Origin of the sequence: Streptomyces albus subsp. albus, from assembly GCF_000725885.1 — a bacterium.
Taxonomy (GTDB): Bacteria; Actinomycetota; Actinomycetes; order Streptomycetales; family Streptomycetaceae; genus Streptomyces; species Streptomyces albus.
The window spans coordinates 1-57671 of sequence record NZ_JODR01000029.1 but is presented as its reverse complement, the minus strand read 5'-3'; the positions used below and the strand labels follow the sequence as shown (position 1 = coordinate 57671).

The following is a 57671-nucleotide window of genomic DNA, read 5'->3' as shown; positions in this document are numbered from 1 at the left end:
GGCCGCCCGGTGGCGGGGCGCCGCGTTCCGGCCGGGAGGACCCCGGGCGGGCCCGGCCGCTGCGGGGCTGGTGCGCCGTCGTGCTGTGGCCGCTGCTGCCCGGGCTGCTGTGCGCGGGCACCACGGCCTGGCTGGTGTTGCTGGAGGGCGGGCCGGGACCGCTCCGGGCCGCCGTGTACGCGACGGGTGCTGCGGCCGTGCTCGGCAGCGCGCTGGTGGCCGTGCGCCTGGCGGTGCCCGCCCGCAGGGCGCACGGCGGGGCGCGGATGTCCCCGGTGCTGTGCCTGTGCGCCTGCTGGCTGACCGGTTACGCGCTGTACGGCGACTGGCTGCTGGAACAGCTGCTCGGCGGAGGGCCGGAGCTGACGGGGGAGGCGCCCCGGCCGTCCGTGGCCCGGCTTCCGCTGACCTGCGCGCTGGCCGTCGCACCAGCGGTCTGGTGTGTGCGCGGTTTCGCCCGGGGAGCCCGCCGCCGGCTGGCGGACAGCCGCAGCCTGGAGGAGTTCGCCGCCAGGGTGCGTCCGCTGCTCGCACTGACTGTCGTGGTGTTCGCCGCGAGCCTCCCGGTCCTGCACCGGGTGACCGGCGCCGCAACCCGGCTCCCCCTGCCGTCCCTGCCGTCCGCCCCGCCCGTGCCCGAGGAGCCCGAGCGGGGCGCCGCATGGGCCGCCGCGGCGCTGGGACTGCTGCTGTTCGCCGCACTGCTGCTGGCCGCGCACGGTTCCGGCCGGGCGGCCCGCAGGGGACTGGCGGTCGCCTGCCTGGCCGAGGCCGGGGCCCTGCTGACGGTCACGGCCGCACGGCTGCCCGGGCTGGCGGCGCTCGGGCGCCCCGTGGAGGCGCTGGTCGCGCACCTGGGGCCGGCGGCCGTGCCGTCGCTGGCCTGCGGCGTGGTGGCGCCCGCCCTGTTGGCCCATGCCGGTGTGGCCCTGGCCCGCGCCTCGGCCCACCACCGGGAGGCGGTGCCCGGATGACCGCCGCCCCGGACGGCGGTGCCCGCCCGGCAGCCGTACCGCGAGGCGGTACCCGGGTGCGCACCGGCCGGCCCTTCCGTCCCCGTTCCTGCACGGGCTTACGGACCCGCCCGTGCGACATCGACAAGGAGCACAACCCCATGACCCACGCGCAGTTGGCACAGCGAGGCCCCGAAGGGCGTCCGGGGCGCACCGTACGACCGCGCCCGGTCCCCCTTCCTCACCCGTCCGAGGAGGTCGCACGATGAGGGTGCTGCTGCTGGGCGCCACCGGCTACCTCGGCCGGTTCGTCGCCGACCGGCTGCTGGCCGACCCGGCCGTGCAGCTGACCGCGCTCGGCCGGGGTGACCAGGCGGATGTGCGCTTCGACCTGTCCACCGGCAGCCCGGGGGCGCTCACCCGGTTCCTGGACGCGGTGCACCCGGGCGTCGTCATCAACTGCGCGGGCACCACGAGAGGCAACGGGCGGGAGCTGATCCGGCACAACGTCGTGGCCACTGCTGCCGTCTGCGAGGCGCTGCGCCGCAGCGGCTGCGGCGCCCGCCTGGTGCACGTGGGCTGCGCCGCCGAGTACGGGCCCGCCCCGTCCGGTTCGTCCACCGGCGAGGACGCCGTGCCGCGCCCCGGCGGGCCGTATGGCGTCAGCAAGCTGGCGGCCACGGAGCTGGTGCTGGCCTCCGGCCTGGACGCGGTGGTGCTGCGGGTCTTCTCGCCGATCGGCCCGGGCACCCCGGCGGGCTCGCCGCTGGGGCGGGTCGCGGAGGCGATGCGGCGTGCCATGCAGCAGGGTGACAACGAGCTGAGACTGGGCGGTCTGGGGGTGCAGCGCGATTTCGTGGACGTCCGCGACGTGGCGCGGGCCGTGCACGCCGCCTCCCTCTCGGCCGCGCAGGGCATCGTCAACATCGGCACGGGGCGGGCGGTGCGACTGCGGGACGCCGCCTCGCTGCTGGCCCGGGTCGCCGGTTATACGGGAGCCGTCCACGAGCAGGGCGCGGGCGGCCCGCAGCAGGCGGCGGACGGCCACGGGGCGGGGGCGGCGGGCCCGGCCGCGCAGGGGCACGGTCTCCCGGGCGGACCGCAGGGGGCACTCGGCGGCGCGGGCGGCCATCAGGGGCCGGGGGGACACCACGGTCCCGGCGGTCACCACGGTCCGGGCGGTCATGGCCCGGTCGGGAACGCGCCGGTGATTCCCGCGCAGTCCCACGCGGCGCACCATGCCGCCCACGCGTCCCACGCCCCGCCCCCGGCGCCCCCGGGCCCCGCCACGGCCCCCGGCGCGTCGTTCCCGTACCCGGACGGCTGCGGCGCCTGGCAGCAGGCGGACGTCCGCACGGCCCGTGACCGTCTCGGCTGGCGGCCCCGTATCGGGATGGAGGAATCGTTGGCCGACATCTGGATGGAGGCCGCGTGCCGCATCTGACGACGCCTCAGGGCCGGGCCCCGTGGACGGGCGGCCGGGAGCCGCTTCGCCGTCGGCCCGGTCACGGCGTTGCCGGGCCCCGACCCGATGCCGGCGCCCGCCGAGTGGGCCGCGCTCGCCCGCCCGGGGGCCGGCGCCCCGGACGGCGCTGAGCCGGGGGCCGCTGCACCGGGGCCGTTGCACCGTGCGGTGCTCGATGTGGGGGACGGCCCGGGGGCCCGGCCCCGGCCCTTCCGGCATCCCGGCGGCTGCCGTCGCGCTGCGCTCGGCGGGCGTCGCCCTCCTCGGCTGTCTCGTCATGCGAGACGGTGCGCGGACATGCGGGGAGCCGGCCTCCCGGACGCACCGGTTCCGGGGCTGGTACGGGGTGGACGGCTTCCCTCCGGCGGGCTGCCCCGGCGGGCCGGACCGGCTCCGGCGCACCGGGCGGTCGGCCGTCGGCCTGTGCGCGCTGCCAGTCGGCGGGCTCCTCCTGGCGCCCGCCGGGCCGGTGCTCCCGAGCCTCCGCAGTACGCCGGGCCAGCTCGTCACCCGCGCCGGGGCGGGGCGGACCACCGCAGGTCGCAGGCCGAGGAGCGGACGGCGCCCACCCGTCGAGCGCGTCTGCCACCGGGTGCGCGCACTGCCGCGCACCGACCGGAAGGTGGCACTGGGCATCGCCCGCCGAAAGGAGCCGGAGCCGTCTGCCGCACGGACCGGGCCCGTGCGCGGAGGCCGGGCCCGTGGGCGGCGCTGCCCGGCTGCTGGGACGCGCTCGTCTCGTGCCTTGGACCAGGTGTCTCGGAATGAGACGGCGCGTGGCAGTGTTACGAGAGGAACAACCCGCCTCCGGGCGGGTGACTTCCCGCACGTCCCACCGACCATCGGAGTCTCCGTGTCACTGCCACCCCTGGTCGAGCCAGCCGATGAGCTCACCGTCGACGAGGTCCGCAGGTACTCGCGTCACCTGATCATCCCGGACGTCGGGATGGACGGGCAGAAGCGGCTCAAGAACGCGAAGGTGCTCTGTGTGGGCGCGGGCGGCCTCGGTTCGCCCGCCCTGATGTATCTGGCCGCAGCCGGTGTCGGCACGCTCGGCATCATCGAGTTCGACGAGGTCGACGAGTCGAACCTGCAACGGCAGGTCATCCACAGCCAGGCGGACATCGGCCGCCCCAAGGCGCAGTCCGCCAAGGACACGGTGCTGGGCATCAACCCGTACACCACGGTCAACCTGCACGAGGAGCGACTCGACTCCTCGAACGTGATGGACATCTTCGCGCAGTACGACCTGATCGTGGACGGCACGGACAACTTCGCCACGCGCTACCTGGTCAACGACGCCTGCGTGCTGCTCAACAAGCCGTACGTGTGGGGTTCGATCTACCGTTTCGACGGCCAGGCCAGCGTCTTCTGGAGCGAGCACGGGCCGTGCTACCGCTGCCTGTACCCGGAGCCCCCGCCGCCCGGCATGGTGCCGAGCTGCGCCGAGGGCGGTGTGCTGGGCGTGCTGTGCGCCTCCGTCGGTTCCATCCAGGTGACCGAGGCCATCAAGCTGCTGGCGGGCGTGGGTGACCCGCTGGTCGGCCGCCTGATGATCTACGACGCCCTGGAGATGAACTACCGCCAGGTCAAGGTCCGCAAGGACCCCGACTGCGCGGTCTGCGGCCCGAACGCGACGGTCACCGAGCTGATCGACTACGAGGCGTTCTGCGGCGTCGTCTCCGACGAGGCGCAGGAGGCGGCGGCCGGCTCCACCATCACTCCCAAGCAGCTCAAGGAGTGGCTGGACGACGGCGAGAACATCGACGTCATCGACGTGCGGGAGCCCAACGAGTACGAGATCGTCTCGATCCCCGGTGCCCGGCTGGTGCCGAAGAACGAGTTCCTGATGGGCAACGCCCTCCAGGACCTCCCGCAGGACAAGAAGATCGTCTTGCACTGCAAGACGGGTGTCCGCTCCGCGGAAGTCCTGGCGGTGCTGAAGAACGCCGGCTTCTCCGACGCGGTGCACGTCGGCGGCGGCGTCATCGGCTGGGTCAACCAGATCGAGCCGGAGAAGCCCGTCTACTGAGCCGGCCCGGCCGCGACCCTCTGTCGGGGGCCTGGTGAACAACCGTCCGAGGGGCGGCACGGATCGTCGTCCGTGCCGCCCCTCGGCGTGCCACCGGGTGCGCCACGGCGTCACCGGCAGTCGGTGCCGTCCTCGGGAACCTTGCCGTTGAGCAGATAGCGGTCCACGGTGCGCCGCACGCACGCGTTGCGGCTGTCGTAGGCGCCGTGGCCCTCGCCCCGGTAGGTCACCTCGACGCCGACGTCGTCGCCCAGTTCCCGCTTCATGGCCCGGGTACCGCCGTAGGGGGTGGCCGGGTCGCCGGTGGTGCCGATCAGCAGGATCGGCGCGGACCCCTTCGCCCCCACCGGCGGGGACGTCCACCTGCCCTTGACCGGCCAGCCGTGGCAGGAGGACAGCCCCCAGCCGGAGGTCGGGCCGAAGACGGGGGAGGCCTCGCTGAAGCGGGGCAGCTCGTCCTTGATCTTCCGTTCGCCGTAGCGCTGCCGGTTGTCCGCGCAGCTGATGGCCGTCAGGGACGACTGGAGGGTGCTGTAGGTGCCGTCCTGGTTGCGCCCGTTGAGGGCGTCGCCCAGCAGCAGCAGTGTCGAGCCGTCACCGTCGGACAGCGCCTCCTGAAGGCCCTGGCTGAGCAGCGGCCAGGTGTCCTTGGCGTAGAGGGCCTGGGCGATGCCGCCCTCGGCCAGCGCCTCGGTCAGCTTCCGGCCGCTGTCGGTGGGCATCGGTTCGGCGTCCAGGTCGGCCAGCAGGTCGGTGATGCGCTGCCGGCCCTCCTCGGGGCTGTCGCCGACCGGGCAGCCCCGGTCGTGTTCCGTGCACGACTTCAGATAGTTGTCCAGCGCCAGCTGGAAACCACTGCTCTGGCCGAGAGCGCCCTGGTCGGGGGTGGAGGAGGGATCGACGACGGCGTCGAAGACGGCCCGGCCCACCCGCTCGGGGAACAGGTGGGCGTAGACGCCGCCCAGTTCGGTGCCGTAGGAGATGCCGAAATAGTGCAGCTTTCTGTCGCCGAGCACCTGGCGCATCAGATCCATGTCGCGCGCTGTGTTCTCCGTCGTCAGATGCGGCAGCAGAGCGCCGGCCTTCTTCCGGCAGCCCTCGGCGAACTTCTCCTGACGGGCGAAGAGGCGCTGCTCCTCCGCGCGGGTGTCCGGCGTCCAGTCGGCGGCGAAGTAGGCGTCCAGTTCGCGGTCGCTCAGGCAGGTGACGCCTTCGCTGCGGCCCACCCCGCGCGGGTCGAAGCTCACCAGGTCGTACCGGCGGCGCAGCTTCTCGTAGTCCTGCGCGAACGAGGGCAAGGTGGCCACCCCCGAGCCGCCCGGCCCGCCGAAGTTGAACAGCAGCGACCCGATGCGCTTGCCGCGGCCCTCACGCCGGGGAGCGCGGATCAGCTCGATGCCGAGCGTCCTGCCCCGCGGCTTGCGGTAGTCCAGCGGCGCCTTCATCGTGGTGCACTCCCAGCGGGCGCCTCCCGGCAGCGGGGACGGCGAGCCGGTGTCGGTCCCCTGGGCGGCGTTCGGCTCGGGACAGCGCGACCAGTGCAGCCGCTGCCGGGTGAGGGAACGCGGCAGCGCGGGCCCTCGCCGGTGGGAGGGGCTGGAGGAGGTGGCGGCGGGGGAGTCCGGGGAGCGGCCCTGGGCGGCCCCCTGCCGGCCGCCGACGCGGCCCGCCTCCCCGCCGGGCCGCTCCGCTCCCCGGCTTCCGTCCGGTTTCCCCGTGCCGTCCGTGCCGCCGTCGGCACAGCCGCCGGCGAGGGCAGCGGTCACCATGAGCGCCGCCGCCAGGGCGACGGCCGGCCGCGGAGAGCGGATGTGGCGCATGGGACGTCCTCCCGTACAGACGGTTGGACGTTCATCGTGCGTACGGGACGCCGGGCCCGGCGCGCTGTGCGGTGCGTACGGGTGGTGTGCCCCTACAGGGCGCCCTTGCGCGTCAACTGGGTGAACGACAGCCAGCCGGGCAGCACCGGCAGCCAGAGCGTCATCAGCCGGAACAGCAGCACGGCCGGGGTCGCCACCTCCTTGGGCACCCCGAAGGCGATGAGCGCCGCGATGAGGGCCGCCTCCACGGCACCCAGGCCGCCCGGGGTGGGCGCGGCCGAGCCGAGCGCGTTCGCCGTCAGGAAGACCACCGCCAGGTTGGCGTAGCTCGTCTCGTGCCCGAACGCCCTCACGCACGCGTCCAGGCACATCACGAACGCCAAAGTCAGCAGCAGCATGCCCAGCACACCGGTGAGCAGTTTCTGCGGGCGCTGCACCACGTCCAGCATGCGCGGCACCACACCCGCGAACAGTGACCGCACCCGGTCGGAGACGAACCGCCGCAGCGCCGGCACCGCCGTGACGATCAGCACCAGCACGGCCGCCGTCAGCAGCCCCGCGATGACCGCGCGGGACGGCGAGAGGGTGGGCGTGTGCTCGGTCCCGGTGATGTAGCCGAACAGCAGCAGCAGCGTCACATGGCTGCCCAGCCCGAACAGCTGCGAGGCGCCGACGCTGGCCACCGCGTGCCCCGGCCGCACCCCCGAACGCTGGAGGAACCGCGCGTTGAGCGCCACACCGCCGACCGCGGCCGGGGCGACCAGTTTCACGAAGGACCCCGCCACCTGGGCCTGCACGGTCCGCCACCACGACACCTTCTCCGGCACGAAGCCCAGCAGCGCCATGGCGGCGCACACATAGGTCAGCGCCGAGAAGGCGACCGCGCCGCCCACCCACGCCCAGTTGGCGTCGGCCACCACCCGCAGCGGCACCTGCGAGAGCTGGGTGAGCAGGAAGTAGGCGGCCAGGGTGCCGGCGATGAAGCTGACCAGGGTGCGCGGTCTGATGCGCTCCAGCCGTGCGGGCTCTATGGGCGCCTGCGGCCTGATCCGCAGCACCTCCTGCCGGATCTGCGCCAGCAGGTCCTCCTCGCGGGCCTCCTCCAGCGCCTCGTCTATGGCCCTCTTCTCCGCCTGCTTCTCCGCGCGCAGCGACTTGCGGTGCGCCCGCCCCGCGGCCTCGGCCCCGTGTGTCCCGCCGTGCGCCCGGGCGGCGCCCGCCTTGGCCTCCTTGTGGGCGCGGGACGCCTCGATGACGGCCTCGCGCTCCCGCTGGGCCCGCTCCTTGCCGAGCCGCCGCAGGGTGGTGCGGGTGCTGCGGCTGAGCGCGATGGGCTGGAGCAGCGGCAGACTGTCCGCGATGGCGTCCGGGCCCAGCACGTCCACGGCCGCCGCCACGGCCCGCTCGGCGCCCACCCGCAGACCCATGGTGGTCAGCAGCTGTGCGATGTCCATGCGCAGGATCAGATCGCCGGCCGCGATCTCGCCGCCGCGCAGGTCCGTCAGGTACACCTCGCCGGAAGGGGCCACCAGCAGCGCCTCCCCGACCAGCCTGCGGTGGGCGATGCGCCGCGACTGGAGGGCCCGCACCTGCCGCCACGCCGCCCGCATCAGCTCGTCGGTGACCTGCTCGTCGGGCAGCGCGTCGAGGCTGCGTCCGGGCAGGTGCTCGTAGACGAGCATCACGGCGTCCGGACCGAGTTCGGAGGTGGCGATCAGACGGGGCGCGTTGGCGCCCGCGGCGATGGCCGCGTAGGCCAGCAGCGCCTCCTGCTCCAGCGCCTGGCGCAGCGACTGGAGGCTGCGCCGCTGGGTGATGCCGCGCAGCGCCAGACGCCGCCAGACCCGGTAGTAGTAGCCCTGCGCCTGCTGTTCGCGGTCCACGACGGTCACGGCCAGCGGCGGGCCGTCCTCCAGGGTGACCCGGTAGCGGCGCCCGCGGTCGGTGTTGTCGCGTTTGTCGGCCTCGCTCGGGTCCTGCAGCCGCAGGGCGCTGACGGGGCGGAAACCGACCCTCCGCAGACCCGCCAGCAGTGTCTGGCCGGTCGGCCGGATGTTGGGGGTGCCGACCGCGTAGAGCGTGCCGTAGGCGATCGTCCAGCCGATCAGGATGGTGATGACGATGGAGAACGCGGTGGTGTAGCCGGGCACCAGCACGGCGAAGGCGTTGAGCAGCAGCACGCCCCACAGCACCACCCGCCAGCGCGGGCGGCGGGCCATGCCGACCGCCGTCATGTAGGCGATGACCGGCGCCAGATAGCTGTGCACCGGGGTGGTGGCGTCCTGCGGGGTGATCGCCTTGGTGAGCGCGTCCCGGATGGAGTCGGGCGCCGCCTGGGCCACCCACAGGTCCACCGCCAGGGAGGCGCCGTGTGCCAGTACGGCGGCCAGCACCCCGTCGGCGATGCGCAGCCCGTCCCGTTTGATGAGCCGTTCGACGGCGAACGCGACGGGCACGAGCAGCACCGCGATGCTGGAGGCCAGCCCCGTGATGCTGATGAGCAGGTCGGGCGCCTCCGCGGTGCCCTTGTCGATGTCCTGTTCGAGTCCGGCGGTGGTGCCGTGCGCGAAGTTGGCAATCATCAGGACGAGGGCGATGCCGAGGATGCCCAGCACCATCCGCAGCAGGTCCGAGGGGCGGTGCACCCGCGCGGACAGCAGCGGCTCGTCGCTCTCGACCTCGATGCGGTCCCCTCTGGCGACCGCCTCCAGCTTCTCGCCCGGCGCCGGCGCCTCGCCCTCCCCGCCGGCGGCCTCGCCGCCGGGTGGGCGTGGGTGTTCGTCCTCGCCTCCGGGCTTGCCTCCGTCCGGGCCTTCGGGCTCGCCTTCGTCGGTGCCCTGGGTCCGGCCGGGGCCCTCGCGCTCGTCCGGGGCCTTGCCCATGCCCCTGTCCTTGCCCGCGCCTGCGCCCTCGGCCCCGGTTCCGGTTTCGCCGGAGACTTCGCGCTTGGCTTCGCCGGGGCGGCCGGTGCCGTCGCCGGGTGTGCCGTGGCTCTCGGGTGTGGCAGGTCCCGGCGGGTTGCCCGGTTCGCCGTTGCTGTCGGGAACACGGGGTTCGCGGGGCTTGCCGGGGTCGCTGTGCCGGCCGGGCTTGCCGGGATCGCCGGAGGTGCCGTGCTCGCCCGGGGTGCTGTGCTCGCCGGGGTCGCCGGGTTCCGGGCTGGGGGAGTGGTTCACGTCTTCGGGGGTGTCCGGGGTGTTCGTGCCGTCGTTCCGGGCAGCACGGCCGGCGGCGGGTGCGCCCTCTGCCTGGGGCCCGTCACCCTGCCGCTGCCCGGATTCGGTCTCGTCCTGGTCCCGTATCACTCGTCACCGCCCGGAAGATGGTGGCACGAGGGACGGCCCGCCGGGAGCACGAGGGGGCATTCCGGGGTTCCCGGGGAGGAATCGGCGGGCCCTGTGCGGAGGCTGTGGACAACTCCAGGCGGCTGTCGGTGGCATGCGGCAACATGGCCCGTATGCCTGGAAATTCCCGCAGCGAGGCGCTGTCCGACGGCCATGCCGCGCCGTCCGACGCGGACGTCCCCGCCCTGCCCGATTACGCGGAGCGCGTACTGGATCTTGCCGAGACGATCCCCGCGGGACGGGTGATGACCTACGGCGACATCGCCGAGTGGCTGGAGGAGGGCGGCCCCCGCCAGGTGGGCAGGGTCATGGCGCTGTACGGCGGCGCGGTCTGCTGGTGGCGGGTGGTGCGCGCGGACGGCGTACCGCTGGCGGGCAAGGAGCACGAGGCGCTGGCGCACTACCACGCGGAGGGCACCCCGCTGCGCGAGAACACCGCGGCGTCCGGCGCCCCGGGGCACATCCCGCGCATCGACATACGCCGGGCCCGCTGGGACGGACGCAGCGGGTGACGCCGGGGCGCTCCCCGCGCTGATCCTGCTCACAGTCCCCAGCTTCCGTCATGCGGGCACCCCCGCGGCGCCCGGCAGTCCGTACGGAGTACAGCGCCCCCGCGGGGTGCGGGAGCGAGGCGCTGCGGCACGCGTGTCCGCTGGCGTAGCGTCTGTACCGCCCCGCACAGACCTCCCTTTAGGCGATCCACGTGAGTCCCTCCGTCACCACTGACACGCATCAGCGGCCCCGTGAGCCCGGTGCGTACCGGCTGGTGCGCACCGCGGCGGGGCCGGCCGACCTCCCTGCCTCTGACGCGGCACAGCGCGCCGTGGTTGACCACCGGGGCGGCCCTCTTCTCGTTCTCGCGGGGCCGGGTACCGGCAAGACCACCACCCTGGTCGAGTCGGTGGCCGCCCGGGTGCGGGAGGGCGTCGACCCGGAGCGCATCCTGGTGCTGACCTTCAGCCGCAGGGCGGCCGTCGATCTGCGCGACCGGATGACGGCCCGGCTGGCGCGGCTCGGGCCGTCCGGCGGGCTGCCCCGCCCCGCCGCGCCCGGCGGTCCGGACGGCACCGCCCCCGGCGGGCCGGCGAACGGGCGTCCCGGGGAGGCCGTGCCCGCCGGGGGCGTACCGGCCGCCCCCCGGGCGACGACGTTCCACTCCTACTGCTACGCCCTGGTGCGCGCCCACCAGGACGCCGATCTGTTCGCCGAGCCGCTGCGGCTGCTGACCGGTCCCGAACAGGACCTGCACATCCGCGAGCTGCTGGAGGGCCAGATCGCGCTGGAGCAGCGGGGGCGCGCCACGGTGCGCTGGCCCGACGAACTGCGCGCCTGTCTGACCACCCGCGGCTTCGCCGACGAGGTGCGGGCCGTACTCGCCCGCAGCAGGGAGCTGGGCCTGGGCCCCGGCGCGCTCGACGCCTTCGCACACCGTGCCGGACGGCCCGACTGGCGGGCCGCCGCCGGCTTCTTCGCCGAGTATCTGGACGTACTGGACGCCCAGGGCGTGCTCGACTACGCGGAACTGGTGCACCGCGCCGCCCTGCTCGCCGAGCGGGAGGAGGTCGCCGCCCGGCTGGATGCCGCCTACGACGCCGTCTACGTCGACGAGTTCCAGGACACCGACCCCGCCCAGGTGCGGCTGCTGCGTGCCCTGGCGGGCGGCGGCGCCCGCACCCTGGTGGCGTTCGGCGACCCCGACCAGTCGATCTACGCCTTCCGGGGGGCCGATGTGGGCGGCATCCTCGACTTCCCCCGCCTCTTCCGGCAGCCGTCCGGGGCGCCCGCGCCGGTCCGGGTGCTGCGCACCGCCTGGCGCCCCGCCCCCCGGCTGCTGGAGGCCACCGGCAGGCTGACCGCGCGCATGCCCCTCACCCGGCTGCCCGCCGAGGCCGTCCGCGCCCACCGCACGCCCGTCCCGGCGCCCCGGGCGGCGGAGCCCGGCAAGGAGGGCCGGGTGGAGGTGTTCACCTGCGCGACCGCGGGCGCCGAGCTGGACAACATCGCCGACCTGCTGCGCCGCGCCCACCTGGAGGAGCAGGTGCCCTGGGGCGAGATGGCCGTCCTGGTCCGCGCCGGCGGGCGCTCCTTGCCGGTGGTGCGGCGCGCGCTGGTCTCGGCGGGGGTCCCTGTGGACGTGGACGGCGACGACGTGCCGCTGCGCCACGAGCCGGCCGTCGCCCCGCTGCTGACCGCGCTGCGGGTGGCGGCCCAGGGCGCCCTGGAGGGCCGGACCCGCCTGGACACCGAGACGGCGCTGACCCTGCTGACCTCCCCGCTCGGCGGGATGGACGCCGCCGATCTGCGCCGTCTGGGCCGGGCGCTGCGCGAGGAGGAGCGCGCGGCCGGCGCCAAGGTGCCCCGCCCCTCCGACGTGCTGCTGGCCGAGGCGCTGGCCGAGCCCGAACGCCTGGCAGCCCACGCCCCGCACCCGGCCGCCGTGTCGGGGGCGCCGGCCGGCACGTCCTTCGAGAGCGCCCACACGCTCGGGCTGCTGCTGCGCAAGACCCGCGAACTGCTGGCCGGTGGCGGCACCGCCGAGGAGGCGCTGTGGGAGCTGTGGGCCGGCACCGGCTGGCCCGCCCGGCTGGAGCGGGCCGCCCGCCGGGGTGGCCCGGCGGGGCGCAACGCGGACCGCGATCTGGACGCGGTGTGCACCCTGTTCGCGGTCGCGGCCCGCGCGGAGGAGCGCGGCGGCGGCCGGGGCGCCCTCAACTTCCTGGACGAGCTGGAGGCCCAGGACATCGCCGCCGACACCCTGGTGCAGCGCGCGGTGCGGCCCGAGGCGGTACGGCTGCTGACGGCGCACCGCGCCAAGGGCCGGCAGTGGCGGCTGGTCGTGGTCGCCGGGGTGCAGGAGGGGCTGTGGCCGGACCTGCGGCGGCGCGGTTCGCTGCTGGAGGCCGACCGCATCGGCAGGGACGGCATCGCCGAGCCGCTGCCGGCCTCCGCGCTGCTGGCGGAGGAGCGCCGCCTCTTCTACGTCGCCGTGACCCGGGCGACCGAGCGGCTGGTGGTGACGGCGGTGCGCGCCCAGGCGGAGGACGGTGACCAGCCGTCCCGGTTCCTGACGGAGCTGGGCGTCGAGCCGCAGCACCTCACGGGCCGGCCGCGCCGCCCGCTGTCGGTGCCCGCGCTGGTCGCCGAGCTGCGCGCCACCACCGTCGACCCGTCGGCGTCGCCCGCGCTGCGGGACGCCGCCGCCCGGCGGCTGGCCCGGCTGGCGGCCGAGCGGGACGACGAGGGTTTCCCGCTGGTCCCGGCGGCGCACCCGCAGCGCTGGTGGGGGCTGGCCGAACCGACCCGGGCGGCGGTGCCGCTGCGCGACCGGGACCGGCCCGTGGCGCTGTCCGGCAGCGCGCTGGAACAGCTGGCGCGCACCTGCTCCCTCCAGTGGTTCCTCGCCCGGGAGGTCAAGGCCGACGAGCCGGCGACCGCCGCGCAGGGCTTCGGCAACGTGGTGCACGTGCTGGCCGACGAGGTGGCCTCCGGCAGCAGCCCCGCCGACCTGTCGGTGCTCATGGAGCGGCTGGACGCGGTGTGGGACGGGCTGGCCTTCGACGCGCCGTGGAAGTCCCGGCAGGAGAAGGAGAGCGCCCGGGCGGCCCTGGAGCGGTTCCTGCGCTGGCACGTCATGGAGCGCGGCGAGGGCCGCCGGCCGGTCGGCAGCGAACACGGTTTCGAGGTGACGCTGCGGGCGGGTGAGCACGCCGTCCGTATCCGCGGCAGCATGGACCGCGTCGAGCGGGACGCGCAGGGCCGCGCGTACGTGGTGGACTTCAAGACCGGCCGCACCCGCCCCACCGGCCCGGAGGTCGCCGCCCACCCGCAGCTTGCCGTCTACCAGCTCGCGGTCCGGGAGGGTGCCGCCGACGAGCTGTTCGACGGGCGGCGCCCCGAGCCGGGCGGCGCCGAACTGGTGCACCTGCGGCTGGGCGCCGCCAAACGCGACGGCGGGGACACGCTGCCGGTCGTCCAGCGTCAGGAGCCGGACGACGGCCCGGGCCCCGACTGGGTGGGCGAGCTGCTGGCCACCGCCGCCGCCCGCGTACTGGACGAACGCTTCACCCCCTCGCCGGGCCAGCACTGCACCCACTGCGCGTTCCGCTCCTCCTGCTCGGCCCGCCCGGAGGGCCGCCAGGTGGTGGAGTGAGCGGCCGTACGGCCCGCCTGCCGTCCCCCGGGGCCTGTGACCTTCGCCATCGTGGGTGCCCGGCGCCCGGCGGACGGACGGCGGCCACACCGGGGACGGACGGCGGCCACGCCGGGGACGGACGGGCGGCCATGCCGGGGACGGACCGCCGCCACGGCGCGAGGGACGGCGGCCACGCCGGAAGAAGCCCCCGAAAACGTCCTCCCTCCGGGGGCCGGCGCCCCTCCCGGGGGAGCGGCGCCGGCTGTCAGCCGCGGGCGCTAGCGTCTGAGGAGTGCCCGCACAGCTCACCCACCCCGCGCAGCTCGCCGAGCTGCTCGGCATCCCGTTCACCCCGGAGCAGACGGCCTGCATCACCGCGCCGCCCGCCCCGCAGGTGATCGTGGCCGGGGCCGGGTCGGGCAAGACGACCGTCATGGCGGCCCGCGTGGTGTGGCTGGTGGGCACCGGACAGGTCGCGCCGGACCGGGTCCTGGGGCTGACGTTCACCAACAAGGCGGCCGGTGAGCTGTCGGACCGCGTCCGCAAGGCCCTCCACCGGGCCGGTGTCCTGGACCCCGACCCGGCGCCGGATCCGGGGGCCGGCGAGGCGGCCGAGGCGGGGGAGCCGCAGATCTCCACCTACCACGCGTTCGCGGGGCGGCTGCTGAGCGAGCACGGGCTGCGGCTGGGCATCGAGCCGACGGTGCGGCTGCTGGCGGACGCCACCCGCTTCCAGCTGGCGGCCGGGGTACTGCGGGCCGCCGAAGGGCCCTTCGAGGCGCTCACCAAGTCGGTGCCCGCCCTGGTGGAGGACCTGCTCGCGCTGGACGCCGAACTGTCCGAGCACCTGGTCGGCCCGGAGGCGGCCCGCGCCCACGATGCGGAACTCCTCGCCTCGCTGGAGGGCGCCCGCCTCACCAACGACAAGCTGCGCAGGATTCCCGAGGCCACGCGGGCGCGGGACGAGCTGCTGGGCCTCGTCGAGGAGTACCGCGCCCGCAAACGGGAACTGGAACGCGTCGACTTCGGCGACCAGATCGCGCTGGCCGCCCGCCTCGCACAGCTGCCCGACGTCTCCCGGGCGCTGCGCGAACAGTTCTCCGTCGTCCTGCTGGACGAGTACCAGGACACCTCCGTCGCCCAGCGGGTCCTGCTCGCCGGACTGTTCGGGCAGGGCACCGGCCACCCGGTGACCGCCGTCGGCGACCCCTGCCAGGCCATCTACGGCTGGCGGGGCGCCTCCGTCGCCAACCTCGACGACTTCCCCCGCCACTTCCCGCACGCCGACGGCACCCCGGCCCGCCGCCAGTCGCTGAGCGAGAACCGGCGCAGCGGCGGCCGGCTGCTGACCCTCGCCAACGGGCTGGCCGCGCCCCTGCGGGAGCGGCACGAAGGGGTCGAGGCGCTCCGCCCCGCGCCCGGTGCCGAACACGACGGCCTCGTCCGCGTCGCCCTGCTGGACACCCAGGCGGAGGAGATCGCCTGGCTCGCCGACTCCCTCGCCCACCTGGTGCACACCGGCACGCCGCCGGGTGAGATCGCCGTCCTGTGCCGCGGTGCCGCCGATTTCGCCGAGATCCAGGGCGCTCTGGCCGCGCGGGACCTGCCCGTCGAGGTGGTCGGCCTGTCCGGGCTGCTGCACCTGCCGGAGATCGCCGACCTGGTGGCCGTCTGCGAGGTCCTCCAGGACCCCACCTCCAACGCGGCGCTGGTGCGGCTGCTGACCGGCCCCCGCTGGCGGATCGGCCCCCGCGACCTGGCGCTGCTCGGCCGCCGCGCCGCCCTGCTGGTCGCCCACCAGCGCGCCGGTGACGAGAGCGCGGACCCGGACGAGCGGCTGGCCGCCGCCGTCGAGGGCGCCGACCCGGCCGAGCTGCGGTCCCTCGCCGACGCCCTGGACACCTTCCTGGAAGCCGACGGCTACGACGACGAGCTGCCGTTCTCCGCCGAGGCCCGGGTGCGCTTCGCACGGCTCGCCGCCGAGCTGCGCGACCTGCGCCGTTCGCTGGCCGACCCGCTCATGGACGTCCTGCACCGGGTGCTGGCCGTCACCGGGCTGGAGGTGGAGCTGGCGGCCTCCCCGCACGCGGTGGCCGCCCGGCGGCGCGAGACACTCGGCCAGTTCCTCGACCTGGCCGCCGGCTTCGCCTCCCTCGACGGGGAGGCGACCTTGCTGGCCTTCCTCGCCTTCCTGCGGACAGCGGCACAGTACGAGAAGGGCCTGGACAGTTCCCTGCCGGGCGGCGAGAACACGATCAAGGTGCTGACCGCGCACAAGTCGAAGGGCCTGGAGTGGGACGTGGTCGCCGTGCCGGGCCTGGTCGCCAAACAGTTCCCCAGCGAGCAGCCCCGCGAGACGTGGCTCACCCAGCCGAAGGTGCTGCCGTACGCGCTGCGCGGCGACGCCGCCACCCTGCCGCCCGCACCCGACTGGCACGCCAAGGGCCTCAAGGAGCACGAGAACGCGCTGCGCGCCCACCAGGCCACCGAGGAGCTGCGCCTCGGCTACGTCACCTTCACCCGGCCGCGCAGCCTGCTGCTGGGCTCGGGCCACTGGTGGGGACCCGCCCAGAAGCGGCCCCGCGGCCCCTCCGTGTTCCTGGAGGCCCTGCGCGCCCACTGCGAGGCCGACCCGGCGCACGGGGAGGTCGAGCACTGGGCGGAGCCGCCCGGTCAGGACGCGGCCAACCCGGCGCTGGCCGAGCCCGCCGAGGAACGCGTCTGGCCGCTGCCGCTGGACGAGGAGGCGCTGGCCCTGCGCCGGCAGGCCGCCCAGCGGGTCCTCGACCACCTGGAGGGGCACCACCCGGAGGAACCGCAGCAGCAGCCGGAAGACCCCCGCCCGGAGCCGCCGCACGTGGACGGCCCCCGCCCGGAGGGCCCGCCCGCGCCCCGCACAGGTGAGCCGGCGCACCCCGCGACGGCCGGGGGACCCGCCGCACCGCCTGGCACCGGGCCCGGCGGCCCGGGCCCCGGCTCCGGCCCCGGCTCCGGCACCGGCGAGCTGACCCCCGAGGAGGCGCGGCTGGTCGCCGCCTGGGACCGCGACCTGGACGCCCTCACCGACGAGCTGCGCCGCTCCCGCGCGGCCGTCCGGGACGTACCGCTGCCCGGCACGCTCAGCGCCACCCAGCTGCTGCGCCTGGCCGCCGACCCGGAAGGCTTCGCCCGCGAACTGGCCCGGCCCATGCCGCGCCCGCCCAGGCCCGCCGCCGCCCGCCGGGGCACCCGGTTCCACGCCTGGGTGGAGTCCCGTTTCGAGGAGCTGACCCTGCCCATGCTGGGCCCCGACGAGCTGCCCGGCGCCGAAGGCGAGGGCCCCGACGGCAGCGAGCCGCCGCACATCACCGACGAGCGTGACCTGGCCGCCCTCAAGGAAGCCTTCGAGCGCACCCCCTACGCGCACCGCACCCCCTACCGGGTGGAGGCGCCCTTCCAGCTCGTACTGGCCGGACGCGTCATCCGGGGCCGTATCGACGCCGTCTACCGGGAGGAGACCCCCGACGGCGGTGTGAGGTTCGACATCCTCGACTGGAAGACTGGCCACGGCCAGGACGCCGACCCCCTCCAGCTCGCCGTCTACCGGCTGGCCTGGGCCGAACAGCAGCGGATGCCGCTCACCCGGGTCGGCGCCGCGTTCTTGTACGTACGCAGCGGAACCGTGGTGCGCCCCGAGGGGCTGCCCGACCGGGCGGAGCTGGAGCGACTGCTGCTGGACGCCGCCCACGGGCCGCCGCCGGGCAGTCATCCGGCTGACGGAGGATCACCCTGGGCCCGCTAGGCTCGATGGCATGAGCACCACCCCCGCTCCCCCGGACAGCGCCGTCCGGGCCTTCATCGACGACCAGCGCACCGCCTTCCTCGCCGACCTGGCCGCCTGGCTGCGCATCCCCTCCGTCTCCGCCGACCCCGACCGCGCCGGTGACGTGCGGCGCAGCGCCGAATGGCTGGCCGCCACACTGCGCGCGACCGGCTTCCCCGTCGCCGAGGTGTGGGAGACCGAAGGAGCGCCCGCCGTCTTCGCGGAGTGGCCCGCCCAGGACCCGGCCGCGCCCACCGTGCTCGTCTACGGCCACCACGACGTGCAGCCCGCCGACCGCGCCGACGGCTGGCACAGCGAGCCCTTCGAGCCCGAGGAGCGGGACGGCCGCCTGTACGCGCGCGGCGCGGCCGACGACAAGGGGCAGGTGCTCTTCCACACCCTCGGCGTCCGCGCCCATCTGGCCGCCACCGGCCGCACCGCCCCCGCGGTCGGCCTCAAGCTGCTGATCGAGGGCGAGGAGGAGTCCGGCTCCCCCCACTTCCCCGACCTGCTGCGCCGGCACGCCCGGCGGCTCGCCTGCGACGCCGTCGTCGTCTCCGACACCGGCATGTGGGACGCGGACACCCCCACCGTGTGCACCGGGATGCGCGGCCTCACCGACTGCCAGATCGACCTGTACGGGCCCGACCAGGACATCCACTCCGGGTCCTTCGGCGGCGCCGTGCCCAACCCGGCCACCGAGGCCGCCCGGCTGGCCGCCGCCCTGCACGACGAGGACCGCCGGGTCACCCTCCCGGGCTTCTACGACGGCGTCGTCGAGCTCACCGACGAGGAACGTGCCCTCTTCGCCGAACTGCCCTTCGACGAGGACGCCTGGGTACGCACCGCCCACTCCCACGCCACACTCGGTGAGAGCGGCTACACCACCCTCGAACGCGTCTGGGCCCGCCCCACCGCCGAGGTGAACGGCATCAGCGGCGGCTACCAGGGCCCCGGCGGCAAGACCATCGTCCCCTCCCGCGCCCAGCTGAAGCTGTCCTTCCGCACCGTCGCCGGCCAGGACGCCGACACCATCCAGCAGGCGCTGCGCGACTGGGTCGCCGCCCGGCTGCCCGCCGGCATCCGCCACGAGATCACCTTCTGGGGCGCCACCCGCCCCTGTCTGACACCGCTGGACCACCCCGCGCTGCGCTCCCTCACCCGCGCCATGAGCCGCGCCTTCGGCCGCCCCGTCCGCTACACCCGCGAAGGCGGCTCCGGCCCCGCCGCCGACCTTAAGGACGTCCTCGGCGTCCCGGTGCTCTTCCTGGGCATCTCCGTCCCCTCCGACGGCTGGCACGCCCCCGACGAGAAGGTCGAGCTCGACCTGCTGTTCAAGGGCGCCGAGACGGCCGCCTACCTGTGGGACGACCTCGCGGCACACTGGAGCGCGGGCTGACCTCCAGGCCGGCCCCCATCTCCCCGGGCCGCACCCGGCCCCCCGGCCGGAGCCGCACGCCGCCGGCCCACACGCACCGACAACCGTCCGCCAGCCGCCCCGCGGCCCGCCAGCCGGGCAGGGCGGCCCCGACACAGGGGGAGCAGGAAACACACGTGACCGCCTCGACCTCGACCGCCCGCCACGACCAGCCGGCCGGCCGGCAGCACACCGCCGACCGGCCCATCGGCCTCACCGCCACCGGGGGCATCGACCGCGCCTCCCACCACCGGCTCGACGAGGCATGGCTGGCCGCGGCCTGGAGCCACCCCACCACACGGGTCTTCGTGGTCTCCGGCGGACAGGCGCTGATCGAGGACAAGGAGGACGGCACCACCGAACTGGTGATGATGCCCTCCTTCGACGCGCCCTTCACCGAAGCGCACCGCTACTTCCTGGGCGTCGACGAGGACGGAGTGCGCTACTTCGCGCTGCAGAAGGACTCCCTCCCCGGCCGGCTCGACGACATCGCCCGCCCCGCCGGACTCCGCGAGGCCGGAGTGCTGCTCTCCGACCGCGACAGCGAACTGCTCGTGCACGCCGTCGGCCTGGAGAACTGGCAGCGCACCCACCGCTTCTGCTCCCGCTGCGGGGAACGCACCGTCATCGCCGCCGCGGGCCACGTCCGCCGCTGCCCCGCCTGCGGGGCCGAGCACTACCCGCGCACCGACCCCGCCGTGATCATGCTGGTCACCGACGACCAGGACCGGGCCCTGCTCGGCCGCCAGGTGCACTGGCCCGAAGGCCGCTTCTCCACCCTGGCGGGCTTCGTGGAACCCGGAGAGTCCCTGGAGGCCGCCGTCCGCCGCGAGGTCGCCGAGGAAGCCGGTGTGAGCGTCGGCCCCGTCAGCTACGTGGGCAGCCAGCCCTGGCCCTTCCCCTCCAGCCTGATGCTCGGCTTCATGGCCCGCGCCACCTCGCCCGCCATCCAGGTGGACGGCGAGGAGATCGAAGAGGCCCGCTGGTTCTCCCGCGAGGACTTGCGAGCCGCCATCGAGTCCGGCGAGGTGCTTCCGCCCTCGGGCATCTCCATAGCGGCCCGCCTGGTCGAACACTGGTACGGCGAGCCCCTGCCCCATCCCCACCGTTCCTGAACCGGGGCCCGCGGTCCCGCGCCCCTCACCGCCCTCGAACGCCGAACGGCCGCGCCCGGCCGGCCCCCGCAACCGCGGGAACCGGCCGGGCGCGGCCGTTCGGCGTCAGCCCCGGGGGCCGGCGCGGGAAACTCCCCGCGCTCAGGCGCCGATCTTCGCCTTGACCTGCGCCAGGGAAGGGTTGGTCAGCGTCGAACCGTCCGGGAACAGCACCGTCGGGACGGTTTTGGGTTTTGCCTCCATCGTTGTCGCAGGTCATGCGGCTAGTGCTACCTCAGCCCCCGAGAGGAAATCCGAGATGGACACCGCCTCAGCGGGCGCGTTGCCGAAGCCCACCTGAGCAACCTGGAGCGGCGCGGCCGGGAAGTGCTCCCCGTACTCGAACCTGACCCCGGACGGCCCAGCGAAGACCCTCACACCCCACGTAAGCAGCTTCTCCCGTCGTTCCTCTCGGGTGGAGGAGTCCCACCAATCCGCGTAGGTCTGGCCGGTCTCCACCCACTGTTCCTGTGGCCTGGCCGCAGGCTTGCTGGTGATCGCCTCCCGCTCCGCAGCCACCTTGGCTACGTGCTGGCCGTACTCGGCAGCCGACAGCTTGCCCGCCTGGAGTTCCTTGGTGAGCTGTTCGAGCTGAGCATCCAGCACAGCCACCTTTACGGCCCTGGAGTCGTCCTGAACCGTCCGACGCTCCCGTACGGGCAGGGAACCGATCTGGAGCTTGAGTGTGGCTCCGATGAGTTCGTACAGCTCCTCAGCCATGAAGCTGTGGCCGGGGCAAGGCTTGCGGCCCTTTGGCTTGCTCCCCTGGCACCGGATGCGGGGGCGCTTGTTGTTCTTCTTTCCACCCTTGGCCCAGTAGAGCGGGTGCTCATAGTCGGAGCCGTCACAGAACAGGATGCCGCGAACCGGGGAGGTCTCGGACGGCCCCTTGGTGTACTTCACCAGCGTGACCACTTCTTGGAGGGCCAGCCATTCGGCTTCGGTTAGCACGGGCTCAGAGCGCATGACGGGAGTGCCGTCCTCATTCCGTACGACCGTGCCGTCTGCCCGTACGTACTCCCCGAGCAGACTCCGAGAGGTGAGCACAGCCTGAACACTGGTCGGGCTCCACTTGGTCCCCCGAGCCTTGGCCTTCTCCTCGTTGAGCCGGGTAGTGGACTCACCCTTGGCCGCACGCATACGGGCAATGTCCTGGACCGTGGGCACGTTGCCAGCGTTGAGCCAGTCAGCCACGACAGAGAAAGACTTGCACGCCATGAACAGGCGGATCATCTCGACCAGCACCGGCCCATACTCGGGGCAGATGGCCAGCGTGTAGCCGTCGCCGTCCTTGGCCGCCACACGACCGAACGGTACGAGCCCTCCAGGCCAACGGCCAGCCTTCCGCATGGCCTCACGAGAGGCCCGGACACGGCTCTTGATGATGTTCAGTTCGATCTCAGCCACAACGGCCAGGATCTTGGCGACGGCCTGGCCCATTTCGCTGGTGAGGTCAAAGCTCTGTTCCACACAGATCAGAGACTTACCGTGCTTGGTGCACCAGTCGATGATGTCGCACAGGTCCCGAACTGAGCGGACTATTCGGTCCATGCTCTTCACGTAGAGCACATCAAATTGGTCTCGCTTGTTGTTGAGCCAGTCTCCGAGTGAGGGGCGGAGCCAGGGAGAGAGGGAGGCGGATACGTCGATGTCCTCTGCCCACCCCACGAGATCCAGACTGTCTGCCTCAACTCGCTTTGCTATGAGTTTCTTTTGGGTGTCGTCTCCGGTCTGGCCCGTGTTGGCCACGGAAAGGCGCACCACGCCCAATGCTCGTTTCACCATGCCTATCGGTCTAACCCTCCCTAGTTGTTAGTCCGCTTCCAGAAGTTGCCTGGCTTTCTCGGTAACCACGCCTCCGGCTTTCCTGTCGGCCGTCGTCTCCAGGAACCCATCTCGACGGGCCCGCTTCATGTGGTCTTTGATGGTGTTCAGGTTCTTGCCCAGGGACTCTGCCAGCCAGCGAACAGGGGCCGGATTGCCCGCTTCAGATGCGCCCACATAGAGGGCCGACAGCAGAGCCAAATACCGCTCAGAGATGCCCTCAGAGGCCAGCACGGCCTTTACCGCGTCCGCACCTTGGTCTAGCTGCTGAGCGACGCCGTGGGCGCTCTTGTGTAGCTCCTGGGCCTTCTCCGCGATGCGGCTTAGCTCTGGCTCCATCCTGCGGAGAACCGTGGTGGTGACCCCACGCGCCTTGTCCCTCGGGTCTGCGTCCGGCGCTGGCTCGATGGCGAGTCGCTGTGGTCCACCCTGATAGTGGCCGGTCGGCCACCATGCCGCGAGCACCCATGAGCCCACGCGCTGTCTGATCTCGAATCCGTCGTCTGTCATGCAGCCCAAGGTAGACCCGAGTCACCCAGACTTGTCAACCCTGCATGGCTGGGCGCGTCTGCGGGTGCCGAACTGAATAAACCCTGTGACACGCTCCACAAACAGGGGGTGGCCGGCGCTCAGTTTCCGCAGCTCACGAAGTTGATTCAGGTTTACTCAGACACCCCGGAATGTCATTCCTGGGTTGCTCCTGTTCAGTTATGTGGGCAATCTTGGGGTGTCAGGACGAACGCAGCACAGGAGGAACGCATGAGCCCGCTCTCTGCAATTCAGCCGCTCATCAATGAAGCCGTGTATGAGGCTCTTAAGGATCAGGCGGCATGTGTCGTCTTCTCTCTAGCCCTGGCGGTTGAACTGGGTCGAATGGAACTCACGGACGCCATCGACGTGTGCACTGACGCTCTGGAAATGACGAAGGAGCAGGCGGAAGAAGCGATGGCATCCACCATTGCAGGGATCATCGCTGAGCGACTGGAAGACGGGACGAGTCAGTGAGTGATGCGAAGTGCCCGGATTGCGGAGTGATTGAAAGCCTGCACGGAGCATACGGAACCTGCGTGAGCAACAAGGAGGACTCGGATATGGAGATAGTGAGCCGCAAGGTGAAAGCGACTCCCAGGCACGACTGGGAACAAGCTATCCGGGCATGCCCCGATATTCCCCCAGCCAAGATGTCCACGTTGTGGGCCGTCGCTATGCACATCGAGTTTGGTACGGGAAAACACAACAAGGACAAGAGCACGGGCAAACCTCGCTACGTGCCGGATCAGGCCCTATTGGCTGCGACGGCTAAGAAGACCATCCGTGCGGTGAGCGGCGACCTTGAGTGGGCCCGCGAGGAAGGGTGGCTCTTTCGTTATGCCACCAACCGTGGCGTAGGGAAGCCGGACATCTACTGGCTGACAATCCCTGACCATGAGGACCACGAACACGACTGGGACACCTTGTGGGAACGGTCTGTGGCCATCCGAGCCAAGGCCAGGTAGCTCCTGCCCGGAAGGGAACTTCCCACATGACTAGGTTGTCTATCTCTAGGTAGGCCACCACTAGGTGGCCTAGTTCTAGGTTAGTTACTTCTTATTTGAGTAGTAGATAGAGACAGGGCCAGTCTTAGGACTGGCCTTTCTCAGTCCAACACGGCGAAGGCAAGTGAGGGCGATAGTCCGAACAGTGGAACTAGCCAGCCTTGAAGGGCTGGCAGTGACACGCCAGAACCAGTTCTGGCACGAGGGGGTTCGTACCCGAGAGAGTTTGTCCCCCGCCGCCGTGGTCGGCCGCTCGGTGTCCGTGAAGGCTTCTACGGCCCTTCTGACGCCCTATCGTGTCCAGCCTGGGTGTATGGGCGTCCCTGGCTCTGTCGGGCCGTCAGAACGGCATCTGTCGCTTCCTGGCGATTCTGTGATCCTGGGATCGGTCTCGCGTGTGGTCCAGCCTCCGAGGGCCGGGGAGGTTAGTTCAGTAAGTTCAGTTGGTTCTCAAGCGTTGTCGGCCGTGGTGAGCCGACGTGCCCCCTACGCCTCCATACGGCCTTGTGAGCCTCTGGATTTTCCTCCTGGCCCCTCTCTGGGCCGTGGAGTCCTGAAAAGGCCGCGAGACGACCACGTATGGCCTTCCTGAGCCCTTCGTTCGCTGTACGGCTCTGGCCCCCCCCTGACGTGGGCTCACCCTCCGAGCCGGCCAGGTGACTTGGCCCACACTTTCGGCAGTTCCCTGCCTCGTACCCCCAAACGCGGACCTCATCTTATTTATGAGGGCAGTTAAAGAGCTGCCTCTATCTGACACTGTAAACCCTGATTCGCTTCTTCGGGTCTTCGGTCAGTCTTTCGCGGTTGAGCCCCTGGGCGTTCTCCCAGGGGCTTCTTCCTTATGCCCAAATCGTCGGATGAACTAGAGGGAGGAAGCGCCCCATGGAACCTGTGCCGCTGTGCGCGGTATGCCGTAAGCCCAATGAGCTGCGAGACGGAACGCTGTTCTGTGGGACGCGTTGCCGCAAGGTTGGAGATCGGATTGAGGCCAGGGTCTATCGTCGGATCGGTCACCGGCCCAAGGCCAGTTCACCCGGAGAATGGTTGGCCTTGTATCGCCGCTTCAGCGAGAAGGGGGAGCTTATGCCCTTCGGGAGCTGACCTAGCCACCCCCATAACTGAATAGCACTTGTACACGCCGTCCAGGGCTGGGCGGCCTTCTTTGTTTCTGGACCGTTCAGGAGGACGGATATGCGTGCTGAACTTGATGATTACGACGCTAAGACATGGAAGAGGATGCGGTCGAAGATTCAATGCGACCAAGAAAGCGGATGCTGGGTGTACACCGGTGCAGGAAACGGCATTGGATACGCCCAGGTTTGGTATCGCGGAAAGAATCACTACGCCCATCGCATTGCTTACCAACTGTTCGTGGGTGAGATTCCTGATGGACTGGAGCTGGACCATGTCAAGGAGTCTGGTTGCCGATACCGCTCATGTATTAATCCAAAGCATCTTGAGGCTGTAACTCGCCAGGAAAATATGCATCGAGCTGCTGTCGGAATACATAATGCGATAAAGACCCACTGTCCGAAGGGTCATGAGTACACGCCCGAGAACACTCAAGTGTATCGGGGAATGCGACGATGCCGCGCCTGTGACCGTGAGCGCAACCGTAAGCGTCGTGAGAGTGCTCGGATGGAGATAGCCGATGCCGCGTAGCAATGGTGGGCGATGCCCCCGTGAAGGCTGTCAGTTCACGTGGCCTTACTCGACGCCTGTACGTAATCAACGTCTTCTATGACAACAGGCAGACCCCCCAAGACCGGATGCCCAAGACATCCTTGGACTTCCTCTTTTCACTTATCACCTACGCGAAGGAGAACAACTATGGCTGATTTTGAGATCCCCGAGGATATCGACAATATCGAGTACGCCCGCCTTGCCGGTCAGTGGCTTGCACAGCAGGCCCGACCCATTGAACCCCAGGAGCATGACCAGAAGCCTTACAGCAACGGCAAGCCGTTTCCTGGAACCATCAGCGAGGCCCGCACTTATCAGGAGCATCAGGAGGCAGCGACGCACGCCCGCGCCTTCCCCGGAATGCCTGAGCCGGCCACCCTCCCCCAGCTCACCCGTGATGATCTCCTGAAGATGAGCCCTGCCGAGATCAATGAGGCCCACGCCAACGGTCAGTTTGACGAAATGCTGGGTCTTCTCTGACAGGAGCGACATCGAGACTGACCATGGGGCCTCTATTAGGCCCCTTTGAATTGAAGGAGTGACACCTATGTTTGATGGTTCCTACGCGGTCCCCGACGCCAAGTTCCTCGTAAGCATGATTCCAAGTGGTTTCCGATTCTCCGATGCCGTGGAGAAGGCCAGCAAGGAATACCGTGAAGCTGTTGCCCGCAAGACGCAGTACGAGGCCGAGAATGCCGACCACGCGACGAACGTTGGGATTCCGCACAGGAACTTCCCTCACTGCTGGCGAGGGGAGAACGAGCAGCTTTACACCACTCGTGCCCTGATCGACGCTGAGGCCAAGTTGAAGGATGCCTACCTGAAGGCGGTAGAGGAGGGTAAGGCGTTCCCGGATTCAGACGAGTTTTACGGTCCTGCACTTAAAAGACATGAGGAGTACCTGAAGGCCCTGGAGGCTTTTGAACTCGTCGTCAATAAGGCGGCCAACAAGTACCGATCGGCCATTCTCAATGAGATTGATGATCTGGCCATTCAGGCTGTACGGGACGCTGATGAAGCAAAAGCTGAATACGTTGAGGCTGAGGTGGCTTACCGTCGGGCACAGGCCAAGTTGGCAGGGGCGGTTAACCGGTTCGCCTTTGCTGGCTCTGGCGGTCGCATCCATAGCCGCAACGGAATCGGAATGAAGGGCTTTGGGGGTCCTGAACTCTGGGAGAGTCACGATGGCCGTATTACTCCCGAGCTTGCTCGTGCTCTTCGCCTCACTGCGAATGGATCTGCGGTCGATATCGCAATCCATCCTCGGTACCTCGTTGGCGGCGAGAGCGTGATGAAGGAGAAGTGATCCCATGCCGCCACAGCGTGATCCACGTAAGCCGCATTCTCGATATGGCCCAAACCGGGGCCGTAACCGTGAAGCTGAGATTGTTTATCTTCCCCTAGATCATGGCTACGAAGTCCCACCACTGCCGAAAGGGCGTGAGTGGTCGGATTCCGAAAAGGAAATGTGGCAAGACCTCTGGGGGAGCCCCCAAGCTTCACAGTGGATTGACTCTGTTGTGCCGACGGTTGCAACGTATGTTGTTTTGGTTGGTCAGGTTCTAGCCGGAACGGCTAATGGGACTGTGGCCAAGGAGGCTCGACAGATGGCTGATGCTCTCGGCTTGACTCCTTCGGGAATGACCACCCTGGGATGGAGGCTTGAGAGTGATGGCGAGTAATCGAATGCGGCGAATGGCAGCGGCCTCTAGGGGCCGCGCTGTCGGCTTTGTTCACCGTCCTGGTGTTGAGTGTCCGGACGCTTGGCAGTGGGACGGTTAGGCTAGGTTCATAGGCTGTGTTGAATGCCTGAAAGAGGCATCCGAAGAACTCATACAGAATTCATGAACTAGGCCGCTTTGGGCGCTATACGCAAGCTCCCTCCGAAAGCCGAAATGAAGAAGACCCCTGGCTTCTCTCCGAAAGGGAGATTGGCTAGGGGTCTTTTCGTGTCTCCTGGCCTTACTGCCAGGGGAACTCTTCCCTCAAGTAGTCGGCTGCCCTCTCTGCATTGTCCGGGTCGTCTCGCAACATTCCTAGTGCGATGTTGCATTGGTGGTGGAGGATGCCTCTGACGCAGCGTCCACATGACTTCCGTCCGGGACAGCACGAGTGATCGTGGTCAATGACGATGCCGGGACGGAACTTGCCGATAGGCTCCGTACAGATTGGACACTTCCCGCGCTGGTATTGGTGGATCTCTGCGTACTCGTCATACGAGAGTCCATACTTGCGAACCCGCTTGGCTATCTCCTGCTGATCCTCATTGCACTTCGGGCTGTCGCATATGAAGGCCCATACGGTCTCATTCCCACTGACCACGAACCTTCGCTCATTCATTCCCCCACAACAGGCACACTTGGCTGTGCCCTTGATCTCCAGCATCCCCGCCCTACACCGTCCCTCTCGTCTCCCCAGGTACCTCTACCACTGAGATAGGAGATCACCCAGGGTCTCACTGCCGGAGGCAACGGCAGGTGCAGACGTGGGGTTCTGCGACTCCTGTACGGCCGTCTGCGGCTCGCTCTGGGCCTCCTTGGGCTCTGCGGTCACGAGACGGAGCCTGGGCCTGTCAGACGGCCTCTGGGCTTTCGTGACACTCTCAAGCTGGACCGTGGTTTGGCTACGGAGGGTCGATGGCCGGCTGAACCCTGAGTGATCACCCCGGGGTTCGGGTGTTGAAGCACGACGTTCGTCGGCTCCTGCCTGTCCGGCGAGCCAGTACGTCTCCGGCCTACGGCCCCCCGAGGCCGGTCCCTTCACCATGACCAGTGCGCCCGTGGAGACCAGCTCTTGAACGTCCGCCTTGGTGACCTTGGCTCCCCGGAGAAGGGACGTGGAGGTACAGCCAGGGTTGGCCGACACGTACGCCAGGACGCGACTGGGGGAGTTCAGCACGGTCCGGCCCACCTTGGGGATGCTCGCTTGTGCGGCCACCAGAGAGGTAGCGCACTTCACGGAGTACCGGACGAGGGAGAACGCGGCTTTCAGAACGTCACGGGTGATGGTGGTGGACTTCTCCGACGCTGCCAGCACGGCAGCAACCCGCAACGTCTGTTCGGCAGTCCGCTCGATCATGACGGCCTGAGTCTCGGGCAGGGTCTCACCCAGGATGCGGCCGTAACGGCGTACGAGCCTCCACAGCGGCATAGCGTCCTCTGCCAGGCTGATAGCCCGTTCCTTGGCCCGTGCCCAGGCATAGGCGTCCTCCAGGGCCTCTGTGTCCACGGAGGGCAACCCGTGCTCGTCGTCCAGCATGGGGACGGCTCGGAGCGTGAACGGCATGATCCGGTTGAGACTACCTCCCTGGGCCTCAGAGCCTCCAAGAGCGAACTTGGCGAACTCTGCTGGGGTGATGTGGCAGTGAAGGACGAGACGGGGACTCTCGACGGCCTTGGGCTCCTTCACGGTGCTATTGCGGAGCGGGCCACCGTCCCACGCCTTACGAATCGTGGTGCCGAACTTCTTGTCCTTCTTGGCCTGGAACAGGTCCTCTGACCATTCCTCAGATATCGAGAGGCAACGGGTGTCCGTGCCTCCCTCACTCTCGGAGGTTGCCTCTGCCTGTTCGGACAGGTGAGAGATGATCGCGGCCCCAGAGGTGAAGCCACTGGTGGTGAACGTGTCCAGGAAGCGGCCCAAGGGCTCACTCATGACGTGTTCAGCGGCCCGGAGCGCGTTCCCCTTACCCCTGCCCGTCCCGGCCACCAGAGCCGACCACAGGAGCACGGGACGTGCCTTGCCACGGGACGACACGTGGACCGTGCCAGCGATGGCAGCAGACCACATGGAGAGGGCCGCCGCGTAGATCCCAACAGAGTCCGTCTCCGCGTAGGGAGAAACCTCCCGGACGGCCTTACCAATGGGCCCGTACAGCGTCGGGGTATTCATGCCGCGTTCTCCATTTCGATGGTGAGTTGTTGGTGTGCCGGGACGACTCGACGCCAACGGCCGTTATCCTTCACAAGGGCCTCTGGGTTGCTATTCGGCATGCACAGGGGAAGCGTGGGACCTCCATCAGCAGGGACGACTACGGCCTTAATTCGCGCCCATTTGGCCCCACACACCTGGGACTCGCGCTTGACGGCCTCCAGGGTTAACACATCACGGCTCACGACACCGGTACGGCTCTGGCCCTTGTGGTTGGTCCAGGACACCCAACTACCGGGGTGGTAGTCCCTTTTGCTGGGCCTGCTGTCGGCCCCATATCCCTTGGCCTGCTTCCACGTACTCAGGTCCCGCCAAGAGGGCCGCTTATTGCGGCAGTCCTGGGCCGTAATGGTCGGGGAGTTGGGCCGCTTGCTTACGCGGCCGTCGCTTTTCCCTCCGTCTCCTGAGCCTGCTTGTAAGCCTCTCGGATGTTGGCAGGGATACGGCCACGGTCGGCCACCTGGTATCCGTTCTCACGGGCCCATGTACGGATAATTTCCGGCTTGACGATGGGACGGCCGATGTTGTCTCGAATCTCGACGGCCGGAACGGTGGTGGTCTTGGTGTTGCCCTTGGATACGCCTACGTACTTCTCAGCCTTCGCAGGGAAGTTCTCCCAGAGCCATCCCCTGAACTCGACGTGAGAGGCCGTGAAACGCGCGTCCTTACCGTGGTGCTCTGCCCAGTCCGTGAAGTGTTCCCGCTCCTTGGTGCTAATTCCCTGGAAACGGGACCGGTGCCGGGCCCACTGTGCCCGTGCCGACTGAGAGGCAGGGTCCAGCTTCCGGCCCTTCATTGCCTTACGGCTGTCAGTGATGCGCTGGCAGTAGTCCTGAAGGTCTTCATGCCGGGAGTCACGGGCAGGCGCTTCCTGGGCGTCCTCTGCCGGGGCATTGGTGGGGGCAGGCTCCTGCACGGCAGACACAGAAGCCGTGGCCGCAGTAGCCACGCCAGCACCGCGTGTGGTGATAAGGCCGGTCTCTTCCCTGGCCTCCCTCTGTTCTTCCTTCACGGCAACAGGAGCGGCAGCATCGGCCACCGACGCCACCGGCATCAGCTTGTCCATGACGGCCACAAAGAGGCCCTTGTGTTCCTCGCACAGGTCCACGGTCCGAGAGTCGTTACCCAGGCTCATGCTGGCCTTAGTGACGGCCTCCATGTCCTTGCCCTTGTTGTGGCAGGCGTCGCACACAGTCATTTCCACGGGCCGCATGACCGTCTTGATCACTGCCGTACTCCCCTCACACCTATCTAGTGGAGACTCCACCGTACACCCCTAGCTGTGACATAGCTGGGTGGCGGAGCAGGTGTGAGGCGTGATCTCAATCACAACTGATGCAGATATGAGCCCTGAGAGATAACCGAACTTACTGAACTAACCCATTGCGTAGAGCGAGCACTTCGTTACGTAGCGCGTTGGGTAAGTTAGGTAAATTCGGTTTACTCAGACGGGTACGGGTCAGTTGTTACCCACAGTGAAAATGAATTTACTCAGAGGGTGGGGTAACAAGGGTTGTCGAATTGAAAAGAGAACCGGCGGAGCGTCTTCCTCCGATAACGTACGCTTCTGGGCCTTCGGTGATTCTTTGTAAACCCTTTGCCCTTATTGACCTCCATTCTCAATTGAGTGATTTATGCCACTATTGAAAGGTGGGCATAAAGAATCCCCCTAGCCGGGGAAGGGTAGGGGGTCTCTTTATCTGTTCCTATGCCTTCTGTGGGTCTTTCGTGGGGGATGTCGAGTGACCTCGAAGGCGGATAATCGACCTGTTGGCTATGGGCCTCTCGGAGGCCCGCTAACCCAGAGCCGGCCGATAGCTGCTACGGAAGGTGCTGAGGCATTGCCCCAGGTCCGAACCGCTTCACCCTCTCGTCCAATCGGGCCAGGGCTGTTCCCTCGTCCAGGAGATAGCTCAATCGGGCCACCAGTGCCTCAGCCTGGGCCCTGGTCAATTCGAGCACCAGGACCCCGCCTGTCGGGGGAGCGATCGGAACGGTGATGCCGTCGTGCTCGCGGTTCCATGCAGGTGATGCCTTGGGAGTGAGTGAAGCATTGCTCCTGGGCGTGCGCTTAGAGGCCGTCACCTCCTTCCCACCCTTCCCAGTAGCCCAGGGGCGTAGTCGAATCTGGCCCGTCGCAAGATGTCTTCTACGGACTTCTCCACCTGGATTACGCAGCTTTCACAGGCGTTGGCAGTGGGACTTTCAGACTGGGTGCCGAGAACTCGAATGACCGTGACCCTGGTGTCCTCGCGGCCACACTTTGAACACTGTCCGTCCGACCACTCGTAGGCGTCGAGGACTGCACTTTCGCTTACGGCGGTCACGGTGACTTCACCTCCGCAGGGTGCGCCATGGCCCGGTGCCTAGCAAGCAGCACTTTTGCATCGGTGGCCGCGCTGTAGTCTCGGCACTCCTGGGCCCGTTGACGCTTCTCGACAAGCTGACGGCATTCCTTGCACTTAGTCTTTTCGCCGGTCACCTTGCCATCATCCACCCGTCTCTACGTGCCTCCCAGGATTATTCCAGCAGTGGACTAAAGATCATGAACGATAGGCGTTCGCCCAGGCGGACAGGTGTTCTCTAGCCTCTTCCTCAAACAATGCCCGTCCCTCGTACGAGGAGAACTCGTCAAGGTAAGCAGTCACGTCCCGGGGGTCTCGGAAAACCATGATCCCCGTGGAACTCTCTACCGTGGCCATGCGGTCGTCATAGATGGTGAACGTGTTCAGTGGGCAACCCGGGAGATAGGTTCCTGTGGGGATTACGCCAATCCTTACGGATGGTAGATAGGAGAGAGAGGCCAGGTGGTCAATCTGCACAGCCATGGCCGCAGCCGGAACCTTCGGAAACCTCACCGCCTGTTCCGTGAGAATGAACGTGAAATGTTTACTCTCGTCGTATAGGACTGCCTGACGTTCCAGTTTCCTGGCTATTGCCTTGCTGTGGTCGCCGGGTATGTGTTCTAGGCTGGCCCGAATATATTCGGGCGTCGAGAGAAGACCGGTAATCATGGAGAGGAGAAAAAACCGGAACTCCGTAGAAGATTTCTCAAGCTGTGCTAGCTCGTTCTGCTTCTTGTCTAGCCCCTTGCGGCGAAGGGAGCGAGCGTCCTGCCATTCAGTGTTGGCGATCCTTGCAAGGGCCATAACCTCTGCGATAAGGCTTTCCGGGGCCTCAAGTGCTCTCAGGATTCGCTCAACATCAATGAGAGTAGGGGTAATCTTCCCAGTCTCGATTTTGCTGATCTTGGATTGCGACATGGAGCAACGCCGAGCGAGCCGATCCCCAGTGAGACCGGCTCGCTTCCGAAGCGCTCGAAGAGTCTCCGCTAGGTCTGCTTTAGCTAGTCCTAGCTGCTCAGGGTCAAACGTCAAGGCCCTTCACGTACTCCTCGAAGGGCACCGACTCAGCCACGGCGATCCGCTGGCATTCGATGAACGGTGCGGGGTCACCATCGTGTACTTCCCGGTTGATCTGCCTGCCGTCGGGCTCGTAGTTCATCAGCACGACCAAGGAGCGGTCGAACATCCAGAAATCCTGAAACCCTGCCACCGGATTAGGGCGGTCGGTCACATCCAGGATTCGGATGTCCTCACCGGCCTTGACGCTGTGTGCGTAGTAGCGGCAGAACTCGAACCGGAGATATTCCCCGAGAGGGCGGGTGACTACGTGAACGCGTCCCATGCTCCGACCAGAAGACTTGTGGCGGCGGATCATGCCAGTCCACTCGTCTTCGTAGTTGCCGATGAACCTGTCACCGGCCTGGAACTTCTGGAACTCCTCCTCTTCCTGCGGCACGCCATAGACCGGAAGGGTCTCCAGCCGCCATGCCTCCTTCTGGAAGTCACGGAACTTGGACTGCCATTCATCACCAGCCAAGAGCACGGATAGCCTCCCTCAGAACGTGCTCAGGGATCTTCACCAGGGCCTCACCGGCCGGAGGATGGAACGCCTCGCACACGTCGCCCTGGACGACGAATCCGCCGTCTGCCTCGTCCCTGTAGACGTTGGGGCAGTCGCCCTGCCCACAGTTGCCGGACCCGGTACCTGTGAGCCTCGTAAGCCCTTGCCTGCTGGCCATAGTGCCCCCTTCCGGCCGGGACCTCCCCGGCCCTGCCAGCACGACGCTACGGAGCGGCGGGCGGGGCGTCTATGCCACAACGGAGATATTCCAGAGTTGGAATAAGGATCTTGGTCCGAAGCCCTGGGTGGCCGTCTGTCGGTCCCGTATCCGACCAGCGCCCATCGGGAGAGCGCGGGATCACCGGAGGCTGTGAGGGCCCACTGATCGTCCTTCTCCTGCTCCTCATGGAGGCTTGCCCAGGCTGGTCAGCGCTAGAGGCTGGGCACACGGGTCGGAGTGGCACCGGCAGTCCCCGACTCCGAAGAAACTGAACTTACTGAACCTTGCTGCGGCCGACGTGAAGGAAGAAGGAAGCAACACAAGACCCCCGCCGGGTGGTGGCGGGGGTCTGCGTCTCTGAGGGCAGGGGGCTCAGGCGGCAAGGGCCTCCTTGACCTGGGCAAGGCTCGGGTTCGTCATGACGACCTCAGAGCCACCGTTGGAGGGAATTACCAAGACTGTCGGCACCGTCTGATTGCCGTCGTTCGCCTTCTCGACGAACGCCGCCGACTCCGGGTCCTGCTCGATGTTGACCTCGGTGTACGCGATGCCCTCACGTTCCATCTGGCTCTTCAGCCGACGGCAGTACCCGCACCACGTGGTGCTGTACATCGTCACAGTGCCCGCCATCTTCTCCAGCGCTCCTCGTTGTCTCATGCGTCGGTGCCTGGGACAACGTACGGGACCCCGCCGCCATTCCCACCCCGGCCTCCACCCCCACCCCCTCTCCGCCCCCTTCCACTCCCGTCACCACCCGCACCGCCCGACCGACCCGGCGGGCACGGTAGTCAGGGCCGGCCCGGCGGGCACGCCCGAGCCGACCGACACGGCCAAGACGGCGGGCACGACCAAGACCGGCGGACTCACGACCGGGCGGCCCGACACGGCCGAGACGACGGGATGGCGACGACGGGGACAGCCGAGCCGACCGACACGATCGACAGGTGCCGCCACGACCGACACGCGCCGCCACGACCGACACGCGCCGACACGCGCCGCCACGACCGACCGGCGCCGACACGCGCGGACAGGACCGACATCCGCCGACACGACCTCCCCGGCCGATACGGGCGATCAATCGATACGACTGATACGACGAATCCACCCCCCTGTGGACAACCACTCCCCACCCCGCTCCCCACCCCTGGCAGCATGGCGGGGTGACAGCAGCAACGGACTCCCCTCTCTTCCCGCAGGCACCGGACTCCGCCGACGCGGTGCTCGAAGGGCTCGACCCCGAGCAGCGCGAGGTGGCCACCGCACTGCACGGTCCCGTATGCGTGCTGGCCGGCGCCGGAACGGGCAAGACCAGAGCCATCACCCACCGCATCGCCTACGGGGTCCGCGCCGGCATCCTGCCCCCCGCCGGTGTGCTGGCCGTCACCTTCACCCAGCGCGCCGCCGGAGAGATGCGCGGACGCCTGCGCCAGCTGGGCGCCCACGGCGTGCAGGCCCGCACCTTCCACTCCGCCGCGCTGCGCCAGCTCCAGTTCTTCTGGCCCCGCGCAGTCGGCGGCGAGCTGCCGCCCCTCGTCGAGCGCAAAGCCCCCCTCGTCGCCGAGGCCGCCACCCGCTGCCGTCTGCGGCTCGACCGCACCGAGCTGCGCGACCTCACCAGTGAGATCGAATGGGCCAAGGTCACCCAGACCGTGCCCGAGGACTACCCGGCGGCCTCCGCGAAGGCCGGACGCGACGCCCCCCGCGACCCCGCCGAGACCGCCCGCGTCTACGCCCTGTACGAACAGCTCAAACGCGAACGCTCGGTGATCGACTTCGAGGACGTCCTGCTGCTGACGGCCGCGATCCTGGAGGACCGCGCCGACATCGCAGAGACGGTCCGCAACCAGTACCAGCACTTCGTCGTCGACGAGTACCAGGACGTGAGCCCCCTCCAGCAGCGCCTCCTGGAACTGTGGGTCGGCGAACGGGACAACCTGTGCGTGGTCGGCGACGCCAGCCAGACCATCTACTCCTTCACCGGCGCCACCGCCGACCACCTCCTGGACTTCCGCACCCGCCACCCCGACGCGACCGTCGTCAAACTTGTCCGTGACTACCGCTCGACCCCCCAGGTCGTCCACCTCGCCAACGCCCTGCTCGGCCACGCCCGGGGCCGCGCGGCCGAACACCGCCTCGAACTCGTCTCCCAGCGCGAGGCCGGCCCCGAGCCCGTCTACGCCGAGTACGCCGACGAACCGGCCGAGGCCGAGGGCACCGCCCGCCGCGTCCGCGACCTGATCGCCTCCGGCGTCCCCGCCGGCGAGATCGCCGTCCTCTACCGCATCAACGCCCAGTCCGAGATCTACGAGCAGGCCCTCGCCGACGCCGGCGTCCCCTGCCAGCTCCGTGGCGCCGAACGGTTCTTCGAGCGACCCGAGGTCAAGGAAGCGTTCGTGGTCCTGCGCGGCGCGGCCCGCGCCGGCGGCAACGACGCCCTGCTCGACGACGCCGTCGACCTGCCCTCCCAGGTCCGTGCCGTCCTCGGCACCAAGGGGTGGACACCGCAGCCCCCCGCAGGGTCCGGAGCGGTCCGCGACCGCTGGGAATCCCTGGCGGCCCTGGTACGCCTGGCGGGCGACTTCGCCACCGCTCACCCCGGCGCGACCCTCGCCGACCTCGTCACGGAACTCGATGAGCGGGCCCGCTCCCAGCACGCCCCCACCGTCGACGGCGTCACCCTCGCCTCACTGCACGCCGCCAAGGGACTGGAGTGGGACGCCGTCTTCCTCGTCGGCCTCACCGACGGCATGCTGCCCATCACCTACGCCAAGACCGACGACCAGATAGAGGAAGAACGCAGACTCCTCTACGTCGGCATCACCCGCGCCCGCCGCATCCTCACCCTCTCCTGGGCGCTCGCCCGCTCCCCGGGCGGCCGTCCCGGCAGGCAGCCCAGCCGCTTCCTCAAGGATCTGCACCCCGGCGCGGGCACCCCGTCCTCTCCGGGCGCCGCCACCGGCAGCGTCGAGGGGGGCGGACGCAGAAGCGCACGGCCGCTGTCCGGAGCACGCCCACGGCTGCACCGCGCGCCGGCGCGCTGCCGAGTGTGCGGCAGAACCCTGACCGCGCCGGGTGAAGTGAAACTGATGCGTTGCGAGGACTGCCCCTCGGAACTGGACGAAGTGCTCTACGAACGCCTGCACCAGTGGCGTGCGGAACAGGCCGCGCTGCTGGGGCAGCCCGACTACTGCGTCTTCACCGACAAGACCCTGCTGGCCATCGCCGAGGCCGTACCGGACGACGAGGCGGCACTCGCCCGTATCTCCGGAGTCCGCAGCCGCAAGCTCCAGCAGTTCGGCGCAGACGTCCTCGCCCTGTGCGCGGGCGAGGAACTCCCCCGTAAGGAGGAGGACATCTGACAGCACAGACGGGGGGAGGGGCGGGGAGGGGGAGGGGGAGGGGCCCCGGAGGAGCGAAACCGGCTTCTGTCACAGCACCTGTGACACAAAGCCGCGAAAAATAGTTTGCGCCCGCCGTGCGGAGCCTCATAGCCTTCCAGACCATGGAGAGGGCGGGCCTTTTCGCCCCACCTCATCCATGCTGTACTAAGTCCTGAACACGTTCGGACCTGGCCTCGCGGCCGGTCCCCGAGACGCCGAGAGGAGGCGGAGACCAGTGGCAACGATCATTTCGGAGATCAAAATGACCGATCGCTCGGTCGTTTCCGCCTGCCTGCTCGGCTCCCGCCTCCACGGCACCGGTCTGTCCGGTGTCGAGTTCGGCGGCAATGAGCGACCGACCCAGGCACCCGAGGTAGCAGCACAGGCACAGGCAGCCACCTTTGTCCGTGGCTTCGTGGCCGACGGTGCCGGCGAGGGACGCCAGGAGACGCAGCGTTACGCCATGTGGGCCTTCCGTGGCCTCGAACCCTGGAGAGATCCAGCCTGATCGGCAGATCAGGTCGGCACCTTCCAGGGCCGCGGAACCCACACCGGGATCCGCGGCCCTTCTGTTTGCCCCGACCGGCCACCAGCCGGACCGACACCACAACAGACACACCACAGACAGGAAGAACCGACAGTGCACACCGAGACGCACCCCGACACGTTGCGTTCCGCGCCTTCTCTGCCGCCCGATGTCACCACGGAGGACTCCTTGACCGCCCCGCAGATCACCCTCACCGAGCTCGACGACGCCATCGAGCGTCTCGGTGTCGAAGTACCGTGCCGCTCCTACGACCCGGAGGTCTTCTTCGCCGAGGCCCCCGCGGACGTCGAGTACGCGAAGTCCCTCTGCCAGACCTGCCCGCTGCGCGAGGCGTGCCTCGCCGGCGCCAAGGACCGCCGCGAGCCCTGGGGCGTCTGGGGCGGGGAGCTGTTCGTCCAGGGCGTCGTCGTCCCGCGCAAGCGTCCGCGGGGACGTCCTCGTAAGAACCCGGTGACGGCATGAGCCCCCGCCGTCACGGATCGCCCGCCCGCCGCACCGCGGCCGTCGGAACGATCGACAACCCGTCGGCGCTGGACCCGCGCCCCCGTACGAAGCAGGACCCGACGATGACTTCTCTCAACGAATCCACTGCCCACACCCACTCGGACGCGACAGTCGTCCGTCAGAACAGGACCAGGGACATGCAACTCATGCCAGAAAGCCTGGCGAGGGTACACATACAAGATCGGCTGCGCGAGGCGCATTCCGAGCGGCGTGCGCTGCGACTGCGGCAGGCGCGGCGTCTCCAGCGCCGTGCCGAGCGGGCCACGCTCCGCGCACGGCGTGCCCTCGCGATGGCAGTAATGCAGTGACGTACTGAGGTACTCGCGTACCGAGGTACTCACGCTGACGCACTGAAACAGCAAGGAGCCGGGGCTCGGTGCCCCGGCTCCTTGTCGTTTGCGTCGGCCGCTCCGCCCGGCCGTGGGGCCTGGCCCGTTGTTCCGGCCGCGGGTTCGGTCCTGTTGTGTGCGGTGCGTCGTGGCGGACCGTCGTGCGCGGCGTTGTCCGGGCAAGGGTTTCGGTTGTCCGGTGGTTTCCCTACAGCGCGATCTCCGAGGGCTCGGTGTCCGGGGTGTCGGGGTCGGCCGGTGGTGTGTCCGGCTGGGCGGGGGCGAAGCCCGGCACCCACGTCTCCATGTCGTCGCGCATCCGCACGGTGGCACCGAGCTGGCACAGCACTCCGATCGTGCTGAGCGTGACCCGGTGGATGAGCAGGTACGAGGGGGGCAGGTTGAGGCGGCGGCCCAACTGGTGGGCGGGGGAGCGGGGGTCGGCTATCCGTGCTGCCTGACCGCGCATCCACTCCCGTGTGAAGGTGAATTCGTCCACGCAGGCGGGTTCGATGATGGGCAGCAGATAGTCCCGGACCGCTTCCGGGTCCAGCTCGATCCGTTCCTTGACGAAGCCTTCTTCCCGCAGCATGTCGTAGGCGGTCTCCGCGTCGCCGTCCAGCATCAGTCGCAGTACGACGCCGATGACGGGTGGCAGGCCGTCGGGAAGCCGGTCCACGGTGCCGAAATCCATCACGCCCAGCCGCCATTGCGCCGGCTCGTCGCTGCCGCCGGTGACGAGCCGGAAGTTGCCGGGGTGGGGGTCGGCGTGCAGCAGGCCGGTGCGGACGGTGCCGGAGAAGAGGAAGCGGCTCAGCAGTTGGCCGGCCCTGTCCCGTTCCTCCTGGCTGCCGTCGGCTATCACCGCGGAGAGGGGTATGCCCTCCAGCCACTCGGTGATCAGCACCTGATCGCCCTGGTGCACGACGTCGGGGACGAGGACGTCCGGGTCCTCGGCGTACTCCTGGGCGTAGGCACTCTGCGCCTCCGCCTCCAGGCCGTAGTCCAGTTCCTCGGTGACCCTGTCGTGCATCTCGGTGATGAGCGGTTTGATGTCCATGCCGGGGATGAGCGGGCCCAGCAGCCGTGCGAAGCGGCCCAGTTGGGCCAGGTCGGAGACGAGGGCCTCGCCGGCGCCGGGGTACTGGAGCTTCACCGCGACTTCGCGGCCGTCGTGCCAGACGGCGTGGTGGACCTGGCCTATGGAGGCGGCTGCCGCCGGCGTGTCCTCGAACTCGGTGAAACACGCGCGCCAGTCCTCGCCGAGTCGTTCTGTCAGCACTGTGCGGACCGTGCTGGTCGGCATGGGCGGTGCGGCTTCCTGGAGGCGGGTCAGTGTGGCCCGGTAGGGGCCGGCCAGTTCCTCGGGGAGCGCGGACTCGAAGACCGAGAGCGCCTGCCCGAACTTCATGGCGCCCCCTTTCAACTCGCCCAGCACTTTGAACAGCTGTTCCGCGGTGCGCTGTTGCAGCTCGTGGCCGACCAGGTCAGCGGAGATGCCCCCGAGGCGCTTGCCCAGCCCCCAGGCGGAGCGGCCCGCGAAGCCCAGCGGCAGGGCGGCCAGTTTGGCCGTACGCGTCACCGCCTTGCGGGGAAGACCAGACATGCGTCCCTCCAACTCCCAGACGTATTCGACCGAGACAGCACCGAGGACGGCGGTTACCCGGTCATTGTTGCGTGCGTTCGGTCGTTCGCGGAGTCCGTGGGCCGGGCGGACACCGAAGCGGCACCGCACGGGCACTCCGGGTGCGCGGTGAACTGTTCGGTGTCCGGCAGCAGGTGGGGCAGCGCGAACCGCAGCCGGTAGCCCGCCGCGCACGCCCCGTCTCCGTCGAGGTAGGTCAGTGCGTAGGAGGCCGCGGCTCCGGCCACCATCGTGGCCAGCGCGATGTCGCAGGCGGGGACCCCCGTGCGCCGCCTGCTACCGGTACGCCACTGCCCCACCAGCATCGGCCAGCTCGGCTCCCGTTCGGCCCGGGAGCGTGCGAGGCATTCCGAGCACGGTGAGGTGCCGGGAAGCACGAGTGGGCCCACCACTCCTGTGGCTTCCACCACGCCGCAGAACAGGTGCGGGGTTCCCGCTCCGGTGAACCGTTCGGTGATCTCCGGGTCCGGTGCGTAGGCGTCCAGTCCGTCGCGGGGCGCGATGACCACCAGGTCGATGCGGCCCCGTGACCTGCTCTGCCAGGTCTTCGACTGTCGTACTGCGCTGCGGGCCGCGACATCGCGCCGCGTGCCGGTCTGGGCCGGTGGCACTCCGCCGGGCGCGGTGTCCCATTCCTCGACGACGCCGCCGTCGACCACGTCGACCTGTCCGACCCCGGCGGCGGACAAGGTGGTGGCGACGGTTGCGCCGACCCGCCCGGCGCCGCGCACCTGTACCCGTGCCGCGCGGCGGGCGGCGAGTCTGCGTACTCCGCCGCCGGGCTCGCGGTGCACCACGGACAGGGACGCCAGGTCGGGGCGGAGCCGGTCGGTGACGCCGGCCGCGGCGGTGCGGTCGGCGGTGGCGTCGTCCAGCACTCCGGCCGCCGCGAGCCGGTCGACGAGTTTGCCGGGAGTCTGCGGGGCGAGTCCTAGGCGGTGCGCCTCGTGGCCGAGCTGTTCCATGCTGCGGGTGCCGTCCATCAGCTCCATCAGCGCGGCCGTCGCGTCGCTGACCGGGCCGAGCAGGACGGCGTGCGCGGGCGCCATTCCGTACTGCACCGTCTGCCGGTCCCGCCAGCCGCGTCGCAGCGCCGGCTTGATCATCGGATGCATGCCGTCCCCCCCCCTGACCCGCCGGGAGCGTGTCCCGGTCCTGTGTCGATCACTGCGAACAGCATGCGGCCACCGGCCGGATCGGCGGAGCGAGTTTTCCACAGGCGCCCCCGATAGTCATACGAACGAGCAGGGCGCTGCGGGACCCGGGCGGCCCGCCGGCGCCCGGACCGGTCCACTGTCCCTGCCTCCGGTTTCCCTCTCCCCGGCTTCCCGGCTCGTTTCCGCGGCCGTCCGGCGGCAGCGTCCGCGGCGCCTTCGCGGCTCCGTCCCGTTTCTCGCCTTTCCTCCTCGAACCTGCCTGGAGGCGGGACTTCCACCGGCGCCAGCGGGTAACGTCGAGACGTGTCCGCCGACCCGCTGAACAGCACCAGCCGTACCAGCATGAACGCGGTCGAAGTGCGCCGCAGCGCGCGCCGTCGCCGCACGGTCTCCGCCTACCGTGAGGGAGACCGCACCATCGTGCTGCTTCCTGCCCGGATGTCGGCCGACGAGGAGAAACGCTGGGTCGGCGTGATGCTGGACAAGCTGGCCGCCCAGGAGAGCCGGCGCATGCTGGACGACAACGATCTTGCGCGGCGGGCGGCGCAGCTCTCGGAGCAGTATCTGGACGGGCACGCGTGTCCCTCGTCGGTCCGCTGGGTGACCAACCAGAACACCCGCTGGGGCTCGTGCACCCCGGCGGAGGGCAGCATCCGTCTGTCGCACCGGTTGCAGGGGATGCCCGAGTACGTCATCGACTACGTGCTGCTGCACGAGTTGTCGCATCTGCTGGTACCCGGGCACGGTCCCCGTTTCTGGCGGCTGCTGGAGGCGTATCCGCGTACGGAGCGGGCGCGTGGCTACCTGGAGGGCGTGGCGGCTGCCGAGCGGCTGCCGCACCTGCCCGTCAGGGGAGCCGGTCCGGACGAGGGCTGAGCGACAGGGCCGCAGCCGCCTGCCGGGCGAGCCGTACCACGGAGGTGTCCGCCACTTCGGCGACCTCGTCGAAGGCGAACCAGCGCAGTGCCAGCGACTCGTCGCTGATCGCTTCGACGGCCCCGGCGGGGGCGAGGGCCGCGTACTGGACGTCCAGGTGCCAGGCGCACGGGGTGCGATGCCTGTCGAGCCGGAGCGGGCCGCCCGGCAGGAGCGTCAGCCCGGTGATGCCCGACTCCTCCGTGGCCTCCCGCAGGGCGGCCTTGGCCAGGGTGGTGTCCTCCGGCTCGCAGTGGCCGCCCATCTGGAGCCACATCTCCAGCTTGCGGTGGAGGGTCAGCAGGACCCGCCCGCCCTCGGGATCGACCACCAGCGCGCTCGCGGTGAGGTGCCCGTCGGTGCACGCTTTCCACATGCCGTCGGGGTGCTCGGACAGGTGGCGGAGGTAGTCCTGGCGCAACCGTTCCTGCTCCTGGTCGCCGTCCCGGTCCCGCCATGCGGCCAGCACCCGCTGAGCGTCCGCCCGCAGGGCACCTGTCGTCAGGATGTCCTCGGAGGGGACGCTCACCGCTTGCTCTCGCCTTCGCCGCCCTCGTCGTCCCGGCCGTCCTTCCCGGGGGCGCCGTCCTCGCTGTCGCCGCCGGAGGTGGGCTCCCCGCCGCCGCTTCCGCCTGCCGGACGGTCGCCGCTCTTGCCGGCCGCCGCGTCGCCCAGTATCCGGTCCAGCTCGGAGAAGTCCGGCTGCTCGCGGTGGACGAACGCGTCCGGGTCGTCCAGGTCGGCGGCCGTGGGCAGCATGTCGGGGTGCTCCCACAGGGCGTCGCGGCCCTCTGTGCCGCGTGCGTCGGCCAGCGAGGCCCATAGCCGGGAGGCGTCCCGCAGCCGGCGCGGGCGCAGCTCCAGGCCGATCAGGGTGGAGAACGTCTGCTCGGCGGGCCCGCCGGAGGCGCGCCTCCTGCGGAGCGTCTCCCGCAGGGCGGACGCGGACGGCAGGTGCGGTTCGGCGGCGGCGTGCACGACGGCGTCCACCCAGCCCTCGACCAGTGCCAGTGCCGTCTCCAGGCGGGCGAGTGCCGCCTTCTGCTCGGGAGTGTCCTCGGGCTGGAACATGCCCTGCTGGAGTGCCTCCTGCAGCTCCTCGGGGCGCTGCGGGTCCAGCTGGCCGACGAGGTCCTCCAGTTTGGCGGTGTCCACCTTGATGCCGCGGGCGTAGCCCTCCACGGCGCCGAAGAGGTGCGAGCGCAGCCACGGCACGTGGGCGAACAGCCGCTGGTGGGCGGCTTCCCGCAGGGCCAGGTAGAGGCGCACCTCCTCCAGGGGCACGCCGAGGCCCTTGCCCAGTGCCTCGATGTTGACCGGCAGCAGCGCCGCTTTGCCCTGGGGGCCGAGCGGCAGGCCGATGTCGGTGGAGCCGACGACCTCACCGGCCAGGACGCCCAGGGCCTGCCCGATCTGCGTGCCGAACATGGCGCCGCCCATGGAGCGCATCATGCCGAGCAGGGGGCCCGCCATCGCCTGCATCTCCTCGGGCAGCACGCTGCCCATGGCGGCGCCGACCCGTTCGGCGACCGGGTCCACCAGGTCCTTCCACACCGGCTGGGTGGATTCCACCCATTCGGCGCGGCTCCAGGCCACTGCCGTGCCGGCGCCGGACGGCAGGGAGGTGACGCCGTCCAGCCACAGGTCGGCCAGCCGTACCGCCTCTTCGACGGCGGCCCGCTCGTGCGGCCCGACGGAGGCGTCCTTGGAGCCGTCCTGTGCTCCGGCCGCCACCGTTTGCCGGGCGATGTCCTTGGCCATTTCCCAGTTCACCGGGCCGCCCTCGTAGGAGAGCATCTGGCCCAGCTTCTGGAAGGCGGCTCCCAGGTCACCGGGGTCGAGCTGGCCCTGTCCGCCGCCCAGCGAGCCGAACATGGCCGCCAGGGGGTTGTCGGCGCCTGTTCCGCCGCCGAATCCGAACGGGTTGGGCCGGCCGCCGCCCGGCTGCTTCTTGTCCTTGCCCTCGTCCCCGTCCTCGGGCTCCTCGGGAGGTACGCCGAATCCGAATGGGGTGTCACTCACGGGTTTCCTCGGCTCTGTCTCGTCGTCTCGTCGGACGGTCTGCTGGGCCCCGGACGGTTCCCCGGGCGGGGTCTGCCTGGGCGCGATCTGCGGGCTCTGCCCCCAGCCTAGACACCAGTCAGGCAGGATGGAGCCTGCGCACCTCGTACCAGAAACAACCACTGGAGACGCCCGGTGAGTTCCTCCGAGTCCCACGTTCGCGCAGCGCGAACCCCGACCGTCGCCGTCACCGGCGCCGCCGCGGGGGTCGGCGCGCTGCTCACCGAGCGGCTGGCGGCTTCCGGGGAGATCAAGCAGGTCATCGGTCTCGACGAGCGGCGCGGTGAGGTCAGCGAGGCGCAGTGGTACACGCTGGACGTGCGTGATCCGGCCATCGCCGACCGGCTGCGCGGGGACGGCGATCCGGTGGACGTCGTCGTCCATCTGGCGCTCGATCTCGACCTGGAGACCGATCCGGCGGCCCGCACCGCCTACAACGTGCGGGGTACCCAGACGGTGCTCACGGCGGCTGCGGCGGCGGGTGTGCGGCGGGTCGTGCTGTGCACGTCCGCGATGGTGTACGGAGCGCTCCAGGACAACGACGTACCGCTGTCGGAGGATGCAGAACTGCGGGCCACCGCCGATGCCACCGGGGTGGGCGATCTGCTGGAGATCGAGCGCCTGGCGCGCCGCGCGCCGCGTGCCCATCCGGGGCTGAACGTGACGGTGCTGCGGCCGGCCGTCCTGGTGGGCGCGGGTACGGACACCACCCTGACCCGTCATTTCGAGTCGCCGAGGCTGCTGGTGGTCGCCGGCTCGCGCCCCTGCTGGCAGTTCTGCCATGTCGAGGATCTGGTGACCGCGCTGGAGTACGCGGTGCTGGAGAAGGTCGACGGCGAGATGGTGGTGGGCTGCGACGGCTGGCTGGAGCAGGAGGAGATCGAGCAGCTGACGGGGATGCGCCGTCTGGAGCTGCCCTCCAGCGTCGCCCTGGGCGCCGCCTCCCGGCTGCACCGGCTCGGGCTGACGCCCTCTCCGGCGGCGGACCTGGCGTACACGATGTACCCCTGGGTGGTCAGCGGCAGCCGACTGCACGACGCGGGGTGGCGTCCGCGCTGGACGAACGAGGAGGTGCTGGCCGCTCTCCTGGAGGAGGTGGCGGGCCGGCACACCGTGGCCGGGCGCCGGCTGGGCCGTACGGAGGCGGCGACCGCTGCCGGGGCGGCGGGCGCGACGGTGGCGCTGCTGGGCACTGCCGCACTGGTGCGCCGTGCCCGCAAACGGCGCGGACTGTAGGGGCTGTGCCGCTGCCGACCGGTGGAACCGGGCACGGACGGGACGCACGGGACGGGCGCACGGCCGGGTCCGCGACGCCCGTGTGGGACGCCGGCCGTGCGGTGGGTGACCGTCTGTGCGCGGCCATTGCGCACCGTTGCCGCGGTGGCGGAACGGCTCACCGTACGGCGGCGGGCAGGTGTTCCGGATTCACGGCGGGTAGGGCAGCATGACCGGCATGGCACAGACGTACGACGCCGCAGGCACCGGCGACCAGGGGGCGCGCCCCGACCATCCCGGGGAGCGGGGGGCGAAGGACCCCATCCGCCTGCTGGGCATCCGTGAGACGCCGCTGTCCGTGGACGAGGTGTTCACCGCTGTCGGTGATGACGCGGCAGGCGGCACGGCGCTGTTCGTGGGTACCGTCCGCGACCACGACGGGGGCGCGGATGTCGCCCGTCTGGGCTATTCCTCGCACCCCAGCGCCGAGGCGGAGCTGCGCAGGGTTGCGGAGAAAGTCGTCGCCGACTACCCGGTGCGGGCCCTGGCCGCGGTCCACCGGGTGGGGGATTTGGAGGTGGGGGACCTGGCCGTGGTCGTGGCCGTCTCGTGCCCGCACCGCGCGGAGGCGTTCGACGCCTGCCGCAAGCTGATCGACGACCTCAAGCACGAGGTTCCCATCTGGAAGCACCAGACGTTCTCCGACGGCAGTGAGGAGTGGGTCGGCGTCTGACCCGCCCCGCTCCGGGGCCGCCACCGGCTGGAGTGCCGCAGGCGAGGCGACGGCAGGCGGACGGTCGGCGCCTCGGGCCGGGGACCGTCCGGCGGACGTGGACGGGGCTGTCCGGCGGACCCGCCCGGGTCCGTTCGACGGGCCTGCCCGGGGCCGTTCGAACGACCCCGCCGTGCAGCCGGGTGCCGACCGTTCCGGTTGCGTAACCGGGCCCCGGACAGGACCGTTGAGGAACCGACGGTTAATCTGCTCATCGGCCGGTCTGCCGGCCGCCGGGCCGCTTGCCCGGAAGGCATGTACGAGGGGTCGGGAGGTTCCGATGGCGGCTCTCGCCTGGTTGCTGATTCCGGTCGTCGCCGCTGTCGCCGTCTGCCTGTGGGGAAGCTGGGCGGGCCGGCGCCGTGTCAAGACACCCGACGCCGTGGGCGTCGCGGGGTACGAACGTTTCCGTGCCGCGATGGAGCGGACCAGCCCGCCCGGTGCCATGACCGCCCGCCATCCGTCCGGTACGCCGTCGGCGGAGCCCGGCGCCGGGGACGGTGAGCCGCTGCGGCGTCCCGGGAAGCGTGCACGGGTCACCGGACGGAAGCGTGCACGCACCGCCGAGCTCGCCGCCGCCGGGGCGGCGGCCCACACAGCCACGGACGGACCGGCCCGGAGCGCCGACTGACAGGACCGTCCCGTACTGTCGTGCCATGCCTCGCCGCACCGCAACCCTGCTCGCATCAACGCTGCTGCTCATAGCGATGCTCTGCGCCGGAGCGCTCATCGAGGTGCCCTACGGGGAGATGTCACCGGGGCCCACGGTGAACACGCTGAGCGTGCACGACGGTGATCCGGTCCTCAACATCAAGGACAGGCCGGGGCACAAGGGCAAGCCGAAGGTCTACGACACCTCGGGCCACCTCAACATGACGACAGTGCGGGTCACCGGTTCCGAGTACCGCATGACACTGCTGGGGGCGTTCACCGGCTGGCTGGGCCACGACAGTCTGGTCGTCCCCTACCGGACGCTGTACCCGGAGCAGAAGTCGGCCGAGGAGGTCGACGAGGAGAACGCCGAGGAGTTCACCGCCTCCCAGGAGAGCGCCAAGGTCGCCGCCCTCAAGAAGCTGGGCCTCCCCGTCAGCTCGCATGTGGTGGTCGGCTCCGTGCAGAAGGGCGCGCCCGCCCACAAGCGGCTGCACGCCGGGGACGTCATCACGGCGGTGGACGGCAATCCGGTCGGGGAGCCGGAGAGCGTCAGCAAGCTGGTCACCCAGCACAAGCCGGGGGAGCGGGTCACCTTCACGGTGGTCCCGGCGGCCGAGGCGAAAGCCGCCCAGAAGAAGGGGAAGAAGCCCTCCTCCCGGGACGCCCGCAAGGTCACGGTCACCACCACGAAGGCGAAGGGCGGCCGGGCGATCGTCGGCATCACGACGGCGCTGGGCCACACGTTCCCGTTCGAGATCGACATCAAGCTGGCCGACATCGGCGGCCCGAGCGCCGGCCTGATGTTCTCCCTGGGCATCGTCGACAAGCTCACCCCCACCGACCTGACCGGCGGCAAGTTCGTCGCCGGCACCGGCACCATCGACGACGCCGGACAGGTCGGTGAGATCGGCGGAATCCAGATGAAGACCGTCGCCGCCCGCCAGCAGGGTGCCGAGTTCTTCCTGACCCCGGCGGGCAACTGCGCGACTGCCGCCAAGGACAAGCCCGAGGGGCTCACCCTGGTGAAGACCTCCTCCATAGACGACGCGCTCGACTCGCTGAAGAAGATCCGCAAGGGTGAGACGGACCGGCTCACCCAGTGCAAAGCCCACTGAGGGGCGCGGCCGGCCCGTCGGCGCGCCCCGCGGGCCGGCCGGTCACTCGGCGAACGTCGCGTCCAGTGCCTCCGCCAGGCCGGGCACCAGATCGGGCCCGGTCAGCACCTCGGTGGGGGAGTCCTTCTCGCGCAGACGCAGTGCCGATTCCCGCTCGCCGTCCCGCAGGACCGCGACCGTCATCCGCACTTCCTGCCGCTCGGGGTGTTCGGCAACCCACCGGGTGAGTGCTTCGCCGTCGAGGTCGGCGGGCACCGCCGCCTCGGCGGACGGCGGCAGCATCAGCCGCTCCACCGTGACCGCGCAGCCGTCCACGGCGTCGGGCCAGGCGATGGTCGCCAGGAACTCGTCCAGCGGCACGTCGGCGGGGATCTCGTCCTGCTCGACGGGGGTGAGGGCGGCGGCCTGGGCGCCCTCGTTCTGTTCGTCGAGCCCGAGCTGGCCGGCCAGCTCGGGCTCCTCGGTGCGCAGCCGCTCGGTGTTCACCAGGGCGAAGAGGCGGGCGGGCCGGTCCCAGCCCAGCCCTGCGGCGTATTCGTCGATCTCCAGTACGGCGCGGGTCAGGGGACGGGCGGCGAGGGGGGTGCCCTCGTGGGGGAGGTTGTTCATGCCCCATATCGTGCCGTCTCCGCCGTCCGGGAGCGGACCTGGACCCGGTTTCGGCAGCCGGACCCCGGAAACGGGAACTGAGTAAAGCCTCGGTAAGTTGCTCAAGTGGGCCGTACGATGCGGGCCCAGCTTCATCGCTCCACAAACTGCCGATTTTCGAGGTGCGCACCTTGGCTTTCCAGATGCCGGACCGGGGCTCAGGGGGCCCCTCCGGGCCACGGATCAGAGTGGGCCGGCCCTCCCGGCGTGCCCGGACGCTGTTGCTGACAGCGGGCGTGCTGGCCGTTCTGGCGATGCTCTTTGTCATGTTCTCCGGGTTCTGGACGGACTGGCTGTGGTATCGCTCGGTCGACTACAGCTCGGTCTTCACCAAGACCCTCTGGACGAAGATCGGCCTGTTCGCCGTTTTCGGCCTGCTGATGGCCGCTGCCGTGGGGTTCAACATCTGGCTGGCCCACCGGCTGCGTCCGCCGCTGAGCGCGATGTCGCTGGAGCAGCAGAGTCTCGACCGTTACCGCATGGGGCTGGCGCCGTACAAGAAATGGGTGCTGCTGGGCATCACGGCGCTCGTCGGGCTCATCTCCGGTGCTTCCGCGGCGGGCCAGTGGCGCACCTGGCTCATGTGGGTCAACGGCGTCGCGTTCGGCACCAAGGACCCGCAGTTCCACAAGGACGTCGCCTTCTACGCGTTCGACCTGCCCTTCTACCGCTTCCTGCTGAGCTTCGGCTTCGCCGCCGCGATCCTCTCGCTGCTGGCCGCCGCGCTGGTGCACTACCTCTACGGCGGGCTGCGCGTCACGACGCCGGGTGCCCGGGCGACCGCGCAGGCCACCGGCCACCTTTCGGTGCTGCTGGGCATCTTCGTCACCCTCAAGGCGGTCGCCTACTGGCTGGACCGGTACGGGCTGGCGGTCAAGTCGGGTGACTTCAAGGCGACGGACAACTGGACGGGCCTCAAGTACGTCGACGCGAACGCGTACCTGCCGGCGAAGACGATCCTGTTCATCATCGCCATCATCTGCGCGGTGCTCTTCTTCGCCACGATCTGGCGGCGCACCTGGCAGCTCCCGGTGATCGGTTTCGGTCTGATGGTGCTCTCCGCCATCCTGATCGGCGGGCTGTACCCGGCGCTGGTGCAGAAGTTCCAGGTCGCTCCGAACGAGCAGGCCAAGGAAGCGCCATACATCAAGAAGAACATCGAGGCGACCCGCAAGGCGTACGACATCGGCGACGCCGAGGTGCGCCAGTACAACGGCAAGAGCAAGGCAAGCAACGAGGAGTTGCGGGACGCGGCGGACACCACCGCCAGCATGCGCCTGCTGGACCCGAACGTCGTCTCGCCGACGTTCCAGCAGAAGCAGCAGGTGCGCGGCTACTACCAGTTCCCGCAGACGCTGGATGTGGACCGCTACAAGAAGGACGGAAAGGAGCAGGACACCGTCGTCGGCGTCCGGGAGATCAACACCAACGGGATCCCGGAGAAGAACTGGATCAACGAGCACTTCAAGTACACCCACGGCTACGGCATGGTCGCCGCCAAGGGCACCTCGGTCGACAAGGACGGTGCCCCGGACTTCACGGAGAAGGACCTGCCGCCCAAGGGCCAGATGGGCGAGTACGAGGGCCGTATCTACTACGGCGAGAAGACGACGAAGTACGCCATCGTCGGCGGCCCGCAGAAGGAGCTGGACTACGCCGACGACGAGGGCGAGAAGACCTACACCTACAAGGGTGACAGCGGCGTCGACCTCTCCAACCCGGTCAACCGCGCCGCCTACGCGGTGAATTTCAACGAGCCGCAGATCCTCTACTCGGGAGCGATCGGCGAGGGCTCGCGCATCCTGTACAACCGCACCCCGAAGGACCGGGTGGAGGCGGTCGCCCCGTGGCTGACCATCGACGGTGACCCCTACCCCGCGGTGGTCAACGGCCGCATCCAGTGGATCGTGGACGCCTACACGACCTCCAACGGCTACCCGTACGCGTCGCGTACGACCCTGGGGGACACCACGGAGGACTCGCTGACCGACGGGCAGCGTGCGGTGGTGGCCCAGCAGAACCGCGTCAACTACATCCGCAACTCGGTCAAGGCGACCGTGGACGCCTACACGGGCAAGGTCCAGCTGTACCAGTGGGACAAGAAGGACCCGGTCCTCAAGACGTGGATGAAGGCGTTCCCCGGCACGGTCAAGCCGAAGTCGGCGATCAGCGGCGATCTGATGGATCACCTGCGCTACCCGCAGGATCTCTTCAAGGTCCAGCGGAACCTGCTCCAGACCTACCACGTGACCTCGCCGTCGCAGTTCTACAGCGGCAGTGAGCGCTGGCAGATCCCGGACGACCCGACGCACAAGGGCAACGCGGTCCCGCCGTACTACCTGAGCCTGAAGATGCCGGGCCAGTCCAAGCAGCAGTTCCAGCTGACGACGACGTTCAACCCGAACAAGCGGGAGACGCTGGGGGCCTTCATGGCCGTCGACGCGGATGCCCGCAGTGACGAGTACGGGAAGATCAGAATCCTGAGACTCCCGCCGAACACGACCGTCGCCGGCCCCTCGCAGGTGCAGAGCAAGTTCAACTCCGAACCGGACATCGCCGAGACGATCAACCGCATCCGCAGGGGTGACTCGGAGGTCGAGTACGGCAACCTGCTCACGGTGCCGCTGGAGGGCGGACTGCTCTACGTGGAGCCCGTCTACGTCAGGGGCGCCGGGGTCAACTACCCGCGCATGAGGAAGGTTCTGGTCACCTACGGGGAGCAGGTCGCCTTCGAGGACAGCCTCACCAAGGCGCTCAACAAGGTGTTCGACACCCCGGACAGGGACGAGGGCGGTGAGCGCACCGGACCGGGCGACCAGGAGAAGGACAAGGACCAGCCGAACGCCACCGTCGAGGAGGCGCTCAAGGACGCCCAGGAGGCGTACGACGCCGGCCAGAAGGCCCTCGACGACCGCGACTGGGAAGAGTACGGCAAGCAGCAGAAGGCGCTGGAGGACGCGTTGGAGGACGCGTCCGAGGCCGAGCAGTCCGGCGGCGGCAAGAACGGATCCGGCAGCGGCCGATAGGGCGATCGGCAGTCGGGTGAAACCACCCCGCGTCGTGGTGTAGGGTTATAGACACAACGACGCGGGGTGGAGCAGCTCGGTAGCTCGCTGGGCTCATAACCCAGAGGTCGCAGGTTCAAATCCTGTCCCCGCTACTCGGAAGAAGAGGCCCGGAGTCAACAGACTCCGGGCCTCTTCGCTTGTGCGGGGGATAGCGGGGCACCTGAGTTTGGTGTATCTCTTCGTCGGGAAGTCGACAAACCGCCGAAGTGACCTCACTGGCTGCGGTATACCAGGTGTACGCGGGTTGCAGGTGGTGCGACGATGGAGCTTATGGGGGAGAAGGCAAGGCCGACGGACCCGGTACGTCCCGGTCCGAGCCTGAGCGTGGAGGAGTACACCGACAAGACCGCAGCCGCAGCGACGGCCACTGCCACCCGGCAGCCCGTCGCGGACAACGCCGCAGCGGACAGCGTGCTGGGCGCCCAACTGCTGCGCCGGGGGGATCTGGACGGCGCCGAGCCGCATCTGCGTGCCGCCACGGCGGCGGGGGACCGCGCCGCGGCGAACAACCTCGGGGTACTGCTGCACCAGAGGGGATACACGGAAGAGGCAGCCGGCTGGTGGCGCACCGCCGCCGTGGCCGGTTCCGCCGCCGCGGCCCACGCGCTGGGCCGCTACCACCGCGAACGCGGCGACGAGCCCGCGGCGCTCTACTGGCTTCGGCAGTCGGCCGAGTCCGGGCACGCGCTCGGCGCGTACGCCCTCGCCGACCTGCTCGAACACCGCGGGGAGGACGGCGCCGAGGAATGGTTCCGGGCCGCGGCCGAGCGGGGGCACAGAGAAGCCGCGTACCGCGTCGCACAGTCCGTCAGCGCCCGCGCCGCGGACATGGCCGCCAAGGGGGAGGCCAACGCCGCCGCCGTCCGCGAGGTCGAGGAGGAAGCCGAACGCTGGTACCGGCAGGCCGCCGCACGCGGTCACCGCAAGGCCGCCCTGCGGCTGGGCGCCATCCTGGAACGCCGCGGCGAGCTCAAGGAAGCCGGCCGGTGGTACCTCACCTCCGCCAAGGACGGCGAGGCCCGGGCCGCCTGCGCGCTCGGGTTCCTGCTGCGGGACGCCGGTGACGAGGAGAGCGCGGCCGTCTGGTGGCGCCGCGCGGCCGAGGACGGCGACGGCAACGCCGCCAACGCGCTGGGCGCCCTGCACGCCGACCGCGGCGAGCGGCAGGCCGCCGAACGCTGGTACCGCGTAGCCCTCGAAGCCGGCTGCGACAACGGCGCCTTCAACCTGGGCCTGCTGTGCGCGGCACAGGGCCGCACCGCACAGGCCGAACAGTGGTACCGCCGAGCCGCGTACGCGGGGCACCGGGAGGCCGCCAACGCGCTCGCCGTCCTGCTGCTCCAGCGCGGCGACGCCGAGGGCGCCGAGCCGTGGTTCTCCAAGGCCGCCGAGGCGGGCAGCGTGGACGCCGCCTTCAACCTCGGCATCCTGCACGCCGGACGCGGCAACGAGCGCGCCGCACGCGGCTGGTACGAGCGGGCCGCCGCGGCGGGCCACGCGGAGGCCGCCCTCCAGGTCGGCATCGCCCTGCTGCGGGAGGGCGAACTGCACACAGCCGAACGGCACCTGCGGTGCGCCGCCGGCGGCGGCAGCGTCGAGGGCGCCTTCCGGCTCGGCGCACTGCTGGAACGCGTGACCCGGCGCGGCACCGGCGAGTTGGGCTCCACGCACGAGCTGGGCCGCGCGGAGGGGACCAGGCCCGAGTACGAGGAGTGGTACGAACGGGCCGCCGAGCACGGCCACCGGCGCGCCCAGGTGCGGCTGGGCATGTGCGCTGCGGCCCGCGGCGAGGTCGTCGACGCCGCCCGCTGGTACCGCGCCGCCGCCGAGGCGGGCAGCCCCAACGGCGCCTTCAACCTCGGGCTGCTGCTCGCCCGCGAAGGCAGCGAGCCGGAGGCCGTGCTGTGGTGGACGCGCGCGGCCGAGGCCGGGCACGGCAGGGCGGCACTGCGGCTGGCCCTCGTCAACGCCCGCCGCGGCGAACTGGCGGAGGGACAGTTCTGGTGCGCCCGCGCGGTGGAACTGGGCCCGGCGGAGGTGGCCGAACGCGCCGCGAAGCTCCGCGACGCCCTGCGTGCGGAGCTGTCGGCGTAGGAGCACCCCCACGGCCCGGCACGCCATGAGGGCCCCGCCTCGTGTCGGGGGGGAAAAAAGCGAGGGCTGACGCCCGGTGGCACCGTTGCACGAGGCGCCTCCGGGCGGCCCTGGTGGTGCCCTTGTACGGGCTGGACCCGGTGGCGGGGCCCCGGGGGTGAGGCGGTCTTGGGTGGCTCCGGCTCTGGTGGCGTCTCGTGCGAGGGGTCCACGCGGCCTTGGTGGTGCAGCGTGCGGTGCGGCCTCGTTGGTGGCAACCCTCGCGTTCGAGGCGGCTTCGGGCGGCTCTGGTGGCGCTTTGTGCGAGGGGGCCGGCGTTGCCCTGGTGGTGCCCTCGTACGAGTGCGCCCCGCGTGGCCTCTGCCGACGCCCTTGCCCCAGCCAGGCCGCCTCCCTGGGGCGCCGGAGGGCTCTCCTGCGAGGCGGGTCCGGACGGCCCTGGTGGGCCCGCGCCTGAGCCGGCTCGGGCGTCACCAGGCGCTCTCGTACGAGGGGGCGCGGGTGCTTCGTCGGCGGCCTCCGTGCCAGGTTGCGGTGGGCGGCTCCGGTGACGCCTTCGCGCGCGGGGTTCCGCGTGGTCCGGGTGGTGTTCTCCGAGAGCTGGTTCCGCGTGGCACCGGTAGTGCCCGCGGGCGAGATGGTTCCGGTTGGTCCATGCCGACGCTATCGCCCGGGCCGGTCCGTCCAGGGGCCCTCTGCAGCGCTCCCGTACGAGACGGGCCTGGGTGGCCCCGGTGAAGTTCCCGCACGGGGCGGGGCCGTGGGCCTGTCGGCGTACGCGCGGGAGCGAGCCGTCCCTGTGGCCCGGTGGCGTTCGTGTGCCGCGTGATCCGCGTGATCCGCACGACCGACCCGGGGCTGGGACGGCCACCAGCACAGCCGGCCGCCGTCGGCTGGGACGCGGTCGCGGGCGGCGACGAGTGCCACGCTGCTGCGCCGTGGTGTCCGGGGGACCTCGCGCCGGCCGCCGCCCCATCGGCCTCCGGGAGAACGGCGCCGGGCGGCGGCCCGTCGGGCGCGGGGCTCCGGCTGCCTTCCCGGCTCCTCGCGCGGGGCCGGGTGCACCGCGCGAGGAGCCGGGAAGGCAGCCGGCGATCCCGGGAGGCGGGCCGCGCGGTGTGGTGCGGCTCGATTTGCGCTTGTCGCTTGTCGTGGTTAGAGTTGTGAACACAACGGCGCGGGGTGGAGCAGCTCGGTAGCTCGCTGGGCTCATAACCCAGAGGTCGCAGGTTCAAATCCTGTCCCCGCTACTGAAAGACGAAGGCCCGGATCCTCGGATCCGGGCCTTCGTCGTGTGTGTGCCGTACGAGGGTGTGCGACCGTGCGGTCACGGCTTGTGGCCGACGGCCTCCGCGTAGAGCCTGCGGTCGACCAGTTGTGCCTCCGGCACGGGTTTGCCCTCGGTGACGCCCGCGTCGCGGTACGCCTTCTGGAGCCGGTCGGTGGTGCCTTTGCGGATCTCCCAGTCCATGCGGAGCGACGGCACCGCGGTGACGACGTCCGGGTCCTGCTTCATCGCCTTCGCCAGTTCGGCGACGAAGGCGCGGTCCTTCTTGTAGTCGCCGCGGAAGTAGGTGTTGATCGTGCGGATGTAGCCGCGCAGCAGGGCGACGCCCGCATCCACGTCCGCGCTCAGCAGGTTGGGGCCGAAGAGGGCCCCGCCCAGTGGTTCGCCGGCCGGCTGGCCGCCCAGGAAGGCGTACCGGCCGTCCTTGTCGACCTGGCGCCATACGGGGTCGAGGAGCCATGCGGCGTCCACGGCTCCGCTGGTGAAGGCGGTCAGGACGTCGGAGGAGCCGAGCTGCTGGAAGGTGAGGGAGTCCATGGCGGCGCCGTGCTCGGCCAGGACGGTGTCCATCGGGTAGGAGATCACCGAGCCCTTGCCGATCAGGGTGCCGATCTTCCGTCCTTCGAGTGGGACTTTCGCGGCGTTCTCGCCCTTGCGCAGGCGGACCCACAGTCCGCTTTTCGAGGTGGGGTGGGGGGAGAAGTTGCCGGCCACCCAGCGGATGTCGAAGCCGGAGTTGATGCCGTTGACGACGGCTGCTTCGGGCGCGGCCCACAGGGCGTCGATCTCGCCCTTGGCGAGCAGCGGCAGCGCGTCGGGTGTGGGCAGCACCTTGAGGTCGACGTCCAGTCCTTCCTTGCGGAACTCGCCCTTGCCGATGGCGATCCGCAAAGGGGCGACGTATTCGGCGGTCAGGGTGCTGGTGGCGAGGGTGAGTTTCCGGGTCTTCGACAGTTTGCGCGGTGCCGGTGCGCGTGGGGCGCAGCGGGCGGGGGAGCGGTCGGCGCCGAGGTCGCCGGGGTCGGTCCAGGCGCGGTCGCCGCAGCCCGCGACGGGGGTGATGTCGCGGCCGGCGGTGTCCAGTCCGGGCTGTTCGGCGGCGCAGCCGGCCAGTGTGAGGGCGAGGGTGAGGGCCAGGGCGGGGACGAGGGCGGCGGGACGGGCGAGGGCGGGGCAACAGGAGCGCACGACGACCTCCGGTGAGTGGTCAGGACTGGCCGCGGCCCCGGTCGCGGGGCGCCCAGGGGGTGAGGAGGCGGCCGGCGACGCGTACGAGCTCGGAGAAGAGGACGCCCAGGACGGCGACGCAGACGATGCCGACGAACATCACGTCGTTCTGGAAGAGGGCCCGGGAGTCGAAGATCAGGTGGCCGAGGCCGTCGGAGGCGGCGATGGACTCCGAGGCGACGATCACCAGGACCGCGACCCCGGCGGCGATCCTGGCTCCGACCAGGACGGCCGGCAGGGAGGCGGGCAGCAGGACGTGCCGGAACATCTGCCGGCGGTTGGCGCCGAAGACGCGCCCCGCGTCGCGGTGGCCGTCGGGTACGGCGAGGACGGCGGCCATGGTGGAGATCCACACGAAGAAGAACACGGTCGCGGCGACCAGGGCGACCTGCGGTCCTTCGCCGAGGCCGAACATGTTGAGGAAGATCGGCAGCAGGGCCAGTTTGGGGACCACGTACAGTGCGTCGAGTATCGGTTCCAGGGCGGCGCGTACCAGCGGGAGCGCGCCCATCAGCAGGCCCAGCAGGTAGCCGGATGCCGTGCCGAGGGCGTATCCGGCCAGGACTCTGCGCAGGGTGGCCCATACGTCGGGCCAGAGTTCTCCTTCGGCGGCGCGTTCCCAGCCGTCGGCGACGATGGCGGAGGGGGCGGGGTAGACGCGTTCGTCGATCCACTGCCGGCTCGCCGCGAGCTGCCACAGCAGGACGAGGACGAGCGGTACGGCCACGGCCAGCGACACCTCCAGGGTGCGGCGGCGCCGGTGTGCGGCCTCCGGTGCGCTCTCGCGGGGACCGGGGCGGCGGACGATGCGGCCCTCGTGGGTGCGGGGCTTGTCCAGTGTGCTCATGCGGCGGCTCCCTCCCCGCCGGTGGCGGTCTGCTGGGAGACCTCGCCGCGCAGCAGTTGCCACAGTTCGTCCTTGAGGGCGGTGAAGCGGGCGTCGGAGCGGACGTCGCCGGTGCGGGGGCGGCCGAAGGGCGGGCGTCTTTCGGCGATGACGCGGCCGGGCCGGGCGGACATCACCAGGACGCGGTCGCCGAGCAGCAGCGCCTCCTCCAGGCTGTGGGTGATGAACAGGGTGGTGGTGTCGGTGGCCTGGGTGAGGGCGAGCAGTTCGTCCTGGAGGATGGTGCGCAGCTGGGCGTCGAGGGCGGCGAAGGGCTCGTCCATCAGCAGGATCTCCGGCTCGACGGCGAGGGCGCGGGCGATGGCGACGCGCTGCCGCATGCCGCCGGAGAGGGCTGCCGGATAGGCGTCCGCGAAGTCGGCGAGGCCCAGCCGGTCCAGCCAGGCGCGGGCCCGTCTGTCGGCCTCCTTGCGGGGGACGCGCTGGACGTCGAGGCCGAAGCGGACGTTGGCCAGCACGGTCTTCCAGTCGTAGATCCCGTAGTCCTGGAAGATCATGGCGGCGGGGTGGGTGGCGTCGGTGCGCAGTTCCAGCTCGCCCGAGGAGGGGCGGAGCAGGCCGGCGGCGATGCGCAGCAGGGTGGATTTGCCGCAGCCGGAGGGGCCGACGAGGCAGACGAACTCGCCGGTGGCGATCTCCAGGTCGAGGGGGCCCAGCGCGGCGAGCTGCCGGGAGCCCCGTCCGAAGGTGCGGGTGACGGCACTGGCGCGGATTTTCGGCATGGTGACTCCCCGTCCCGTGTGGGGGAAGCGTGCGTCAGTCCGCGACGATATGACGGCCCGTCAGATAGCGGCAAGGGTGTGGACGGCAACACGATGAGGGCCCGCACCCACCTTAGGTTCTAGTAGTCGTCGCAACACCCCAGCTCAAGGGGTGCGATGGATTTCGAGATCCGAGCGGACCGGGCTCCGCAGGGGCGTAAGAAGTT

At 70.1% G+C, this 57671-nt stretch carries 43 protein-coding genes, 2 tRNA genes and 2 pseudogenes (1 of these 47 running past the window's edge); 27 read left to right on the top strand and 20 right to left on the bottom strand.

Annotated elements, in window-relative coordinates:
- The 3 genes from IO40_RS39955 to moeZ all read left to right on the top strand — a co-directional run.
- Window positions 1-974, top strand: partial view of a hypothetical protein gene (locus IO40_RS39955; protein WP_051719319.1) — the 3' portion only. It extends 553 nt beyond the left edge of the window; only the last 974 of its 1527 coding nucleotides appear in the window; the start codon falls outside the window, past its left edge; it ends in the stop codon at window positions 972-974.
- Between the two features lie 244 nt (window positions 975-1218).
- Window positions 1219-2397, top strand: coding sequence for an SDR family oxidoreductase (locus IO40_RS0128000; RefSeq protein WP_016469614.1), 1179 nt, complete (start codon window positions 1219-1221; stop codon window positions 2395-2397).
- An 874-nt stretch (window positions 2398-3271) separates the two neighbouring features.
- Window positions 3272-4450, top strand: a complete 1179-nt coding sequence (moeZ, locus tag IO40_RS0127990; RefSeq protein ID WP_030408441.1) for an adenylyltransferase/sulfurtransferase MoeZ — start codon at window positions 3272-3274, stop codon at window positions 4448-4450.
- A 110-nt stretch (window positions 4451-4560) separates the two neighbouring features.
- Here the strand turns inward: moeZ and IO40_RS0127985 are convergent, their stop codons facing one another.
- Window positions 4561-6270: an alpha/beta hydrolase gene (locus IO40_RS0127985; protein ID WP_031176356.1), complete on the bottom strand. Its 1710-nt coding sequence runs from the start codon at window positions 6268-6270 to the stop codon at window positions 4561-4563.
- A gap of 92 nt (window positions 6271-6362) precedes the next feature.
- Window positions 6363-9152 carry a flippase-like domain-containing protein gene (locus tag IO40_RS0127980; protein ID WP_234335635.1) on the bottom strand — a complete coding sequence of 930 codons (2790 nt, stop codon included), beginning with the start codon at window positions 9150-9152 and terminating at the stop codon, window positions 6363-6365.
- 575 nt (window positions 9153-9727) lie between these two features.
- Between IO40_RS0127980 and IO40_RS0127975 the strand changes: the two genes are divergently transcribed.
- The 5 genes from IO40_RS0127975 (at window position 9728) to nudC (ending at window position 20080) form a co-directional block, all read left to right on the top strand.
- Window positions 9728-10126, top strand: coding sequence for an MGMT family protein (locus tag IO40_RS0127975; protein ID WP_041968749.1), 399 nt, complete (start codon window positions 9728-9730; stop codon window positions 10124-10126).
- A gap of 191 nt (window positions 10127-10317) precedes the next feature.
- A complete protein-coding gene (locus IO40_RS0127970; protein ID WP_016469619.1) occupies window positions 10318-13764 on the top strand; it encodes an ATP-dependent helicase in 3447 nt (1148 codons plus the stop codon).
- A gap of 274 nt (window positions 13765-14038) precedes the next feature.
- A complete protein-coding gene (locus IO40_RS0127965; RefSeq protein ID WP_031176352.1) occupies window positions 14039-17527 on the top strand; it encodes an ATP-dependent helicase in 3489 nt (1162 codons plus the stop codon).
- Between the two features lie 10 nt (window positions 17528-17537).
- On the top strand, window positions 17538-18947 hold the full coding sequence (locus tag IO40_RS0127960; protein ID WP_030408435.1) for a dipeptidase: 1410 nt from the start codon (window positions 17538-17540) through the stop codon (window positions 18945-18947).
- A 155-nt stretch (window positions 18948-19102) separates the two neighbouring features.
- A complete protein-coding gene (gene nudC, locus IO40_RS0127955; RefSeq protein ID WP_033229923.1) occupies window positions 19103-20080 on the top strand; it encodes an NAD(+) diphosphatase in 978 nt (325 codons plus the stop codon).
- Between the two features lie 141 nt (window positions 20081-20221).
- Here nudC and IO40_RS34160 read toward each other — a convergent pair.
- The 3 genes and pseudogenes from IO40_RS34160 to IO40_RS0127940 all read right to left on the bottom strand — a co-directional run.
- A pseudogene (locus IO40_RS34160) lies at window positions 20222-20308 on the bottom strand (NrdH-redoxin); the annotation flags it as partial.
- A 27-nt stretch (window positions 20309-20335) separates the two neighbouring features.
- Window positions 20336-21904, bottom strand: a complete 1569-nt coding sequence (locus tag IO40_RS0127945; RefSeq protein ID WP_078659802.1) for a recombinase family protein — start codon at window positions 21902-21904, stop codon at window positions 20336-20338.
- Between the two features lie 27 nt (window positions 21905-21931).
- Window positions 21932-22453, bottom strand: a complete 522-nt coding sequence (locus IO40_RS0127940) for a hypothetical protein (protein WP_030408433.1) — start codon at window positions 22451-22453, stop codon at window positions 21932-21934.
- Window positions 22454-22702: 249 nt separating this feature from the next.
- Between IO40_RS0127940 and IO40_RS0127935 the strand changes: the two genes are divergently transcribed.
- From IO40_RS0127935 to IO40_RS40065, 6 genes are all read left to right on the top strand, one after another.
- Window positions 22703-22948 (top strand): hypothetical protein, encoded by a 246-nt coding sequence (locus IO40_RS0127935; protein ID WP_030408432.1) that lies wholly within the window; start codon window positions 22703-22705, stop codon window positions 22946-22948.
- A gap of 62 nt (window positions 22949-23010) precedes the next feature.
- Window positions 23011-23439: a hypothetical protein gene (locus IO40_RS0127930; protein ID WP_030408431.1), complete on the top strand. Its 429-nt coding sequence runs from the start codon at window positions 23011-23013 to the stop codon at window positions 23437-23439.
- Window positions 23440-24669: 1230 nt separating this feature from the next.
- Window positions 24670-25140 (top strand): HNH endonuclease signature motif containing protein, encoded by a 471-nt coding sequence (locus tag IO40_RS39950; RefSeq protein ID WP_078842033.1) that lies wholly within the window; start codon window positions 24670-24672, stop codon window positions 25138-25140.
- Between the two features lie 168 nt (window positions 25141-25308).
- Window positions 25309-25641, top strand: coding sequence for a hypothetical protein (locus IO40_RS0127910; protein WP_031176350.1), 333 nt, complete (start codon window positions 25309-25311; stop codon window positions 25639-25641).
- A 67-nt stretch (window positions 25642-25708) separates the two neighbouring features.
- Entirely contained in the window at window positions 25709-26467 is a 759-nt protein-coding gene (locus IO40_RS0127905; RefSeq protein ID WP_031176349.1) for a hypothetical protein, read from the top strand.
- A 4-nt stretch (window positions 26468-26471) separates the two neighbouring features.
- Window positions 26472-26843 (top strand): phage terminase small subunit, encoded by a 372-nt coding sequence (locus tag IO40_RS40065; RefSeq protein ID WP_462938918.1) that lies wholly within the window; start codon window positions 26472-26474, stop codon window positions 26841-26843.
- Between the two features lie 280 nt (window positions 26844-27123).
- On the opposite strand, the gene IO40_RS36355 is transcribed toward IO40_RS40065, so the two are convergent.
- The 7 genes and pseudogenes from IO40_RS36355 to IO40_RS0127865 all read right to left on the bottom strand — a co-directional run bounded on the left by IO40_RS36355 (window position 27124) and on the right by IO40_RS0127865 (window position 33847).
- Window positions 27124-27501, bottom strand: a complete 378-nt coding sequence (locus IO40_RS36355; protein WP_234315639.1) for an endonuclease VII domain-containing protein — start codon at window positions 27499-27501, stop codon at window positions 27124-27126.
- A gap of 84 nt (window positions 27502-27585) precedes the next feature.
- On the bottom strand, window positions 27586-29052 hold the full coding sequence (locus tag IO40_RS0127890; protein ID WP_051719318.1) for a DUF3987 domain-containing protein: 1467 nt from the start codon (window positions 29050-29052) through the stop codon (window positions 27586-27588).
- A gap of 412 nt (window positions 29053-29464) precedes the next feature.
- Window positions 29465-29584: pseudogene (locus IO40_RS39945) on the bottom strand (Lsr2 family DNA-binding protein); the annotation flags it as partial.
- 2050 nt (window positions 29585-31634) lie between these two features.
- Complete coding sequence (locus tag IO40_RS0127880; RefSeq protein WP_031028693.1) at window positions 31635-32468, bottom strand: helix-turn-helix domain-containing protein; 834 nt, start codon at window positions 32466-32468, stop codon at window positions 31635-31637.
- A complete protein-coding gene (locus tag IO40_RS0127875) occupies window positions 32458-32979 on the bottom strand; it encodes a DUF6879 family protein (RefSeq protein WP_031176346.1) in 522 nt (173 codons plus the stop codon). The genes IO40_RS0127880 and IO40_RS0127875 overlap by 11 nt, the downstream gene beginning before the upstream one ends.
- On the bottom strand, window positions 32963-33175 hold the full coding sequence (locus IO40_RS39120) for a hypothetical protein (protein WP_030408424.1): 213 nt from the start codon (window positions 33173-33175) through the stop codon (window positions 32963-32965). Before IO40_RS39120 ends, IO40_RS0127875 begins: the two co-directional genes overlap by 17 nt.
- A gap of 414 nt (window positions 33176-33589) precedes the next feature.
- Window positions 33590-33847 (bottom strand): mycoredoxin, encoded by a 258-nt coding sequence (locus IO40_RS0127865; protein WP_031028697.1) that lies wholly within the window; start codon window positions 33845-33847, stop codon window positions 33590-33592.
- A gap of 530 nt (window positions 33848-34377) precedes the next feature.
- Between IO40_RS0127865 and IO40_RS0127860 the strand changes: the two genes are divergently transcribed.
- From IO40_RS0127860 to IO40_RS39115, 4 genes are all read left to right on the top strand, one after another.
- Complete coding sequence (locus tag IO40_RS0127860; RefSeq protein ID WP_031176345.1) at window positions 34378-36576, top strand: ATP-dependent DNA helicase UvrD2; 2199 nt, start codon at window positions 34378-34380, stop codon at window positions 36574-36576.
- Between the two features lie 256 nt (window positions 36577-36832).
- On the top strand, window positions 36833-37105 hold the full coding sequence (locus IO40_RS0127855) for a hypothetical protein (RefSeq protein ID WP_016469625.1): 273 nt from the start codon (window positions 36833-36835) through the stop codon (window positions 37103-37105).
- A gap of 132 nt (window positions 37106-37237) precedes the next feature.
- A complete protein-coding gene (locus IO40_RS0127850) occupies window positions 37238-37606 on the top strand; it encodes a WhiB family transcriptional regulator (RefSeq protein WP_016469626.1) in 369 nt (122 codons plus the stop codon).
- Window positions 37603-37956, top strand: coding sequence for a hypothetical protein (locus IO40_RS39115; protein WP_016469627.1), 354 nt, complete (start codon window positions 37603-37605; stop codon window positions 37954-37956). The genes IO40_RS0127850 and IO40_RS39115 overlap by 4 nt, the downstream gene beginning before the upstream one ends.
- Before the next feature lie 229 nt (window positions 37957-38185).
- On the opposite strand, the gene IO40_RS0127840 is transcribed toward IO40_RS39115, so the two are convergent.
- On the bottom strand, window positions 38186-39583 hold the full coding sequence (locus IO40_RS0127840; RefSeq protein WP_031176344.1) for an ABC1 kinase family protein: 1398 nt from the start codon (window positions 39581-39583) through the stop codon (window positions 38186-38188).
- 53 nt (window positions 39584-39636) lie between these two features.
- Window positions 39637-40737: a ThiF family adenylyltransferase gene (locus tag IO40_RS0127835; protein WP_016469629.1), complete on the bottom strand. Its 1101-nt coding sequence runs from the start codon at window positions 40735-40737 to the stop codon at window positions 39637-39639.
- Between the two features lie 345 nt (window positions 40738-41082).
- Between IO40_RS0127835 and IO40_RS0127830 the strand changes: the two genes are divergently transcribed.
- Window positions 41083-41655 (top strand): M48 metallopeptidase family protein, encoded by a 573-nt coding sequence (locus IO40_RS0127830; RefSeq protein ID WP_030408418.1) that lies wholly within the window; start codon window positions 41083-41085, stop codon window positions 41653-41655.
- Here the strand turns inward: IO40_RS0127830 and IO40_RS0127825 are convergent.
- Together IO40_RS0127825 and IO40_RS0127820 are read right to left on the bottom strand one after the other, a co-directional pair.
- Complete coding sequence (locus tag IO40_RS0127825; RefSeq protein ID WP_016469631.1) at window positions 41627-42223, bottom strand: NUDIX hydrolase; 597 nt, start codon at window positions 42221-42223, stop codon at window positions 41627-41629. The two genes, IO40_RS0127830 and IO40_RS0127825, sit on opposite strands and share 29 nt — an antisense overlap.
- On the bottom strand, window positions 42220-43716 hold the full coding sequence (locus IO40_RS0127820; protein ID WP_031176343.1) for a zinc-dependent metalloprotease: 1497 nt from the start codon (window positions 43714-43716) through the stop codon (window positions 42220-42222). Before IO40_RS0127820 ends, IO40_RS0127825 begins: the two co-directional genes overlap by 4 nt.
- A gap of 174 nt (window positions 43717-43890) precedes the next feature.
- On the opposite strand from IO40_RS0127820, the gene IO40_RS0127815 reads away from it, so the two are divergent.
- From IO40_RS0127815 to IO40_RS0127800, 4 genes are all read left to right on the top strand, one after another.
- A complete protein-coding gene (locus tag IO40_RS0127815) occupies window positions 43891-44991 on the top strand; it encodes an SDR family oxidoreductase (RefSeq protein ID WP_016469633.1) in 1101 nt (366 codons plus the stop codon).
- Between the two features lie 208 nt (window positions 44992-45199).
- Window positions 45200-45703, top strand: a complete 504-nt coding sequence (locus tag IO40_RS0127810; protein WP_016469634.1) for a molybdenum cofactor biosynthesis protein MoaE — start codon at window positions 45200-45202, stop codon at window positions 45701-45703.
- 319 nt (window positions 45704-46022) lie between these two features.
- Window positions 46023-46373: a hypothetical protein gene (locus IO40_RS0127805; RefSeq protein ID WP_030408414.1), complete on the top strand. Its 351-nt coding sequence runs from the start codon at window positions 46023-46025 to the stop codon at window positions 46371-46373.
- Between the two features lie 25 nt (window positions 46374-46398).
- Complete coding sequence (locus IO40_RS0127800) at window positions 46399-47511, top strand: YlbL family protein (protein ID WP_030408413.1); 1113 nt, start codon at window positions 46399-46401, stop codon at window positions 47509-47511.
- A 42-nt stretch (window positions 47512-47553) separates the two neighbouring features.
- Here IO40_RS0127800 and IO40_RS0127795 read toward each other — a convergent pair whose 3' ends face one another.
- The gene (locus tag IO40_RS0127795) at window positions 47554-48120 is read right to left on the bottom strand and encodes a PPA1309 family protein (protein ID WP_031176342.1); all 567 of its coding nucleotides are present in this window, start codon (window positions 48118-48120) and stop codon (window positions 47554-47556) included.
- 161 nt (window positions 48121-48281) lie between these two features.
- On the opposite strand from IO40_RS0127795, the gene IO40_RS0127790 reads away from it, so the two are divergent.
- From IO40_RS0127790 to IO40_RS0127775, 4 genes are all read left to right on the top strand, one after another.
- Entirely contained in the window at window positions 48282-51185 is a 2904-nt protein-coding gene (locus tag IO40_RS0127790) for a UPF0182 family membrane protein (RefSeq protein WP_078659797.1), read from the top strand.
- A 60-nt stretch (window positions 51186-51245) separates the two neighbouring features.
- Window positions 51246-51319: transfer RNA gene (locus IO40_RS0127785), tRNA-Met, on the top strand.
- 169 nt (window positions 51320-51488) lie between these two features.
- Window positions 51489-53321 (top strand): tetratricopeptide repeat protein, encoded by a 1833-nt coding sequence (locus IO40_RS0127780; RefSeq protein WP_016469639.1) that lies wholly within the window; start codon window positions 51489-51491, stop codon window positions 53319-53321.
- 1176 nt (window positions 53322-54497) lie between these two features.
- Window positions 54498-54571, top strand: a tRNA-Met gene (locus tag IO40_RS0127775).
- A gap of 77 nt (window positions 54572-54648) precedes the next feature.
- On the opposite strand, the gene IO40_RS0127770 is transcribed toward IO40_RS0127775, so the two are convergent.
- The 3 genes from IO40_RS0127770 to IO40_RS0127760 are packed head-to-tail and all read right to left on the bottom strand — an operon-like array spanning window position 54649 to window position 57465.
- The gene (locus tag IO40_RS0127770) at window positions 54649-55797 is read right to left on the bottom strand and encodes an ABC transporter substrate-binding protein (RefSeq protein WP_051698643.1); all 1149 of its coding nucleotides are present in this window, start codon (window positions 55795-55797) and stop codon (window positions 54649-54651) included.
- A 19-nt stretch (window positions 55798-55816) separates the two neighbouring features.
- On the bottom strand, window positions 55817-56683 hold the full coding sequence (locus IO40_RS0127765; protein WP_030408410.1) for an ABC transporter permease: 867 nt from the start codon (window positions 56681-56683) through the stop codon (window positions 55817-55819).
- Window positions 56680-57465, bottom strand: a complete 786-nt coding sequence (locus tag IO40_RS0127760) for an ABC transporter ATP-binding protein (protein WP_016469642.1) — start codon at window positions 57463-57465, stop codon at window positions 56680-56682. The genes IO40_RS0127765 and IO40_RS0127760 overlap by 4 nt, the downstream gene beginning before the upstream one ends.
- Window positions 57466-57671 lie beyond the last annotated feature (206 nt).

What these genes read in the sequence shown, in the direction of transcription:
- IO40_RS0128000 (WP_016469614.1), top strand. Translation starts at nt 1,219, where the DNA reads ATGAGGGTGCTGCTGCTGGGCGCCACCGGCTACCTCGGCCGGTTCGTC.
- IO40_RS0127985 (WP_031176356.1), bottom strand. Translation starts at nt 6,270, where the DNA reads ATGCGCCACATCCGCTCTCCGCGGCCGGCCGTCGCCCTGGCGGCGGCG.
- IO40_RS0127980 (WP_234335635.1), bottom strand. Translation starts at nt 9,152, where the DNA reads ATGGGCAAGGCCCCGGACGAGCGCGAGGGCCCCGGCCGGACCCAGGGC.
- IO40_RS0127975 (WP_041968749.1), top strand. Translation starts at nt 9,728, where the DNA reads ATGCCTGGAAATTCCCGCAGCGAGGCGCTGTCCGACGGCCATGCCGCG.
- IO40_RS0127960 (WP_030408435.1), top strand. Translation starts at nt 17,538, where the DNA reads ATGAGCACCACCCCCGCTCCCCCGGACAGCGCCGTCCGGGCCTTCATC.
- IO40_RS0127945 (WP_078659802.1), bottom strand. Translation starts at nt 21,904, where the DNA reads ATGGTGAAACGAGCATTGGGCGTGGTGCGCCTTTCCGTGGCCAACACG.
- IO40_RS0127940 (WP_030408433.1), bottom strand. Translation starts at nt 22,453, where the DNA reads ATGACAGACGACGGATTCGAGATCAGACAGCGCGTGGGCTCATGGGTG.
- IO40_RS0127935 (WP_030408432.1), top strand. Translation starts at nt 22,703, where the DNA reads ATGAGCCCGCTCTCTGCAATTCAGCCGCTCATCAATGAAGCCGTGTAT.
- IO40_RS39950 (WP_078842033.1), top strand. Translation starts at nt 24,670, where the DNA reads ATGCGTGCTGAACTTGATGATTACGACGCTAAGACATGGAAGAGGATG.
- IO40_RS0127910 (WP_031176350.1), top strand. Translation starts at nt 25,309, where the DNA reads ATGGCTGATTTTGAGATCCCCGAGGATATCGACAATATCGAGTACGCC.
- IO40_RS0127905 (WP_031176349.1), top strand. Translation starts at nt 25,709, where the DNA reads ATGTTTGATGGTTCCTACGCGGTCCCCGACGCCAAGTTCCTCGTAAGC.
- IO40_RS40065 (WP_462938918.1), top strand. Translation starts at nt 26,472, where the DNA reads ATGCCGCCACAGCGTGATCCACGTAAGCCGCATTCTCGATATGGCCCA.
- IO40_RS36355 (WP_234315639.1), bottom strand. Translation starts at nt 27,501, where the DNA reads ATGAATGAGCGAAGGTTCGTGGTCAGTGGGAATGAGACCGTATGGGCC.
- IO40_RS0127890 (WP_051719318.1), bottom strand. Translation starts at nt 29,052, where the DNA reads ATGAATACCCCGACGCTGTACGGGCCCATTGGTAAGGCCGTCCGGGAG.
- IO40_RS39120 (WP_030408424.1), bottom strand. Translation starts at nt 33,175, where the DNA reads ATGGCCAGCAGGCAAGGGCTTACGAGGCTCACAGGTACCGGGTCCGGC.
- IO40_RS0127865 (WP_031028697.1), bottom strand. Translation starts at nt 33,847, where the DNA reads ATGGCGGGCACTGTGACGATGTACAGCACCACGTGGTGCGGGTACTGC.
- IO40_RS39115 (WP_016469627.1), top strand. Translation starts at nt 37,603, where the DNA reads ATGAGCCCCCGCCGTCACGGATCGCCCGCCCGCCGCACCGCGGCCGTC.
- IO40_RS0127840 (WP_031176344.1), bottom strand. Translation starts at nt 39,583, where the DNA reads ATGTCTGGTCTTCCCCGCAAGGCGGTGACGCGTACGGCCAAACTGGCC.
- IO40_RS0127835 (WP_016469629.1), bottom strand. Translation starts at nt 40,737, where the DNA reads ATGCATCCGATGATCAAGCCGGCGCTGCGACGCGGCTGGCGGGACCGG.
- IO40_RS0127810 (WP_016469634.1), top strand. Translation starts at nt 45,200, where the DNA reads ATGACCGGCATGGCACAGACGTACGACGCCGCAGGCACCGGCGACCAG.
- IO40_RS0127805 (WP_030408414.1), top strand. Translation starts at nt 46,023, where the DNA reads ATGGCGGCTCTCGCCTGGTTGCTGATTCCGGTCGTCGCCGCTGTCGCC.
- IO40_RS0127800 (WP_030408413.1), top strand. Translation starts at nt 46,399, where the DNA reads ATGCCTCGCCGCACCGCAACCCTGCTCGCATCAACGCTGCTGCTCATA.
- IO40_RS0127795 (WP_031176342.1), bottom strand. Translation starts at nt 48,120, where the DNA reads ATGAACAACCTCCCCCACGAGGGCACCCCCCTCGCCGCCCGTCCCCTG.
- IO40_RS0127780 (WP_016469639.1), top strand. Translation starts at nt 51,489, where the DNA reads ATGGAGCTTATGGGGGAGAAGGCAAGGCCGACGGACCCGGTACGTCCC.
- IO40_RS0127765 (WP_030408410.1), bottom strand. Translation starts at nt 56,683, where the DNA reads ATGAGCACACTGGACAAGCCCCGCACCCACGAGGGCCGCATCGTCCGC.
- IO40_RS0127760 (WP_016469642.1), bottom strand. Translation starts at nt 57,465, where the DNA reads ATGCCGAAAATCCGCGCCAGTGCCGTCACCCGCACCTTCGGACGGGGC.